The organism is Eubacterium sp. AF19-12LB (assembly GCF_003479125.1).
GTDB classification, from domain to species: Bacteria; Bacillota; Clostridia; order Lachnospirales; family Lachnospiraceae; genus Eubacterium_U; species Eubacterium_U album.
In genome coordinates, this window is sequence record NZ_QUGP01000006.1 from 1 (window position 1) to 57671 (window position 57671).

The following is a 57671-nucleotide window of genomic DNA, read 5'->3' on the forward strand; positions in this document are numbered from 1 at the left end:
GATGGTTAATTAATAGACGTGCAATAGTTATAGGTTGTTGGGAGTCCGAAAGTATAACCCTAATAAATATCAAATTTTTTGCAAACTATTAACAGTTCAATAGGATACATATTTATTTTAAATTCCATATATTTTTTTTGACATAATTCTATCTCTTTTAATTCTACATCCTGCAAAAAATACGGAATCTGAGAGAGAGTAAGTTCTTTAGAGGCTCCGTCCTTAGGACATTCAACTGCATGCTCAATTTTCACTTTATAACACTCTGCAAAATGGTATGTGATATTCTTTTCATCATCCTCAAATACTACTTTTACTTCATCTCCAAAGTAATTACAATCTAACGCTTTAACTCTTGCATCCCAATAATAGCTATCTTCGATTTTCTTTAATAATTCTTGTATCATCGTGCTCTCCTAATTTTTATACGGTATATGTCCATCAGGACTTTTTCTATCTACAATATTTCCCAAACTATCTAACAAATTTCCATCATTATCATACACATGAACGTGTGGATATTGTGTCACTTTATCTGGTGGGTCAATTCTAATACGTATTTTCCCTGCTTCATCCTTTATATGAACAAAACCATTATGCTCTGCATATTTCCAATTATCTGGAATAGCGTCAATAATTTCTTGTTTCGTCATATTTGGTATATTGTTTGTATCAAGATTCTTTGCAATATTACCAGCTGTACTACCACTCTCACTTAAACCACCCTCAACAACCTTCTTTACCTCATCAAAGCTTTTTCCTTCCTTAAACATTTCCAGTGCATCATCACCATAACTGTTTATAAGGCTTACTGCTTTTTTAGCTTCTGTCGGTTCCAGATTGTCAATTATTCTTGCAAGGTCATCTCCATACTTTTCTGCAAGCTTTAGTCCGTCTTCTCCAAATTCCTGCAGTATGCTTGCTACCTTTTCACCATATTTTTTGCTGATCAACTCCCATGCATCAATGAAATTCCAGTAATCCGGGCTTCCTCCTCCGGGAATATATCCTGTTCCGTGACTTCCTGAACCGCTTCCGGTTCCTCCACTTCCGTGGTTTCCTGAGCCGCCTCCCGGTATTTCACCTGTTCCATGACTTCCTGAGCCACTTCCGGTTCCTCCACTTCCGTGGTTTCCTGAGCCGCCTGTTCCCGGGCTGTCATCCCATGATACTCCTCCATATTCTTCCGTAAAGAAGTTTTTAACATATTTACTGTCTACGCCCATTTCCACAAGCGTGTCCCCTATCTTCCTTACGACTTTCTTTCCTAAAGTTCCCGCCACCTTCGTTATTACACCAAACGTCACGTTGAAGTACAGATTCGTCATCATTTCTTCTCCATACCGTTCTTCTCCGGTGCTGCAATACATAAACAGCGTAAACATACTGTCAATGTATGCATAAACGGCAACTCCCAGAAACACAAGTGCAACTGTCAGCAACACTGGATTTGCAAGGCCTAAAATAATCATATCTATTGCAGCAATAAGATCATATGCAGCGATTATTACATTTATTGTACCCACAATTATGTTTATTGCCGTACTGCCACCGCACATACTTCCACTTATCATGTAGGCTCCTTCGCCTGTACTTGTGTCAAGTGCAATATATGCCGTGCCTTTCCATCCATAGTAACACATTTCTTCCCTTGGTACTATGATTGTACGCCCTGCTTTGACTGCATTTTTCATCTCACTTAATGTCTTGTCATCTGCTTTTATTTTTTCAAACTCATCTGAATCTTGCGAATCTATCTTCACAAGCTCCATGCCTCTTGAAAGCGCCACCTTAAATACTTCCATTGTGGATACGGCAAATACTCCAACCGTTTCCTCAAGGACAAAGCTTTCAAGATATGAACCTACAAATCCACTATAGAGCATGAAATCCTTTACCGGATTATAGTCCACCTTGTTTTCTTTATCACCGTCGCTGTCTTTTCCATTTTTCTGATCATTGTTTACTTCAGAAGTTCTGATTTTATCTCCATTATCTGCAACTCCATATGTATCCGTGTCTATATCAACAAACACTGTACCTTCAGATATTCCGATTGGTGCACCAAATATGCTTGTGACCTTTGGTTTGTATCCAAAGATTCCCTCACTTATCTGTCTCCATGTTGTAACATTTAATATTCCCTCAAGCATACTGTCTGCCATATCAAGCTGTGCAAAGTATGTTGTGCCAATTCCTGAAAGTGTTTCCCCCATTGCCCTGTCATTGCTTTCTTTTCCTGATTCAAGTTTTTCCTTTAAACTGAGCAGTTCGGTCTTTGCATCGCTTAAATCAGCTTCGCTTATTTTTCCATAATCAAATGAAACCGCATAACTTCCACCTGCAACAAGAGGATTGTCAACTGATACTGTTTCACATCCTGTTTCATATATATCTATTCCAAATATTGTATATGTTCCGGGACGTACTGCATTCCCCTTTGCAACACATTCTCCGTCTGCCATTATGCATGGAATAACCTTAATGAGATATGCAGGTGTGCTATATATATCGCCATACTTTTCTATTATCTTTTCGTCTTCATCTGTTTCCGGAATATATTCAATCCAGACATTTGTTCCGTATAATGATGCTGCTTCAAATGTTACTTCTTTATCCGAATCTCCAATTGCGTATGTACCGTAAAACGGTGTTGTAAGTTTAAATGTTATCTTTGCCTTCGCCTTTTCAGGTGCCCTGTCAAATACGGCATTTTCCTTTATTACTTCATATGGAAGTACGGACGGAAGTAAGCTAAGAGTGTCTTCCTTTATTTTTCTTTTGCTAAGAATTGTGTCAGTTTCAATACTTTCTTCATTTGCGTATTCAGTTATCCTATCCTGAATGCTTTCAAGATTTTCACTAAACCCTGTCGCGTTTTCATTTTTTAATTCTTCACTAAGTTTTTTTATTTCCTCATTAAAATCACTGTCATAGTTTAACTTTTCCTGCTTTTCGTATTTTTTATATGAGGCATCCATTGGAATCCATTCTTTTGCACCGGCTACTTTTCCACTTCCCCTGTAACTGTCATATGGAATGTACGCTTCTACCCATACATGTTCAATTCTTACGGCTGTTATCTTTCCATCAGTCTTTACTACCGTTGTCGGAATCCCAAGCATAGATAAAATATCAACTGCGCCCTGTTCATTGTCTGCACCCGTAAGATTAATTGCCTCTTTTATTTCAATCTGTACTGTTCCTACTACATATCTCGCTTCAAATCCTCTGTATTTCAACATTGCTATTAGAAGCGATGCCGTATCATAATCATTTCCCACCTTACATGTAAATGTACCTGTAGCACCATATCTTAAACCGTAATAAGGCTTAAAATCTACTGTATCTTTTACATATTTATATATTTCATAAGGAGTATTTAGCGTATCGGCTATCTTTTTAGCCTCATCACTTAAAATTAATGCTTCATCCTGTGTGCTCTCTCCATCACACTCTCCGTTTTCTATTTTCTTTAACAAAGATGTCGTGTACAAACTGCTATCCGGTGTCTGTTTTCCTACACTTTCACTTACATCATAACTTTTAGAGGTCTGATGTGGTTTATCGGGCACTTTTGTTTCTATGTCTTCATTTTCCGTTATCTTTCTGACTTCATCCGTAAGATTAGCGTATTCATTATCTAGTTCTTTGTTGCTTACATCTTTTTTGTCACAAAGTTTTATCACTCTGTTTATGTCATTTTCTGTATCTGCAAAGTCTTTGCTAACTTCTTTTCTGCTTTCTTCTACTCTCTTTAATACTGTTTTAAGATTTTCTTCTTTAGCATATTTTTGTGCCTTGTTCATTTCATCTGTAACAGATTTTTTAAGTTCCGACACATATTCAAGAATATTTTTAAGACTTTCTGCGGTTTCTTTTTTTGATTTTACTTTATTTACACTTTCAGACATATATGTTTTTAACTTCTCAGCATTTTTTGCAGATTGTGTTTTAACTTCTGCTTCACTTAACTGATACGCTTCATTTATGTCTGAACTTTTAGTGGTATTCTGCTTTATTCCCGGCACATACATTGACACTGTCACCATTGCCACTATCAGAATAAAACTTAAAACCCTGTTAAATTTTTTCTCTTTATACATTTTTTAACCCCTATTGTTCTTCTTTTTCCTTTTTTCCTGCCATAAATATAATGACTATAATTGAAATGAACTGAATAATCATCAATGCTGCAATTGTTTTTCTTGTTTCAAAATCACCGGTTTTTACGGGTGAGCCTGATTTTATTTCTTTGTTGTTTTGATTATTTTCATCCACGTTGTATGTTTTTATGCCATCACTATTTTTCTTAATGCTGTCATTCTTACCATACTCTTTTTTATGTTTACCACTTATATTGGCATTCTTCTCATGCTTTTCCTTTGTTGTGGCAGAATTCTTTTCTGACTTTTCCGACCTGCCTTTAACATTTGAATTTCCATCTTTTTTCACGACTTTTTGTGTTGTAATTTCATTGCCCGGTTTTTCACCGCTATTATCTTTTGTTACGGATTCACTAATACTGTTGTCGTGATTTTCCATATTTTTCTTTTTCGCAAATACTGCTTTTACCGTTACATCATTACCCGGCATTGTAAACATTGTAGATTTATCATACCTGTCGGAGAATGCTCCATAGTCACACTCCCATCCTGCAAATATATATCCATCGTCTGCTTTTGCCTTAAGGCTTATGGTTTGTCCTTCCTTATAAGTTTCCATAAACTTTGAAACAACACTTCCACCGTCGCTACACTGAATTTTAAAATTATAAGCATGGTCTGTAAGTTTAAATCCTGCCTCATCCATCAGAATTACTTCATCATCTGTCACAAACTGATATATGATTAAGAAATTTCCTTCTCCAAGTAATGAAGTGTCTGTATCTATGGTTTCAGTAATTTTCTCTCCCTGTCCGATTTTCGTTTCCTTATTTTCCAATTCAGTTACATTTTTGTTCTTTATGTTTATTGCACTTATTTTTAAAATGCCGTTTTCCTTTTCCTGTCCTTTATTTTCGATTACATAAGAAATTTTTGCAGTATCTCCTGTTTCCATATCCGTGTTGTCCACACTTACATTTCCCTTAATGGCTTTGCCCTGCTTCTCACTTTCCTTTGGAAGAATGTTTTTGGCATATGTTGCCTTTTTATCCACTGTTTCTTCTGTACTCTGTTTTGTCTCGGGCTCCGTTTCAACGATTTCAGTTGTAATTTTTCGTTTTATGGTTAAAGGATCAAGTTTAAGCTCAACCTTTTCATCATTTTCATTTGTATATGAAAGTGTTATCTCATCCATGAGATTAATTATTTCGTCATCCGCAATTCCTGTTACGGGTACTTTCATCTCCATGTTGTTATCCTGACCCACGCTTATGTAGCCCGTCTTAAATAAGAGTGTATTTGTACCATCATCATTTTTTATTATTTCATCAGGGGCATTGCTGAATTCAATATCATCAGGATTTATGTCTTTATTTAATTTCATCTTAAGTTCTATGTTTTTACCCGCAACCATGAATATGTCGTTTGCAAGTTTTGCCACGCATTCAGTTATTTCATCATTTGTCGGTGCGGTTAGTGCCACACCGTCTGAGATGTCGGCTATGTACTGCATTGTCTTTTTTGCCTCCGCTCTGCTGCTTTCTGATGCATTAGATTCAAGAAAGACTGAATATATTGTTATGTTCTGTTCCGTGATTTGTTTAACATTAAGTGTTCCTGAATCTGCTGAACGTTCTCCATCTGAAAACAGATATATTACCTTGTCTCTGTTTTCGGAATTTTTAAAATCATTTATCGAATTATTTATTGAACTGTATATAGGTGTTCCGCCCCAATAATTTATGTTTTTGTTAACATTATCCAGAACCTGATTCAAACTTTTCTTATCACTTATAAACTTGCATGCCGGATTATTTAAGTTAATGTACCTTATTAACACTCTGTCTTCCGGTTGAATATAGTTAGTTATTATTCTTGCCCCTTCTACCGCATTTTTCCAATCTTTATCACCCATACTCGCGGAATTATCCAATATGATAACAATGTCCATCGGTCTTCTTTTTATTGTTTCCGAAAGACCAATTCCCTGCATGTTAAACTTCACGTTTACATGTGTGTCGTCATCATTTATTTCATCTTTGTCAGCCTCGTATTTTATGTCAATTCTGTTTTCATTTTCTTCATCAAAAACTTTTATCAGCGCTCTGTCGGTTTTAATAACCGTATTTTTATTCTTATACCTTACTGTTACTGTATATAAATCATCCGTGTCTGCCTGTGACATGAATGAAAAATCATTGCATTCAATGTATTTTGTATTTGCGTCTGCATCAATGTTACGATTGTCTTCATAAACATTTTCGCCATTCTGATTTTCAACATTTATGTTTATGTCTATGTCCGTATCTGTATTTGTTCCCATTTCTGCCTTTAACTTAAACTTAATTTCTTTTTTCGTATTTACGGAAACAGCCTTTGGTGAATAATTAAGAACTGATTTAAATATTTTAATTCCTTCACTGATTTCTACCTGTTTTCTTTTTATTGCCAAAACCTGTCCGCTTTCTTTATCCGTAACCATTGTAACAATGTAATATTCACCCGGTTCCATGTTTTTCGTATTAATTACATATCCATCGTCAGTTTCTGTTCCTTTTACATAAGCTGTGCTTTCGTTTCCCATACACACAGACACTTCATGTTTTTCATCATTTATCCCAATTATTTCCGGAACAACTTTTATATCTGTGTATGCGGTTATGTTTTCATCTGAATTTATTACTATACCTGTTATTTGGGGACCCGATATAACTGATTCATCCCTGACAAATGTAAGATATTCATCTATTGCGTAAACAAACATTGCTGTTAAACATTCATCTTGATTAAGACTTCCATCCTGTTTTATTTCTTTTCCTACTTTTTCAATCCTCTGTAATGTTCTATTTGCATCAATCTCTGTCAGCGCAATTGTAATCATTAATAAATTCATTAATGATTCTTCATCATTTCCGATTATTTCATTTTCCTTTGAAACAAGATACTCATTTGCTCTGTTAAGGGCAAGCTTTTCACTTTCTTTTCCACCATTTTCGCTGATGTATTTTTTTAATATAAAAGCTGCATATGCAGTTATGTATACTCCACCATCTTTTTTGCCGGTGTATGAAAAACTACCATCTTCTTTCTGGTTTGACAAAACAAATAAAACAGCCTTTTCCATTGACTTTTTATTCATCAATTCGCTGCTTAGCATTGCTTCAAGTGCAAGAAGTGTATCAAATATGTCACCTTTGTATTCATCGCTTACACTGAAACTTCCGTCATTGTTTTGCATTTTAATTATTTCTTTTATTTTATCTTCTGTTGTTATTTCATTAATGGAATTTTTTCTATATAGATCGTCATTGTTATTTTCATACGCCGTATCAAGATATTTTACGGCTTTCTCTCTGACATCCCCTGAAAGATTTTGTTTTCCTGTATATTTTAATACTTCTGCTGTATTATATATACCTAAACTCTTCCCCCATGAGCCATCCTCATTCTGACTGTCTTCAATCCATTTCACTGCCTCTTTCTTTAGTGCAATTACATTTTCGTTGGAATAAACATCTTTTGTAAAGTACAGTAATGTAGCCTCCAACAACATTACACAAGCAAGCAGACAGGAAATCCCCTTTAGTAACCTGCTTTTCATTGTAAAACCTCCCATATTTAATTTATCTTACGTTTTGAAACGTTTTTAACAGCTCTCACTTTATCAGTTTAGTGAGTGAAAGTCAATAGTTTCGTCGCATTTTGTTGAGTTTTTTATAAGTTTTATACTTTATTTTTTCAAATAAAAAGCCATTACCAAGAACATTTTGTGCTAATCATCCTTAATAATGGCTTTACTTAATTATTTGTTTTTATACTTTTTAACAGCAGAATATTTTCCATAAATTTTATTTCCGGCAACTATTTTGTACGCTCTTACCTTAACATAAATAATTTTATTTCTATATTTGCGTCTAATATATTTATTTTTATTTTTTCTTATTGTCTTTACAACTTTAAATTTGCCTTTCTTTCTAACTTTTACAGAAACCTGATATCCGTTTGCACCACTTACTTTTTTCCAACTTAGGCGAATCTTCTTAAGGCTTTTCTTCTTTACTTTAAGTTTTTTAACTTTACCAGGTGCCTGATATTTTTCATCATTACCCAATCCACCTATACTAAAACCTTCTTTATTCGCAGTTGTTGTCACATCTGAATGCTTATTTTCTTTTGTAGACTGATTTTCTTTAATTTCGTCTTTTGTTGTAACTTGTACCTGCTCTGTGGTAGATTCATTCAACTTGTCAGTTGTTGTTTGTTCTTTACTTACTGTCTCTTCCTGTTTTTTAGTTGTTGTCTCTTCTTTTGTTGTAGTTTCACTCTGTTTTTCTGTAGTTGTTTCTACTTTACTTGTTGTCTCTTCCTTTGTTGTAGTTTCACTCTGTTTTTCTGTAGTTGTTTCTATTATTGATGACTCATTATAAGTTCCTGTTTTATTCGGATTCATTATAATTACTGTGGCTGTTCCATCATCTGCTGTTATTTCAACTACATTGTATTTGTATGTAATGTAATCCACTGCAGGATTTATAAACAATCCTGTTCCTTCTGTTCTTGTAACTTTTTGCCCGTTAATTGTCGCTATAAAGTTTGCTGCTGATATTCCGCCTACTGCCATATAAAGCTCGCCAAATCCTGTATTCTGGAACTGGCATACATTTATTGTTCCGTTTACTACTGCATATTTACATCCTGATAAGCTCTGGTCAAATTCATTATTTTTGTTATTTCCTATGTCAATGTAATTTAATGATGCATATTTTGAATCATCAGTCGCAGGCTTTGTTGTTGTTTCTTGTTTTGTTGTAACCTCATGTTTCTGTGTTGTTGTCTCTGGCTTAACTGTAGTTGCTTCAGGCTTTGTTGTCTCCTGTGGCTTCTGTGTTGTTGCCTCCGGTTTTGCTGTAGTTGCTTCAGGCTTTGTTATTTCCTGTGAATCATCTTTATTTGGATTTTCTCCATCTCCGCTCTTTCCACCTGCATAAACTGAATTTGCCGGTACATCAACATATGTCTTATCTGAGAAATATGTTCTTTGTGTCTTATCTGTGTGATTTTCTACAACGTAAGTCTTAACTCCATTTTTCTCTAATACAACTGAAAATGGAGTACTTCCTGTTATATCAAAATTCTGGTTTCCATATTCTTTCAAACTTGTAATGTAAGCTAATGTATGTGCTCTTGATTCACCATTTTCAACTTTTCCGCTATCACTTAAATCAACTTTTGCAAGTGCTGCATCCGGGTCATAGTATGCATAGTATTCAGCAACCACGTCCTGATTTGTCTTAGGATCAGTAAGCATATCTTTTTTTCCGTAATTTGTACAAATCTGTTCCTTATTGTTCACAAAATTACTCCACTGCTTACTGTTTTCTCCTATGCTGTCAACTACATTCTTTACCTTGTCTTTGTATTTTCCCATATAAAGTGTTGCCCCTGATATTGGAAGCATTGTAATTGTAGTAACTTCTATTGGATTTTCTGTCCACCATGCTGTATGATCATATCTTCCGCCAAACAATCTTGTTACTGTCTGGATATTATAATTATTACTATCTTTATATTCTTTAGTAAAAATCTCATTATGTACATCATAGTAATAGTCTTCAATTGCTGCTATTTCTGTTGTGTACATGTAGATTCCAAGGTCTCTGATTCTTTCATCGCCAACAGCTTCTCCCCAAAGAATAAGTGAAGACCATGCATTTACTGACTCTGATGATGATTCCTGGTTGTTACCACCTGAAAGTCCACCTTTTTTGTCCACCATTTGACCATTTTCATCAAATTCATAGTTTGCAACTCCTGATGCCCATGAATGACCTTCGTATATATCAAAATTTCTTAAAAACGGATATCTTGTCTCGCTGTTTTTGTTATAGCTGCTACCATCTCTATTTGCATTTGCTATATCGCCTATCATTTCATAAACCATTCCGCCCCACTCTTTTGCCCACTGTGGGTCTTTCATTGCAACTGCCGCAGCTGCCTTTATCCAGTATCCGTAATGGAAATGATGGTCATTTACCTGCTTATCTGAATCATATGATGTAGGATAGCCAATAAGTGTTCCATACTCTTTATCATAATAAAAATAATCATCTACATGCTGACCGTCTATATATGCCCGATGTGGGTCAAACCAAAATTCCAGATAATCTTCAACACCTTCAACCATGTCATTTGTCATAGTCTTCATGTCGTTATCTTTAAACTGGTCTGCAAGCCATATTGCATCTGATAATGTGTTAAGATTTTTTCCTACCCAGTATGTATCATATCCGCCATACTGACCTTCTAAGAAACAAATCCACTTTGGATCATCTTTTGATTTTCTATAAGAGTATAAATACCCTAACTGATCCTTTATTTTTCCTACTGTATCTTCATCTTTTGTTACAGGAAGTGATGATAAAATTCCATTATACTGCATTGTTGTAGAATAGCTTGTTCCAACAACTGTTTTCATTGTCCCTCTTATTGTGTCGTATGTATATCCTGTAAATTTACTGTTTGCATATCTCCACTGATGAGGATATAAAGCAATAATTGTGTCTCCACCGTTTGCTCCTGTTTCCATGTTCTTTGTAACCACGTTATATTTTGTAACTACCTTTGAAGAATTACTAAGATATTTCCACTCAACCTTTGTATCTGTAATAAAGTTAAATGCATATTTTTTGTATAATTCAAATGCATTGTCACTTCCGTCAGGTAATATTGCAACTGACATGTAGTTTTTTCCTGCCGGCATTTTTGCAGTGAGTTTTCCACCCGCATTAACCCATGTTGTACCACTTGGTGCACTGATTAAGTAGTAATGTGTCTTTCCGTCTTTCTTGTTCTTAAGACTTACCCCTAAAATATTTGAAGATGTTGAATTTTTATATATCGCAAGATCTGTTCCACCTGCTCCAAGTGAAATGGTAGGTTCTACATTTTTAAAATTGTAATAAGCATATGGTGTTCCTTTTCCGATTGTCGCCATTATGCTTGATGTTGAAGCATTGTTCTCCATCAATATATCGTATGTCCAGTCTGTAGTTTTATCAACTTTTGCATCCTTTGCACTAAAGTTATTACCTCCGATAACAAGTTCCACTGTATTATCTTCTAAAAGACTTTCTACTGTAGGCTCTCCATCTACATATGATGTACCACTAGTAACCGCCGGTGATGCCATCTGCATTCCATTACTTGCTGCGCGGTATGCAAGTGGATGTGCGTACAATGATTCTGAATATTTGTCAAATACAACTGAGCTCGCCCAATCATTTGTAGGTACTGTTCCAACTGTTTCTTTGTAATTATCTGTTAAATATGTTGTTCTTGTAGGTAAATTGTTTTTTCTATCTGTCCATGTTACTCCCCAGTCGTCTGTACCAACACCATAGACTTCTTTCTTATATCCGCCTTTGTCTACCATTACTGAACTGTTTTCAGCACTAAAGTCCATAGTTGCACCTTTAGTCGAATCAGACAAATAAGGCATACTTGTTACTGTAATTGTAGCAACGCATATTAATGCCATTACCTTACTTAATTTTTTTCTCATAACACTCTCCTGTCCTTCTACTGTTCCCTCATATCATAAATAGTTATACAAAATACTACTTTCCCGCTACCTTATTTTGACTTCCATACTATTTATAGTATAAATTTATATCCGGAAACAAGTACAAATATTTTATCCTAGTATCCTTTTTCTATTTTTACACATAAACATAAGTAAGTTTTCTTTATTTTTCTTTCTATTTCTTGACCTGTCAAATAGACCGTGCTACTATTTAAAGTGGTTAAACGCAGGATATACTCCTGAAAAAATTTATAAATATTGAAGAGGTAAACAAAATGACAAAAAGTTTTGACGATTTACTTGCAAAGGTTGCAGAATGCCCTATGAAAAAGGTTGCTGTTGCCTGTGCACAGGATGATGCAGTTTTAGAAGCAGTTAAGGCAGCAAAAGACAGAAATATTGCTGAAGCCATTTTAGTTGGTGATGAAGAAAAAATTCGTACAATTGCCAGTGTTTTAAAGATGAATGCAGATGAATTTGAAATCATCAATGTTGTTGATCCAATCGAAGCAGCAAGAACAGCTGTTAAATTAGTTCATGACGGAAAAGCTGATATGTACATGAAAGGTCTTATAGATACAAAATCATTCCTTAAGAGTGTATTAGATAAAGAAGTTGGTCTTAGAACTGACAAAACATTATCACATGTTTGCGTATTTGATGTTAAGGGTATCGATCATTTGTTATTCTTATCAGATGTTGCATTTGTTCCTTATCCTGACCTTGATACAAAGGCTCAGATTATTAAGAACACAGTTGAAATTGCACATGCATGCGGAATCGAGTGCCCTAAGGTAGCTCCTCTTGCAGCTGTTGAAGTTGTAAATCCTAAAATGCCATGTACAGTAGATGCTGAAGCACTTACTAAAATGAATGAAAGCGGAGAAATCACAGGATGCATCGTTGACGGACCACTTTCTCTTGATCTTGCCATCGAACCTGAAGCTGCATTCCACAAAGGAACAACTAACAGAAAAATTGTTGGTGATGCTGATGTATTATTATTCCCTGATATTCAGGCAGGTAACATCACATATAAATGTTTAGTTCATACAGCAGATGTTAAAAATGGCAACATATTAACAGGTACAAAGGCCCCTGTTATTTTAACATCACGTTCTGATGAATTTGAAGTTAAAGTAAATTCAATCGCATTAGCAGCTGTAGTTGCTGAAGCAATGTAATAATTTGGAGGTATTAAAATGTCATACAAAATATTAATTATCAACCCGGGTTCTACTTCTACAAAAATTGGTGTTTACGAAGATGAAACACAGCTTATGGAAGAGACTTTAAGACATTCAACTGAAGAAATCGCACAGTACGCAACAATTTATGACCAGAAAGACTTCCGTAAAGAAGTTATTTTAAAAGTCTTAGAAGAAAAAAATGTTGACCTTTCAACTATTGATGTTGTTGTAGGTCGTGGTGGTTTATTAAAACCAATTCCAGGTGGTACATATGCTACTACTCCTGAATTACTTGAAGATTTAAAGATTGGTAAGCAGGGACAGCATGCATCAAACCTTGGTGGTATTCTTGCTCATGAAATTGCAGCACAGATTAACGTTCCATCATATATCGTTGATCCTGTTGTAGTTGATGAATTAGCTGATGTTGCAAGATTATCAGGACATCCATTATTCCCTAGAATTTCAATCTTCCATGCATTAAACCAGAAAGCTGTTGCTAAGAGATATGCAAAAGAAGTTGGTAAGAAATACGAAGATTTAAATTTAATCGTTGTTCATATGGGTGGCGGAGTATCAGTTGGTGCTCATAAGAATGGTAAAGTTGTTGATGTTGCAAATGCATTAGATGGTGACGGCCCATTCTCACCTGAACGTTCAGGCGGACTTCCTTCAGGTTCATTGATGAAGGCTTGCTTTAGTGGAAAATACACTCAGGCAGAAGTTGGAAAGATGATTAATGGTAATGGTGGTTTCAACGCTTATGTCGGTTCAAATGACATGAGAGATTTAATGAAAATGATTGCAGAAGGTAACGAAACAGCAAAGGCTGTAGTTGATGCATTCCATTATCAGTTATGCAAAGAAATCGGTGCTATGTCTGTAGTTCTTGGTGGAAAAGTTGATCAGATTATCTTAACAGGCGGTATTGCTTACAACGCTAAAACTCAGGAAGATATGAAGGCTGCTGTTGAATGGATTGCTCCAGTTACAATTTATCCTGGTGAAGATGAGTTACTAGCTCTTGCTCAGGGTGCATTAAGAGTTGTTACAGGTGAAGAAGAAGCTATGGTTTACTAATTATTTACTTTAAAATTGCTTTATACGGAGGTAGTTATGAAGCGTAAATTATACAAATCATCAAAAAATAAAAAGCTTGCCGGAGTATGTGGAGGACTTGCTGAATATCTTAATATTGACGTTACAGTTGTACGTCTTATATGGGCTATTCTCTCACTCTTCTATGGCTCAGGTATAATAATTTATATTATATGTGCTTTAGTAATTCCAGATGATAATATCATCGATATGTAGAATGAAAAAGCAATAAATTCAAAACTCTCCTACATTATGAGTTCATTTTGTAGGAGAGTTTTTTGGTTGTTTGTCAAATATGTGGGTAGCCCAAAATTATAACCAGTTTTTAAACATTATTCTTCGCTTGTATTTTCTTCTGAAACATCTAAATACATATCAACGTATTTTCTGGCATTTTCAGGTAATGAATTATAATATGTTATTGAATTCTTTATAGCTGTTGCAACATAATTTATTGTTCTTCCAACTACATCAATCTCATTTCCATTCTTATCAGTTGTAGTTGAATATACTGTTATGCTACTGTTACCATTATCTGAATTATAATAAGTATAATTTATAGTAGCATAAGCTTTTGCAATAAATTCTCTCTTATAATTTGATTTAGCAATCTTTATAATTGAACCACAGTAATTTCCGACATCATCAGTATAATCCTTATTCTTATTAGCATCATACCAGCCTGTATTTACAATGTTAATCTTAGTATATTTACTATCTAGTTCAATTTTCTCACCGTTATCATTATACAAGTCTCTTGTACTTATAAGAGTTCCTGTTGTAACAAGTTTTCCTATACCATCTGCGTTCTGTTCAAGAAGTCCATCATTATCTGTTGTAACTTTTGCCTGGAATCTTAAACCTGACGGTTCCGAAAATCTCATGCTTGCTCCATTTAACAAATTAACTGTCATATTAATTGTTTCAAATTTAGCATCTTTTGTTACAAGATATGTAGCTCCGGGTGCTGCTGTCTCATCATTTTCAACATCATAATATCCAAGTTTATTTGTACCCTCAGAATTTACACCAGGTAAGGTAATTGTTTCTCCATTCTTTACTTTTTTAACATTTCCATCAATTGTTACTTTGTAGAATCCTTTATCAAATACAGCTACTTCAGATATCTGATATCCCCAACCTGTAGCTCCTTCAAGTAAATTAAATCTAACATATCTTACCTTACTATGACTATATAATGACATATCCAACTTATTTTCAAAATAATTTTTAAATTCACTATTTTCAATAGTTGCCACCTGTTCAAAGTTTTTGCCATCTTCTGAAAATTCTACAGTGTATTTTTTACCATAAGTATCTCCATTTTTGAATGCTAAAAGTACTCCGTCTATCTGGTCTTTTTTGTAATCTTTTCCTAAATCAAGATTTATAACAGCTGTTTTTTCGCCCCATACCGATTCAACTACCTTATCCAATGCCTGTGATATTTCTCCATCTGTTAAGACACTTGTATCCTGACTTCCCTCTCCTGAATAAACTGAATCTAATGAAATACTACAACCTTTTGCAATATTTCTTTTTGTATTTAAACGTTTATACAAAGTTCCATCATCAATTGATATTGTTCTTGAAATTCCTTCTTTTGAAGCAATGTAGTCATTATCCTTAAATTTACAATATGAGTGCACTTCAACTACATGTTCTCCATCTGTTATTCCATCTAATGTATACGTTCCTGCTTTTACAGGTTCTCCCATACGTACTCCATCAATCCAAATTGCGTATGTGTAATCTTCCTGTCCTTCTGCCGGTGTAATAGTATATGTAATCTGAGAAAAATCTTGTGTTGTTACTGCGAAATCTGTCGGAGGAGTACATGTACCAAATTCAACTTCTTTAGCATTCTGTTCTGTACTAAAGACCGCAACTTCTTTCATCTGGAATCCCCAGTCTTTATGTCCCTTCATATAGAACTTAACATATCTTACACTAGACATTTCACTTGTATTTACATTTGTGTCAAATGTAAATAATCCTTCTTTTGAATCACTATACTTAAGCGCAGTATTTTCATATGCTGTTACATAATCAACGCCATTATTTGAGAACTGAACTGACATATTCTCAGCTGCAGTATTTTCAGCACTAAATTTAATTGCGACCTTATTTAATGCTTCTATTGTATAATTCTTTCCTAAATCAACAAGAACATATTCATATGTTCTTGTTTTATCCCAGTCTGTTTCATATGATATATTATCTGTAAGGACTCCATTTGTAAGGATATCTGTTGTCTGACTTCCCTCTTTAGTATATAGAGAAGATACTTCAACATTCTTATGTAAAGCGAGGTTAAAGTTTTCATCTACAAGCATTTCTTCTGTTGTAACATCTCTTACAGTTATTGTACATTCTGCAAATACTTTTCCTGCTTTGGCTGTTATTTTTGTAGTTCCTACTGCATTTGCAGTTACTTTTCCTTTATCATCTACAGAAGCAATGTTATCATTCTCTGAAGTCCATGTAAGAGCTTTACTATCAGTAGTATTTTCAGGCTCTATCTCTGCTTCTAATGAAACCTGCTCTTTTTTCTTAAGTGTTACTTCTGTTTCAGATAAAGTTATCTTTGTAATTGGAATTGGTTCAACTACAGTAACCTTACATGTTTTTGTTTTACCATTTTCAATTGATGCAATTATTTCTACATCACCTACAGAAACACCTTTTACAAGTCCATCTTTATCTACAGTTGCAATTTTACTATCAGATGATTCCCATGTTATCTTTTCATCGCTTAATCCATTCAACTGTAATTGTCCATCTCTTGGAATTGACGCTTCTTTCTTATTAATTCCTAAAGTTCCCTTTATAATTACTTCTGCTTCTGCTGCATCAGATAAAGTCATTCCTTTTCTGTAAGTTACAGCTTTAATGTAAGAAGATTCACTTATTGTAATAGGTTCAATGTATGTCTGTGAATCTTCCGTAGGTTCGCTTCCATCTAATGTATATTTGATTTCTGCACCCTTTACATCTGTTTCCATAGTAACCTGCTGTGCATCATCATATGTTCCACTCTCAATTGATAATGTAGGTTTATTAGTCTGACGTGCACCATAAACTTCAAATTCGAAAATAGAACATCCATAATCTGTTGCTCTTGACGTTGTCTGTATTTTTACATATCTGGCATTTGTTGCTGCAAATGTAGTTGTTATATAACCTGTTCCACCATTTTCAGTAGCGACTATGTTCCATGTTTTTCCATCAACTGATGTCTGAACCTCATATGTTGCTGCATAAGCTGCTTCCCATTTTGCCTTTACAGTGTTAACTACTCTGACTCTGCCTAAATCAACCTGAATCCATTCATTTGAATCATCTGCTTTTGCCTGCCATCTTGTATCTTCTTTACCATCAACTGAATTTACCGCTTTATTACCACCATCTTCTGTACTTGCAGTAACAGTTTTGTTCAATGCAACATTTGTATCATCCTGAATTGTTTCTCCTTTGATTTTAAATGTTGCTGTCGAATATGATGAATCAATGCAGCCATCCTTTACTGCAACAGCCTTAAGAGTTGTATCACTTGATACAAGTATTTTATCACCTTTTGTATACTTAGTAGATTCATTACTTGGTGCTTTACCATCTGTTGTATAGTAAATAGTTGCTCCTTCATCTGCACACTCTAACTCTACTAACTGTGTATCATCAAATTCTTTTGTTCCTGAAATATTTTCAGTAACATTCTTAGATGCTAATGATGTAGCTTTAATAGTAGGTGCTGACATCTGCTTATAGCTAAATCCTTTACCTTTAATTTCAAAACTTATAAGTGAATTAGCTCCCACTTCAACAGTTCCTACTTCTTTTCCTTTATTATCCCTTACAGATGCTGTTTTTCTTTCTCCTGTAGGATTATAAACTTCAGCAGTGTATTTCTTTTCACTGTCTTTATAATATACTGTTCCGGCTATTCCTATTCCTGTAATCTTGTAATCTGAACTTCTTACACCTATTTCCTTAAGCGCATTAATATACCAATATGTTAATGCAGTATCTGTTTTCTGTACTTTAGTATCATTCTTTAAGAATTTATCAATTGCTAAAGTTGGATTTGTAAGAGCCAGATATGGCCATGTAATATGCTGCCAACCTGTATCAGCTCTTGTATAATCATTTTTAATTTTTTCAATTTCTTCTTCAGATTTACCTTCTGCTTTAGCATCTATTACTGCATATTCAATTGCCTTATCAGTGTCATCTAACAATCCCTGATATATTTGTGCACATCTTGTATGGTTTGTTCCATAGTATGTTAAATATTCAGAAATTGGTAACCAATGAATACCATAACAATACAATGGTTGTCCACCAAAGAACGTTCCATAAAAATTAATTGCACCATAAACCTGAGCAACTACCTGATACGGATAATCCGAAACCCAGTTACTATTTATAACATTTCCATTATTATCTGTTGTTCTGTCATAATCAAACCAGTATTGCTTTACTGTTTCCATTTCATTTGTAAATCCAAATATACCTGCATCTCTGTAAGAATTCTGTTCTGTAAGAACTCCCCATAGATACATTCCAATCCAGCTGAATAATGATTCTGATGCTGACTCCTGATTATTACCTGAATCATTATCTGCATATCCACCTGCCCATGAATGTCCTTCATACAAATCGTAATCTCTGAATCTGCAATATTCACTGTCTGCTGTAGGATTTGCATAATCTCTTATAAGAATCTCAATCATATCCTTATAATCATTGTAGAATTCTTTATCGTATGTAGCCAATACCGTTGCGCTAAATACAAAATATCCATATGTGAAATGATGGTCACAGATAGCTGCATTAGCACCAAATTCACTTTCTTTATAATAAATAGTTCCCCATGCTTCATTATAGACAAAATAACTTATGTCATTTTTTCCATCGTATGTAAACCAGTCTACTAATCTTGCTTTCAGTCTTTGTAAGAAAACTTCTTTTAATTCAATATTTCCAATCTGGTCTGCCATTATTACACCCATTGCAAGAGGATGTAAATTCTTACCTTCCCAATAAGCATCTGCAGCAGGTGTAATATTCTTTGTTGAATTTTCCAAATCCTTAAGATATCTCGCTACCGCGTCTGTATCAAATGTAGCTGTTCCATCTGCATCTTTTTCTCCATTTGGCTTAGCAAATATAGCTATCAAGCCTGAGAAATCAGATACTGTAGTAAATTCATTACTCTGAATGGCTTTCATATCTCCTCTTACTGATGGATATATTGCAAATTCACTTCCGTTCTTTGATGAATATTTCCACTGATGTGGCATCATACACATAAATGTTGTATCATCAAATCCTTCTCTTTTTACGGTTGTTGAAACCTTATAAACTGATGTCATTTTTGCCAAATCATCATCATAGTTATATGTTACAGAAGTTTTATCAACAAATGCATAACCATGCTTGTAGAATTTTTCGATCTGATTCTTTGATGTCATTGTTCCAATTGACATGTATCCATTTTTACCTGTAAATTCTACCTTAATATTATTTCCAACTTTTTTGAATACTGTTCCTTCAGGAACTGATAAACAATAATAACTCTTTGATGTATTTGTTTTAGCCTTGTTATCATTATCTGTTATTTCCAGTCCGATATGGTCTGTAGTAACTGAACCTTTATCAAGTATTTCTTCACCATTTCCATTAAATATAGATGTTATAGAAGACGATGTAATTGTAAATGCTAAAGTATCACCAAATTCATTATATATATAAGGCGAACCTTTTACAAATGTACTTGTCATTGCTACATGATCATCATCAGCTAACTGTGCCGTAACTGAAAAATCACTATAACCGGCTACTTTATCACAAGCTGTATCTGTGTCTAAATTTTCCGGCAAAATATAAAAGTCAGGTGTTGTTTCTGAAATAACAGATAAATTTACAGCTGTAGCTGCATGATCCTGAAGCCATCCGTCTGTAGCTGTAAGAACACTTAATCCTTTTGTTGAAAATCTAACTTTAAAAGGCATTGTACAAATTGTATTGCCAAACTTCTTTATAAGCATTGACTGCCACCAGTCATTACTTTCTATAGGTGCCTTTACATTATCTGTCTTATAATACGGAACTTTTGCCTGTTCCAAATACATATCATTAGAAATATACGTTGCTTTACCTGCTGTCTTTGTCTTTGTCTTTGGTAATTCAGGTAAATTAATTGCAGGTTTTTCATCACCTTCTTTATATTTATATACTTCTAATTCTGAAATCCCTATTCCACTTCCCTTTTCAACTTTACTATACGCTAAGACACGAACATATCTTACATTCTGTGCATATACCTGTCTATTATCCGTAGAATTAGGTGTTCCTTTAACATTTCTATATATGCTTGTCCAATTTTTATCGTCATTTGATACCTGATAATCATATACTTTTCCTGCATCACCCGTCCATGTAACAGATATACGACCTATATCATAACTGTCACCTAAATCTACACTCAACCACTGATTAATATCATTTTTAGATGAGAATGATGTATTCATATCACCATCTACTGCATTCTTTCCAACTACTTTATCAAGTTCCTTTTGTAATAAATTTCCTTCTTTATCATACATCCACCATTCATCTTTTAGGCCTGATGTTTTTGTTTCTTTATTAAGTGCGATGTTTTCTCCGTAATTTACTGGTCTTTTTACAACACCATCTGTTCCATATACCTGAAATTCAAACATTGAAACTCCATAGTTAGTTGCTCTCTCTGTACAAAGCATCTTTACATATCTTGCAGATGTTGCACTCATATCTTCTTTATTAATAGTCTGTTTAAGATTTGCTGAAGAATCAACCTCTACTCCATTGTTTCCTTTATTTCCAATAGACACATCAATTTCGCATGTTCCTGATCCAAGTTCTTTTCCATCATCTTTAGATAATGCCGTAACCTTTATTGTATGCTTTCCCTCATCAAGTTTTATTTGTCCTCCTGCAACTCCATGTCCTGTGAATTTGTAATTATCAGGAGCTGAGGCAATTTCATCATTCTCTGTTACTCTGTATACTGCATTATCCACACTAGTCCAATTAGTTGCTGCATAAAAGCACTTATTATTATCATCATACTTAATTTCATATGACACTGCCATATTTACAAATGCACCCGGCTTAGTACCTTTTTCATATACAGTTGTCCAGTTTTCTTCATCATCTGATAACTGTATTTCATACCTTTTAGCATACGCAGCTTCCCACTGAATATAAATATGGTCAATATCCGTTTTCTTTCCTAAATCAACATAAAACCATTCATCTTTATCACTCTGTGCTGCCTGCCATCTTGTAGTTATGTCATCATCAACTGCTTTTTCAGGTCCACTTCCATCACCATTCTGTGAGCTTGCATAAACTGGTCTCCCCTTTGAAATTACATAAGGAGTATCATCGCTTTCTGCAGCTTTAATACTAAATAGTTGTGTCTGTGGACACAATGTAAAAACCATTGCTGCTGAAAGTATTAATGATACTCCCCTCTTAAGTAACCTATTCATCATTTCCCTTACCTCTTCCTAATTTTATTAATTTCCTTCTAATTAATATTATAATTCATATTTAAAATCAAAAAAACTAAAAAAACTTTTTTATATTTTTTTTGTCATTATTGTATGTTTTATACTATATTTTTTCTTGTTTTCATTAACATTTCATATTGTTTTTATACATTTTTAATAAAACCCCATTATTACTTTTGAAACATTTCAATAGCAATAATGGGGTTTTATCTGATATATATATTATTTTTTTAGTTCTATAAGTTTTATGTAACTTCTGACACAAATACTTAACTATCATAAGCCTAATTGGTCAAAATTTTTTTCTTTTCTTTAAGAAATTCATCACTAAATTTCTGTTCTACTAAACAATAACAGTCAATAACATTTTAACAATAAACGCTACAATCCATGCAACTACACACTGTAACACCACTATCATTGCTGCCCAGTTTCCACCTAATTCTCTTTTTACAGATGCAATTGCAGCTACGCAAGGTGTATATAATAATGTAAATACAAGAAAAACTATAGCGGTAGTTGTATCAAATGCTGTATAAAGTGCTATATTTGTTCCACCGAAAAGAACTGTCAATGTACTTACAACGCTTTCTTTTGCTGTAAATCCTGTAATAAGTGCTGTTGATATTTTCCAATTTCCAAAACCTAATGGTTTAAATATCGGAGAAATAATACTTCCAACTAAAGCCAAAATGCTGTCTTTAGAATCCTCAACAACATTTAATTTCAAATCAAAAGTCTGAAGGAACCATATTATAATAGAAGCTAAGAATATAATTGTAAATGCTCTTGTAATAAAGTCTTTTGCCTTATCCCATATCAATCTTCCTACATTTTTTATTCCCGGAAGTCTGTAATTTGGAAGTTCCATAACAAAAGGAACAGGCTCTCCCTTAAATTTCGTATGATTTAATATTAGCGCGTAAATTATTGCAACTATAATTCCCGTAAAATATAAAGCAGTCATAACCAATGCTCCATATCTAGGGAAAAATGCTGCGGTAAACATTGCATAAATAGGCAATTTTGCCGAGCAACTCATAAAAGGAGTAAGCATTATTGTCATTTTTCTGTCTCTTTCAGATGGCAATGTTCTTGTAGCCATTATAGCTGGAACTGAACACCCAAAACCGATTATCATTGGAACAAAGCTTCTCCCTGACAGACCTATTTTTCTTAATAATTTGTCCATTACAAATGCTACTCTTGCCATATATCCACTATCTTCAAGCAATGATAGAAAGAAGAATAAAATAACTATAATTGGTAAGAAATTCAATACACTTCCAACACCTGTCAATATTCCATCAACCACAAGCGATCTCAGCACTTCATTAACCTGTATGCTAATAAGTGCTTTATCACAAGCATTTGTAACAAAATCAATAGCTATTTCCATAAGATTAGAAAGCCATGCTCCTACCACTCCAAAAGTCATCCAAAATATAAATGCCATTATAGCAACAAACGAAGGTATCGCTGTGTATTTTCCTGTAAGCACTTTATCTATTTTCTGACTTCGTATATGTTCAACGCTTTGCTTTGGTTCAACAACTGTAGCCTTGCAAATTTTGTCAATAAATGTAAATCTCATTTTTGCAAGAGCAGCCACTCTGTCTAATCCGCTTTCATTTTCCATCTGCAAAATGATGTGTTCAAGCGTTTCTTTTTCATTTTGATCAAGTTCAAGTTTTTTAAGCACTTCGTCATCGCCCTCTACTAATTTACTTGCTGCAAATCTTGTAGGAATCTCTTTTTTATGTGCATGATCCTCAATCAAATGCATTATAGAATGAAGACACCTGTGCATTGCTCCGCCATCTTCACCATTCGCATCACAAAAATCCATTCTTCCCGGACGTTCTCTATACTTTGCAACGTGTATCGCATGGTCGATAAGTTCATCTATACCTTCATTTTTAGCGGCAGATATAGGAACTACCGGTATTCCCAATGCTTCTTCTAATTCATTTATCTTAATAGTTCCGCCGTTTTTATGAACCTCATCCATCATATTTAACGCCAATACCATCGGAATATTAAGTTCAATTAACTGCATTGTCAAATACATATTTCGTTCAAAATTCGTTGCATCTACAATATTGATAATTCCTCTTGGTCTGTCATTTAAGAAAAAGTCTCTTGTTACAATCTCCTCACTTGTATAAGGCGACATTGAGTATATTCCAGGTAAATCAGTAACCAAAGTATTCTCATGTTTTCTAATCTGTCCATCTTTTCTATCGACTGTAACTCCTGGGAAATTACCAACATGCTGATTTGAGCCTGTCAGCTGATTAAATAATGTTGTCTTTCCACAGTTCTGATTACCCGCAAGACCAAATGTTATTAATTCATCATCTTTTAATTCTTCGCCACGTTGCTTAACATGGTATATTCCCATTTCTCCAAGGCCCGGATGATGTGATAATTTTTCTTTCCCTGATTCAGTGTAATTTTTATGTAGATTTTCCTCTTTGTCATCCAAAAACCTGTTATCATTTTCATTGCACATATTTATTTCTATTTTTTGTGCATCCTCTAATCTAAGAGTCAATTCATATCCCCAGATACGGTACTCAATGGGATCTCCCATTGGAGCAGCTTTAACATAAGTGATTTTTGTTCCCGGAATTATTCCCATATCCAGAAAATGACCTCTTAAATTTCCTTCTCCACCGACCACAGAAATAATTCCCGATTGGCTTTGCTTTAATTCTGAAAGTTTCATATGTACCTCTCTTTTGCAATTAAGGATACTTTAACTATATACTCTAATAATTAATTCATATTGATATATTACTTATCCCAAATTGCATTTGCCATTATGTATTATCCTGTACATTATAGCATCGTTTTTTACTATGTACTATATTTTTTAATTTTAACTCTGCTTTAAATCATATCAATTTTAAATTGTTAGTAATTAGTATGTGCATTAATTAGTGTTATCACTAATATTGGGATTTTAGTTGTCAACTTTTTTGCGATATAGGTTGACAATTCATCTTTTACCATTTATATTGTCATATGTATGATAAAAATTGATTCAATACAACAATTGAAATCAACAATAAATACATATTCGGATATCTGTCAAATTTCAGAATATCTATACGTGATTATTTTTATGAAAAAAGGAGAAAACAATGTCAACAACAGAAAATTTAACAGCAACAAAATCATCAGGCAAAGCAATCGATATCACTTTAATCGCTTTATTTGCAGCATTAATGGCAATTTGTTCTTGGATTTCCATTCCATTGACAGTTCCATTTACACTTCAAACATTTGCTGTATTTGTAACTTTAGAAATTATAGGCGGAAAACGTGGAACACTTTCAATTTTAGTTTTCCTATTATTAGGAGCTATCGGAGTTCCTGTATTTGCAGGATTTAAAAGTGGTGTTGCCGTACTTTTAGGAACAACAGGCGGATACCTTATAGGCTTCTTATGTACAGCTTTAATTTATTGGTTATTCACATCTTTATTAGGAAATAAATTCATTGTTAGACTTATAGCTCTTTTATTAGGACTTGTTGTATGCTATGCATTTGGTACAGCATGGTACATGGTTGTATACATGAAATCAACAGGTACAATTGGTCTTGCAACTGTTCTTGGATGGTGCGTAACACCTTTCGTTATTCCTGATTTAGTTAAACTCGCAGTTGCATTCATTATATCTGACCGTGTAAAAAAAGTAATTAAGTTATAATTCGTATATCAGTCCATAAACAGACAAGCTTTATGTTTGTCACAAAAAATACGGCTTACTCATTTTTATGTTTAAGCCGTATTTTTTATATTATTTATTTTCAAATTATCCTAGTGCCACATCTAATATCATCATTATCATAAATCCTAATGCAAATCCAATTGTTGTAATATTAGAATGTTCACCTTCCACGGATTCAGGCAATAATTCTTCTACAACAACATATATCATAGCCCCTGCCGCAAATGACAATAAATATGGAAGCAACGGTAAAATTATTCCTGTAAGCATTATTGTTATTGCTGCCGCAATCGGTTCAACTATTCCTGATAACATACCGTAAACAAAGGATTTCTTTTTTGTATTTCCTGCTGACACTAACGGCAAGGAGATTATTGCTCCTTCAGGGAAATTTTGAATTGCTATTCCAATTGAAAGCGCCATGGCTCCAGCTAATGTTATCCCCGTGTTATTTGCCATCATTCCGGCAAACACAACTCCTACTGCCATTCCTTCTGGTATATTATGAATTGTCACTGCCAAAATTAACATCGTTGTTTTCTTTAATGATTTCTTTGGTCCTTCGGGTTTATCACTTCCGGCATGCAAATGAGGAACTAGCATATCCATTCCAAGTAAAAATAGGATTCCAAGCATAAATCCTACACACGCCGGTATAAATGATAACTTTCCCATTTCTGATGACATTTCAAGTGACGGAATTAATAATGACCACACAGAAGCTGCCACCATAACTCCTGATGCAAAGCCTAATAAACTTTTTTGCACTTTGTCATTTAATTTGTTTTTAACTAAAAACACGCACATTGCTCCTAATGTTGTTCCTATAAATGGTATGATTAAACCTATAAATACGTTCATATTATTTCCTTTCTCATATTAATATATTGCATTAAATAATAACTGTTAATATTAATTTTATGTTATGCACAATTATACTTTGTAATCTATTAAGTATTCTATCATAAAAATGAGACTGTATCACTTAGTTAGTGTTACAGTCTCATTTTTAACTAACTTATATTTATTTATTTTTTCTAATAATAACCTTACGCTTAGACCATTTACAATATACAGTTGTACCTTTATATATGCTATATGCTCTTGCTCTTACGTAATACTTTTTATTAGGTTTTAAGCCTTTAACCTTAAAGTTTGTTTTATCCGAAGAATAACTATTTGTCTTTTTTGATGTAAATTTCTTATTTAATTTTTACCCGTTCAATTTTACTATTTAAGAGTATATTAAATTCTTTATAAAATTAAAACGTTTTTTAGATGTTTTGTACAAAGTTTACTGTTTTCATGTAATCATTTTGTTACATGAAAACAATTATTTAATTTCTGTAACTTTATACTCAAGTTTTTCAACTGTTTCCTTTAAAACATTGTTATCCACATGCTTAGTTAATTTAACAACAGCTTCATTTTTTTCATGATCTGCAACAGCACTTTCTACTCCATCTATTGCTTCTAAGGCTGTTTTAACTGCCTTTTCACAATGTCCACACATCATTCCCTCAATTGTCATTATTTTTTCCATTTTACTTGTCTCCTTTACATTTGAATTTATATTATTATCTTTAATATTACAACCTGACTGACATTTTTTATTTGAATTTATCATTACATTATTATCACTTATTTTTTCAAAACTATCTTTATTCTTTACGTTCATTTCATCTTTTTTATGAACTTTAAATAAATTCAATCGTAATGCATTTGTAACTACGCACGCACTTGAAAGGCTCATTGCCGCTGCGCCAAACATTGGATTTAATTTTAATCCAAATAATGGGAACCATACGCCTGCCGCAAGAGGTATTCCTATTACATTATAGAAAAATGCCCAGAATAGATTTTCGTGAATATTTCTCAATACACCTTTACTTAATCTTATTGCTCCCGGTACATCTCTTAAATCACTTTTCATTAAGACAACACTTGCCGCATCAATTGCAACGTCTGTTCCTGCTCCGATTGCTATACCAATATCTGCTCTTGTTAATGCCGGTGCATCATTTATACCATCACCAACCATAGCCGTCTTTCCACTTTCTGAAAGTTTGCGGATTATTTCTTCTTTTCCCTGTGGTAAAACTCCTGCATAGATTTCATCCACTCCTGCTTTCTTTCCTATTGCCTGTGCTGTCTGCTCATTATCACCTGTAATCATGACAACCTTAATTCCCATATTCTTAAGATTCTTAACGGCTACAATACTTTCTTCTTTTATAACATCCGCTACTGCAATAATGCCAAGCACATCTTTGGCTTTGCAAAAATACAATGGCGTTTTTCCTTCTTTTGCTAATTCTTCTGCATTCTTTATTAATTCATCACTTACATTTGCAAATTTGCTTATATATGCTAAATTACCACCTGCTACAGCATTTCCTTCAATTTTACCTTTGAGACCGTATCCCGCATCAATTGAGAACTCATTAATATCATGCATTTTAATGTTGTTCGCTTTTCCATATTCAACTATCGCCGATGCTAAAGGATGTTCGCTTTTACTTTCTAAAGCATAAGCAATCCTTAAAAGTTCATGCTTATCATTTCCAACAATGTCTGTTACAACCGGTTTTCCACTTGTAATTGTTCCTGTCTTATCCAAAGCAACTATCTGTGTTTTTCCTGTATTTTCAAGTGCAACTGCGTTTTTAAATAAAATATTATTTCTTGCTGCTTTTCCATTACCAACCATAATTGCTACAGGTGTTGCAAGTCCTAACGCGCAAGGACAACTTATTACCAATACTGATATTCCTCTGGCAAGTGCAAAACCTACGTCTTTTCCTGCAATAAGCCATACAACTATGGTTATTAGTGCTATCACAATTACAACCGGAACAAATACTCCGGATACTTTATCTGCCGCTTTTGCTATTGGTGCTTTTGTTGCCGCAGCATCACTTACCATATGAATTATTTGTGATAAAGTAGTATCTTCACCTACTCTTGTTGCCTTACATTTAATGAACCCTGATTTATTAATTGTTGAACCAAATATTTCATCATTTACCGTTACATCTTTTGGAACACTTTCACCTGTAAGCGCTGATTCATCAATTGCACTGCTTCCTTCTATTATGACACCATCTGTTGGAATGCTTTCACCAGGTCTTACAACAAAAATGTCTCCTATGGTCACCTTTGAAATATCCACAACTTTTTCTGTTCCATTTGCATCAATTATAGTAGCTGTTTTTGGAGCAAGCTTCATAAGTCCCTTTAGTGCATCTGTTGTTTTTCCTTTTGAAAATGATTCAAGCATTTTTCCTAATGTAATTAGTGTAAGAATCATTGCAGCTGATTCAAAATAAAATTCATGCATATAATGATGTAAAAGTTCCATATTTCCATCAACTTGTGCAAATGTCATTGCGTACAGCACATACAAACTGTATCCAAATGAAGCTCCCGAACCAAGTGCTACAAGAGTATCCATATTAGGGGCTTTATTTATCAGTCCTTTCAAGCCACTGACAAAAAACTTTTTATTTATAATCATAATTATGATTGTAAACAACATCTCTGTAAGTCCCATGGCAATATGATTCTTTTCAAATGCTTCCGGTGCAGGAAATCCCCACATTGTAACTCCCATTGAAATATACATAAGTGGAACAAGAAAAATAATTGACCAAATAAATCTGTTTCGTATTTTCTTAGTTTCACCTGAATTGTCTAATTCATCTGTCTGCTCTTCTGATTTTGCTTTTTCGCCATTCTGAGGTTTTGCCTTATAACCTGCGTCTTCTACTGCCTTCATTATTATCTCAGGCTCAACCTCTCCCTCAACTATCATTGAATTTGTAAGTAAATTCACCGCTACGGAATTTACTCCCTCTACTTTAGAAACAGCCTTTTCTACTCTGCTACTGCAGGCGGCACAACTCATTCCATATACTGAATATTTTGTCATTGTTTATCACCTCGATTTAGAACTTGTAATTATTAATTAACTGCGACTTAAAAAGCAATATATTCTATTTTTTATAAAATTTATTAAATTACATAGTCACAAGTTAATTTTATTTTTCTACATACTAATATGATTACTTTAATAGTTTTTGTAATGTAGCTACTAATTCATCTACCACTTCATCATTTCCCTGTTTCAAATTATCAACCACACAGGTTTTTATATGATTAGTCAACAACACCTTGCTAAAACTGTTTAATGCTGATCTGATTGCTGATACCTGGACAAGCACATCCGTACAATAAGCATCATTTTCAATCATATTTTTAACTCCTCTAACCTGTCCTTCAATTCGGTTAAGTCTGTTAATTAAATCCTTGTATTCTTTTTCAGTTCTTTCTTTTGTTTTATGACTACAACAATTGTGGTCTTCGACTGTACAACATTTACTGCATTTTCCACTTGCTGTTGCCTGCACTTCTTTTTTATTCTCTTCCAAAGCGACTCCTTTCATACATCTTTAATTATATTAGTCTTTCATTTTTACATTTGCATTTTATACCCCTGTAGGGTATGTGTCAAGTTGTTTTATTTATTTTTATATCAGCAAAAGTTTTTCTCTATTATTTGTCTTTTGATTCGTATTTATTTGCTTTTTAACTTTATTTTTTTAATTTGGTTCTATAAACATAAACTTGTCCTACATAAAAATACTCCCTCTGCCGTTTTATCCGGCAAAGAGAGTATCATTGTTACTAGCATATTTATTATGTCGAAGTTATTTATGCGCAATTATTTGTGCTATAAAAAGATGTTGGAGCAAAAGATCAAAACCTTGATGCCTACGGATTGTTCCGTGCTACGCACTTCCGCAATCCTACCAATCATATAAACATATTACTTAAGAAATCCATTAACAATCTGTTCTTCTGCTTCTTCTTCGCTAAGGCCTAATGTCTGTAACTTGATTAACTGTTCGCCTGCAATTTTACCAATAGCGGCTTCATGAATTAATGATGCATCTAAGTCATTAGCTGTAATTTCAGGTAAAGCTGTAATCTTAGCATTATCCATTATAATAGCGTCACACTCTGAATGTCCTGTGCATTTTGCATTTCCGTTAATTACAGAATAAAATGCCTGTTTTGAATTTCCTTTTGCAACTGAACGTGAAATAACATTTGCACTTGAACCATCTCCATTCATATCTACATTGAAATGAGTTTCTGCAAACTGATTTCCATGCGTCATAATTCTTTCTGTAATAACAATCTTTGCATCTTTGTCTAATTTAGCTTCGGTGATACGGTTTGTTGAATCAATTCCTTTAATCTGAACTGTTTCCATTTCCATATAACCACCTTCTTCAATGTTCACAATTGTAGTAGGATTCATTACATTTTCACCGTTGCCATCACCTTTTCCATAATGTTTTTCAACATATTTTACTCTGGCATTTTTTCCAATATAGAACGTGTGTATTCCATCATGACGTGACTTTTTATCACCGCCATTATGTATTCCACATCCTGCAACGATAAGCACATCTGCTCCTTCGCCAATATGGAAGTCATTGTATACACATTCTTCTAATCCTGTCTTACTAATAACAACCGGAATATGAACGCTTTCATTTTTTGTTCCCGGTTTAACATAAATGTCAATGCCGTCTTTATCTTCTTTTGTTACAATATCAATATTTGCAGTTGTATTTCTGCTGTCTTTTTTACTGTTCGCCCTTATGTTGTATGCGCCTGCCGGAATTTCATGTAATCCAGTAAGCTGTTCAAATAATTCCATCTGAATTTTGTCCATGATTTTCCTCCTTATGACTGTAATTTGGCACATGGGCCATTATTTTCTGCTCCAAGAACCATCGGAAGAATTTCTTCTTTACTTCCGTGTGCCTTGATAACTCCGTCTGCTAACAAAACAATTTCATCTGCAATATCAAGAATTCTTTCCTGATGAGAAATAATTAAAATTGAGTTTTTATTATTTTTCTGCATTTTTTCAAATACTTTAATAAGGCTGTTAAAACTCCACAAATCAATTCCTGCCTCTGGTTCATCAAATACTGAAAGTTCTGTTCCTCTTGCAATAATTGTCGCTATTTCTATTCTCTTTAACTCACCACCTGAAAGACTTGCATCCACTTCACGGTTAATATAGTCTCTTGCGCAAAGTCCTACTTCTGAAAGATATTCGCAGGCTTCACTAATTGTAAGCTGCTTTCCTGCCGCTATTCTAAGTAAGTCAATAACTGTGATTCCTTTAAATCTTACAGGTTGCTGGAACGCAAAACTAATTCCCAATTTTGCCCTTTCCGTAATAGACATATTTGTAATATCTGTGCCATTATATAAAATCCTTCCTTCTGTTGGCTGATTAATTCCTACGATTAATTTTGCCAAAGTAGACTTTCCACTTCCATTTGGTCCTGTAATGGCTACAAATTTGCTTTCATCAATATTCATACTGATGCCGTTTATTATATTTTTCACACTGCCATTTTCATCATTTACGCTAAACTTAACGTCTCTTAACTCAAGCATATTGTATAACTCCTTTTCCATTGGCACTGCTGACTTTCGCAATTGCCCCGTTTATCATTGAGAACTGAGGTCCTTTGTGTCCGATATCTGCATCAAAAATAATCGGAACATCTAAATCACCTAATATAGACATAACTGCCTCGTTATATGGCTGTTCTATCCACGTATTATACATCAATGGTCTTCCAAATACAAATCCATTTACATGTTTGAAATATCCCATCTGCTTCATTTGCCATAAATGTGTTATTAACGTAGTATCACTAAAATCAAAGCTTTCTAAGAACCATATAATACCATCATCTTTATATTTATGAATAAATTCTTCTGTTCCGTCATACTTTGTTCCGATTAAAAAGCAGATAACATCAAGGCATCCACCTATTAATCTTCCTGACATTTCAATCTTCTCTTCACCACGTCCGTTTATCCAGCATACTTCTTTATCTTTATAGTATCCCTCAAAACCTGTTTGATATTCATGGCGGTCGGATTCATAATAGTCAAATGATTTCTGAATTCTTACATTTCCCTCTAACACACCTAATGCATTGCTTACAGCCGTTTGCCATGGGTTCATGCCAAAATCTCCAAAATTACATCCATAAACAGATGCCACATCACATTTTGTCATAATGGGAAATACTAATCCTGTATTATCTGAATATCCCTGAACCCATTTTGGATTTGCCTTAATTTTTTCAAAATCCACATATTCAAGCATCTCCATTAAATAATCCCCACCTGCGGCACAAAATATTCCTGAGACTTCATTTTTATCAAATAATCTGTTAAATTCTTCTGCTCTAATTTTTGCAGTATTGCTTACGCCTCTTTTATCAGCCTTAAAAACACTGTCAGTAAATTCAACATTATATCCTCTGTTTTTAAGTTGCTCTACCCCTTTGTTAAATCTTTTTATTTTAATTTCATCTGTTATTCCATTTGACGGGGCCGTAACAGCTATAATGTCATTTTTCTTTATATACTTTGGAAAAATCATTATTGTCTCCTTTGTCTATGCTCAGTAAAACTTATTTCATCGCCAAGCGTTACAGAGTATATTATTTCATCTTCAACTTTTTTACCTGTAATCTGCTCAATTGCTTCTTTATAGTAATCTAACTGAACACTGTATTTATCATACAATTGTTCCATTTTTCTTACTTTGTCAGTTTTATAGTCTACTACATAATACCTTCCATTTTCAATAAAACATACGTCAATAATTCCCTGAATTACAACAAGTTCCTCTGAATCGGTATTTGGATTCACTTCACAAGCCTTCTTTCCAAGAAGAAATTTCTGTTCTCTAAACAGCTCTCCTCTCGACTGTGCCTGTCGCATTCTTTCAAATAAGTCCGTTTTACTAAAAGCAATCACATCATTTGCGTTTACACAATCTGCTCCTGCCTTATCTATCAGACCATTTTCTACATAACCATCAATCATTTCATTAACAGACTCTTCAGTATATTCCGACAAATTTAAATCCATAAGTTCAAATATTCTATGATATGCAGTTCCTCTGTTCGCACCTGTCAACTTTTCATGAAGTTGTTCATCTGTTTTTGCAAAATCAGGAATTATATCAGTCAATTCTTCTTTAAATATTTCCGTACCATCCTGCTGCTCATCATATTCATGTAATACCTGTCTCTTGATTTCAGTAACACTTGCCTTTGCACTTATATTTACATCCTCATAATACGGATACTCCCAATTTAAGTTTTTATTAAGAATCTCCTCTGTTATCTTATCATATGTTTTTTTACCATCAATTTGAAGCAATTCCTGTTTCTTAGTATTATCATCATTTAACTCAATATACTCTTTTAGTTTATCATCTTCTGTTTCACCACAAATTGCTGTTATGTTTACACTTGCATCAATATTGTACAATTCTTCATTTTGTGCCTCTGTAAAACTATCATTGTGCTTCAATAATTCATCTGCGCCTTTATTTCTTGACGTAGCAAGCAAAATCCAGTCCATAAAATTGTTAATGTCTGTTATTTCACTTCCTGTTGCCTGTAAATATGGATTTCTCCTGTATCCGTTAATTTTTTCAACTTCTTTTTCAATTTCTTTTACTGAACCGGTTATAATAAGTTTTTCCTGTGCTCTAGTCATTGCAACATATAAAAGTCGAAGTAATTCAGCTTTATTTTCTTTTGTGATTGCGTTTCTTATAACAGTTTTTACAAGTGAACTATCTTTTATTTTCAACTCATGATTAACATAATCCATTCCGATTCCATACTCTTCATGGATTGCAATTGCATCTTTTTCAGGTCTGAATTTTGATGTAGCATTTGCTAAAAATACTATAGGAAACTGTAATCCTTTGCTTTTATGAATTGACATTATTCTTACAATATTATCACTTTCATCTACTGACAAAGCTTCTCCTTCTTCTCTTACAACCTTAACTTTCTCAATGTATCTGATAAAATTAAAAAGTCCTGTATAACTGGAATTTTCATAAGCAACTGCCTTTTCTTTCAATTGCTCAATATTTTTTATTCTTCTTAATCCTGAAGGAAGTGCCATAATATAATTATCATATCCGTTTATTTTAAGTACTTTATCAATAAGATCATATACTGTTATATACGGAATTTCTTTTCTCAAGTTATTAATAATATTCATAAAATTTGTAATCTTATCAACAAGTTTCTCGTCATCTCCATCATATAAGTATGACTTTAATTCATCATATAAACCGCTTTCTTCATCATTAATGCGGATTTGTGCCAATTCACTTTCAGAAAAATTAAACATTTGTGATAGCATTATGCCTGCAAGTGGAATATCCTGTCTTGGATTATCTAAGACATTTAAGAAATTTAGTACTGTTAATACTTCTTTTGCATCATAAAATCCCGTTTTTGTTTCAGTGTATGCCGGTATTCCATATTTTTCTAAAACATCAACATACTGACTTGAAATTCCTTTTATACCTCTTAAAAGAATAACTATATCACTATACTTTGCATTTCTTAAATTTCCATCTTTATCCTGAACCTTCATTCCAAAATCAGGGTCTACAATCTTTTTAATCTTCTTTGCGATTTGTTCTATTTCATATTCTTTGTCCCCTTCGATTAAAACAATATCTGTTGCATTATCCTGTATATCAGGCAGTTCTTTAAAAGATGCACCGCATACTAATCTGTTGTTGTCTATATATTCAATTCCACCTGTATGTCTGCACATGATTGTATCAAATATATAGTTTACACTATCAATGACCTCTTTTCGGCTTCTAAAGTTTTTATCAAGAATTATTTTACGCTTTGATACATCCGTTTCTTCACTGTAAGTATCATATTTTTCTAAAAATAAATTTGGATTAGCCAGTCTGAATCTGTAAATACTCTGCTTAACATCTCCTACCATAAAAACATTATTTATTCCAAATCCATTTGAAATGCTTGTAAGTATTGCTTCCTGAACTGTATTACTATCCTGATATTCATCAATCATTATTTCTTTATATTGTTTTGACATGCTTATAGCCACATCTGACGGAATGATTTCTCCATTTTCATTTTCACATGTTAAAATATTTAATGCATAATGTTCTAAATCTGAAAAATCCATTATGGAATTTTCTTGCTTTACCTCTTTTAGCCTATTCATAAATTCTAACGTAAGATCAATTATAACCCGGACCTGATCCTTCATTACATTTATTTCTTCTAAAATTTCATCAATATCGTATGACAAATAATCATCGACTATGTTTTTTATTTTATTTCCTACTTCGTTTTTTATTGCCTTAACTCTTTCAGCCTTTTCAGAATTTTCACCACCTGATTTATTTGGAAGTCTAGGTATCTTATACTCTCCTAATGAATTTTTTAACGCTCTATAAGATTGCTTATCCATTGCAAGCTGACACGTTCCATACATATCAGTTAGAACTTTTGTATAATTTTCAGGGCCGCCCGGTTGTTCGCATATATTTATGGCATTTTCAAGTTTTTTACATATGTCAGGCATAATATTTTTAATGTCATTAATATTTTTTACCATCCACGACTTGCTATTTAAATCTTCTTCATCTGAAACAATATAATTATCAATACATGACTTAACCCATTTTTCAGGATTTACATGACTTTCAGATGCAGTGTAAAGTTCCATTATCAGGTTTGTAACACTGTCATCTGCCTTAGACGCTTTATACTGCTCGATAAATTTCATAAATTCAGGTTCAGCCTCTTCATATCTGTTTGTAATGATTTCATCTAAAACATCTGCTTTTAAAAGTTCAATTTCACCTTCATCTCCGATTTTATAATCAGGATCTAAATCTATTTTTTCAAAATTTTCTCTCACAACAAACGAGCAAAAACTATCAATCGTTGTAATCTGTGCCGTATTTATCAAATTAATCTGTTTTTGTATGTGTTCATTTTCAGGATGATTAGTAATAATATCATCCAATGCATTTCTTACTCTTTCCTTCATCTCAGAAGCTGCTGCCTTTGTAAATGTAACGACTAAAAGATTATCGATATCTACCGGATTATTTTCATCTGTCAATAAATTTATAATTCGCTCTACCAAAACTGCGGTTTTTCCCGAACCGGCTGCCGCAGATACTAATATGTTTTGGTCTCTTGCATCTATTACTTCTTTTTGTTTTGGAGTCCAATTTGGCATATTTATTTTTCTCCTTCCGAATCTTCATACATCTCATCTAACTTAGAAATTACTTCAGGCAATTTATATCCGGGAACCTCCGTATACTTATCTCCTGCATTTACATCAAAACTACACATACCTGCATATGGGCAATATGTACATGCCTTTTCTATAGGATTAACATCAATATTTCCCTCGCAAATTTCTTCTTTAAACTTATCTGCCATATCTGAAACATAATTAATAAGTTCACCAAAATGCTTATTATCAATCGCCATTACATCTGCGTAATAACTTTCATCTCTTTTAATTCTCACAGGAATAATATCCGAAGATTTTTCCATATTTTCATCTATATTTTTTAACACGTTGATATCGTCTGTAAAAATACCTGACATCTTATACTCTTTAAATCTTTTCTTATTGATTTCACAGGCAAGTCTTTCTTTTAGTTCTTCCTTTGTCAATGAACCATCGTTCATAATTTTATTTTTTTCTGTTTTTGTCAGTCCATTAGTATAAGGGTCTTTAATTTCATAATAAAATGCTCCTGCCGGCAAAACCTGTTTGTCCTTATATTTTTCCTGTTCTCTTTTTATTACATCTCCTAAATAAATAAGAAGCTGCATCTGTGTGCCGAAAAATGTAGAACTGATTTCAAATTTCTTTGACCCTGATTTATAATCAATAATTTTCACATACACTTTCCCATCGTCAGGATCCTCGTATAAGTCCACTCTGTCTACTTTTCCATGTTCAACTACTGACTCATAATAAACCGGTTCAAACTTTCCTGCATTGATATGACTTTTTAATATTTCTGTAGTATTTATAGTTGTTTTTAAAATTTTATTTGCAATATATTTATTTCTTGCATCACTTGAAATAGCATTATTTTCGTATTCCTCAAATACGATATTTACGCATTCTTCAACTAATTTTTGTATATCTTCGTCTGTTAAATTTCTCCAATTCAAATTTTTATTTCTTAATTTTCTGCAAAACAACTCTAATGAATAATGATATAAATTACCAATATCATATGCAGCTATTTCAAATTTTCGTCTTTCTGAAAGTTTAAGACCATTAGCCAAAAACTGTGAATATGCACATGCAGCATATCTTTCAAGTCTTGTAATACCAATGTTGTGTCTGTTGCCATACAGTCCTCTTGCAATTTCCGGCAGTAATTTTGGATGTCTTGATGTATAATATATTCCTTCTATTATCATCTTTACAGCATTTTCTACTTCCCTGTTCTTAACAAGATTTGCAATCATCTGCTTTGTCTCATTATCTCCATCAAGGCTCTTATTTTCCTGCATTCTGTTTGTTATAAATTCTAATGCCTCTGTTATATTTGTAATATCACCCGGAACATTTTCCTTACTACTTTCCTTTATTTCTTTTATTGATGGAAACATTCTTTTTATTAGAGACAGAATATATGATTTTCTTAAAACTTCACCATCCGTGCCTGATGTGCTATATGAAAAGTAGATTTTACCTGTAGGCTTTGCAAATAATGCATACAAATAAAGTCTTTCAATATATATATTTTCTTTAGCTGTTGGCGCTAATACATAATTAGCTGAGCGCAAAAATTCTCTTTCCATATCCGTAATTATTCCGCTACCACTATTTGCAGAAGGCACAAGTCCATCATTTACTCCTGCAAAAAAGATAATTTTCTTAATATCTTTTAATCTTGTTCTTTCCAAATCACCAACCATTACCGTATCAAGACCGGGAGGAATTATTCCAACTTTCTGACTTGCAAATCCGGATTCAACAATCTGTCTGAACTCTTTTACCGACACAATTTCATCACCTAAAAATTCCACAAGCTTATTAAGCATTTTTATAATGGTTTCATAAATCTGTTCGTATTCTTTTGCTTCATCCAGTCTGCCTGCTTCATCACATTCCACTTTATGTTTTTGTATCTTAAGCTGCCAGTCATTATCTAAAATAAATTTGTAAATGCACTTTGTAAAATCAGTTATATCTACGTTTTTTAGCTTTAAGCCGTTTCTCAAATCAGAAAACATTTCTATGATTTTTTCTCTTATCAAATTAATATTTTCAAATTCTTCTTCGCTGATATTTTTATACTGCTTTTCCCATTTTCTGTTGTAACTGTTAAATCCTCTTCTTCCTGACTGAATTACATAATTTTCAATTATATCAATATCTTCTCTGTCAATATCCGTAATTCCTAATTTTAAAAACCTAAATAAACTTTCATATGAAAAATCTTTCTCAACCACTTCAATTGCAGCTACTATACCGTCAATAAAAGGATTTTTAGATATATCTCTCTTATAATCTATAAAATTCGGAATGCCTGATTTTCTAAATTCATCCTGAATAAATCTATAATATCCTTCCATATCAGAAACTACTACAGCGATATCTTTATATTTATAATTTCCTGTAATCATCAACTTAGAAATTTCATTTGCAATCCATCTTGCCTCTTCTTTTGGATTAGATGTTACATGCATTTCTAAATTTTTGCATTCTTTATCATAAGGTTTTAAAACTCTATTTCTAAATATATTTTCTTCTAAATAACAAAGTTCATCATTATCAGCAATTCGTATCGGTCTTTTTCCTTTATTTACAATAACCGTATTTTCGATTTCGACACTATTTCTTATTGCCAATTCTCTTAACTTTACAATTGTTTCTTTGCTGAGTGCAAATAATTCTCTGTCATTATATCCGTTAAAATCAGCTTCATTTTCAGGAAGAGTTATTGCGACAGTAACTTCTCTTGCATATTTTATTAATTTTTCTAAAACCATATACTGAATAGGTGTAAACCCTGTAAAACCGTCAATATAAATATGTGTTTTTCTTATTTTTTCTGACTTTTCCATTACATTACAAAAAATGCTCAACACTTCTTCCATCGTAATCATTTTTTCATTTATGTAATTGTCAAATTCTTCCGCAATCGTTTTAGTATCAATTAATTTATTTCTTAAAATGTTATGACCTTTTACATCATCAATCATCTTTTCCAAATCTTGTGTTCTATAATTATATTGCTTTAATTCGGTTATTAAAGTTTTTGCTCTATCCACAAATCCCGGCATATTTGCTTTGTTATGATAATACTTAAGGTCTTTTTTGCAATTTTCTAATACTTTACGGACAACGAGAGTTTTTCCCAAATCGTCCATAACCTTAATATCTGTCATTCCAAGTTCTTCAAATATACCAACTGCAAGTCTCTGAAAACTTACTACCTCAGTGTTAAAACTTCCGTGTCTATCTGAAGCAAGCAAAATTTCTCTCTGTGCTTCCATTGAATACTGTTCAGGAACCAAAGCTATATAATCTTCATTTCTATTTTCATATTTTGAAGCGTTATTTGTAAGTCTTTCATATAATAAATGTGACTTACCTGAACCTGCACTTCCTACAATAAATGTTAATGACATATCCGTCTCCATTCTTTATATTTCCTTAAATGATGCCTGGGCAAAAGTTCCCACCTTTTGACCCTGGCATTCTTAAATTATTATATATAATTTTTGCTGTTTTTTCATCATACTTTTATGTTTTTGCTCATAGATTTAATTATAAAAACCTATACAGTTTTCGGAGGTCACACATCATGAGTAAAAGTCCTAAATTTATGGTTTTTCATCTTAAAGAACTTATATATACATTTATATTAATTGTCCTTGGAATAGCCTTAATAATAACCTTAGTTTTAATGTTTAGAAAAGACACCACTACTTCGGCTCCTGCAAGTGATTGCACTTATAAGGCCGGTGTTTATTCCTCTTATATCACGTTAAACGGAAATCCTATGGAAATTCAGGTAGTTTTAGATGATAACCACATAAATTCCATTACAATTGAAAATATTGACGATTCCGTAGCTACAATGTATCCTTTAGTGAAACCTGCTTTTGAGGATATTGCTAACCAGATTGTATCAACTCAGTCATTAGAAAACGTATCTTACAATCCCGAAAGCCAATATACATATTCTGTATTATATAATGCAATATGCGATACAATTAATTCGGCCAAATAATTTCAATAAAATATTTTTGTGTCAGGTTTTAATTTGCAAATCTTTAAAGTTAATTTGCAACAACACTTTTGCAAAGCTGATATCACTCTTATTTATAAAAATATCAGCATAATAAATTATAAAAAATAGGATGAGACAATTATGTTCCATCCTATTTCTATTATTAATATACAAAATTTTATTTTATGGAAATTATTCATGTACAAATAATTTCGCATACATATTATTTGCTATAATTACTCTAATTCTTCTAACCACTCACGTACTACTGCATCACTTGGCATTCTCAAATCTCCTCTAGGTGAAACCGCAACGCTTCCTACCTTTGGTCCGTCAGGAAGGCATGAACGTTTAAACTGCTGCGAAAAGAATCTTCTGTAAAATGTCTTTAACCATTTCAAAATAGTTTCTTTATCATATTTTCCATCAAATGCGTGTTCAGCTAAATATAATACCTTCTTAGGTTCAAATCCAAATCTTAAAATATAATATAAGAAAAAGTCATGCAATTCATATGGTCCAACTACATCCTCTGTTTTCTGTGCTATTTTTCCATTCTTAGTAGGTGGCAGTAATTCAGGACTTACAGGTGTATCTAGCACATCAAATAAAATGTCTGCTAATTTCTTTACTCCACATGTGTCTGCAAAATAATGAACTAAATGTCTTACCAACGTTTTCGGGACTCCCGCATTTACACCATACATAGACATATGGTCTCCATTATAAGTAGCCCATCCTAATGCAAGTTCCGACATATCTCCTGTTCCAATAACCATTCCATTATATTCATTTGCAAAATCCATAAGCAAATAAGTTCTTTGTCTTGCCTGTGCATTTTCATAAGTAATGTCGTGATTATCTATACTATGTCCTAACTGTTTTAAATGAAGTGTTACTGCATCAGCAATATTTACTTCTTTTAGTTCACATCCAAGTTCTTTTACAAGTGTAACTGCATTATTATATGTTCTGTCAGTTGTACCAAATCCCGGCATTGTAACTGCAATTATGTTGCTTCTGTCAATATTAAGTGCATCAAATGCCCTTACGGTAACAAGCAGTGCCAATGTGGAATCAAGTCCACCTGATATTCCTATAACTGCATTTTTACAATTAGTATGTTCTAAACGTTTCTTAAGTCCCATTGTCTGAATTGTAAGAATTTCTTCACATCTCTTATTTCTCTTTTCTTCATCCTTTGGTACAAATGGTGTATTATCAATTTCTCTTGAAAGTTCAAATTCTTCTAATTCTAAATCAATTTCACATATTTCATAATCGTCGTCACTAACTGCTGTAAATGTATTCATTCTTTGTCTTTCTGCAGCCAATTTTTCCAAATCTATCTCAGCATATACTGTTTCATTTGTAAATCTTTTTGCCTCTGCTAAGATTGTTCCATTTTCAGCTATCATATTATGTGCCGCAAATACTAAATCAGTAGAAGATTCCCCCTCTCCTGCATCAGCATACAAATAAGCTGATATTGTTCTTGCTGACTGTCCTGCCACAAGATTTTTACGATAATTATCTTTTCCTGTTACTTCATCACTTGCTGAAAGATTAGCTATAACTGTTGCTCCTGCCATAGCATAATTTGTGCTAGGTGGATTTGGCACCCATAAATCTTCACATATCTCTATTGCAAATTTAAAGTTTTCTATATTTACACAGTCAAAAAGTATGTTTGTTCCAAATGGGATTTCATCATCATAATCATCATCCCAATCTTCATCATCTTCTTCATCATCTTCTTCATCATCTTCCCAGTCGTCTTCATCAAAGTCATCCTGATTATGTTTAAAATCAACTTTGCCATTCTCTGTCATATATATTTTATAATCAAAACCTTCTTTGCAGTTTTCTTCTAAACTCCATTCATCCTTAGTAACTTCAAATGAAACATATCCTTCAACACCTTTTCCTGATACAAAATGTCTTGCTTCATAAAACTCGGAATAATTAGGTATATATGACTTAGGTACAATTCCAAGTATCTCTCCATCATAAACAACTGCCGCAACATTGTATAACTTGCCATTATATACCAATGGGAGTCCGACTATAGCTACAATTTCTTTATCTTCACAATGTTTTGCTATTGCCACCAACTTTTTCTTTGCATTTTTTAGCATGTGCTGCTGCCAGAACAAATCGCTGCATGTATATCCCGTAATACATAATTCAGGGAATACAACAAACTGTGCTCCATTATCATAAACTTCATCAATTAATTTACATATCTCTTTAGCGTTATATTCACAATCTCCTACTTTAATTTTAGGAGTTGCGCACGCAACCTTTATAAATCCGTTATTCATGTCAATCCATATCTCCTGTGTTATATATTCGTGAATTAATATTTTAATACACGCTTACCTCTAATGATACCCCATTGTCAAATTTATTGTCAACATTTCACGTAAATTGTCTCTTTTTATATTGCTTTTTATGATATACATTTAATGAATGTCCAATTTTAATTAATTATATACCTATTTTTTATAATCTTAATGTATACCTATTTTTTAATATACATTCAACGTAATGCTTTTTATGTTATATTCATGATTTTGTCATAAATAACAGAACAAGAAACGCCTAATATCAAATTTATTTTTTGATATCAGAGCGTTTCCATAAGTTATTATTTAAATGAAAAATTAAATATAGAAGTCTTAAAACTATTCATAATAACTCTATATATTAACCGAGCATCGCATCCGTCAGGAAAAAAGTCGAAAACTTTTGACCCCAACATCTCTATATTAATATCTTCTTGGAATAAATGTGTTATATCCTACATTTCTTAAATTCATTTCCATCATCGCAGCATTATCAATATCATCAAACACTCCAACCTGTACCTTATACAATCCGTTCTCAAATATGACATCTGCCGGATACCCCTGTTGTCTTAATTTATACGCCATATTATTTGCTAACTGTCTGTTTCTAAATGCACCAACCTGTACTGTATATGTGTTTCCATCAGCATCCTTCGTATCATAATTTTCAAGAGTTTCCATTATTGCACATGCTATTGCATTTGCTATTTCATAGAATTTTTCATCAAATAATTTATTATCACTATCTGAATTAATGAAGCCTGCTTCTATTAATACTGCCGGCATCTTTGTTCTTTTTAAAACTACTAAATTAGGTCTTTCAACGACTCCTTTATCTTCAAATCCTATCTTTGTAAGATTTGCATTAATATTTCTGGCAAGTTGTGATTTTAAGCCACTGTCATCATATACTAAACTCTGCACTCCACTATACTGATTTGCTGTAGGCGCAGAATTTCTATGAAATGATACAAATAAATCTGCTCCTGTATTATTTGCCTTAGTTGCTTTTTCAAATGGGGTATCATAGACATCTGATGTTCTTGTAAATTCTACATCATATCCATTATTTCTTAAAATCTCCCCTACCGCTGTAGCAAGTCGTAACGCATCATCTTTCTCCTGTCTGCCTTCATAAACGGCCCCGGGGTCTGTTCCACCATGTCCCGGGTCCAACATAATTTTATAAGCCATAAACACCTTAATAACAAATTCGTTATCATATAGTATGCTTATGGCTTACCAAAAATACCTATATTTTATTTTTTGTTTACATTTGTTTCGTTATTGTTCTGATTATCTCTTGCACCGTTTATGATGTCATCTCCTGCATCTTCAACACCATCGATAACATCATCCACTACATCATCTGCAACTCCGTCACCATTTGTATCAGTTGAACTATTTACGTTTCCTGATCTTCTTGTTGTTTCGTTTCTGTCTGTTCTATTTGTTGTAGTCTCTGTTGTCATTTCATTTGTTGTTTCTACAGTTTCATTCATTGATTCATTCATTTCATCGTTTGCTGCATCATTATTTCCACAGCCTACAAATCCAACCATTGAAAGCATCATTACAAATGCTACTAAGTATTTTTTAATATTGTTCATAATAACCTCCATAAAAGTTTTTACATCATTTATTATGAACACTTTTACAAAAATTATAAAAATATATAAAAAAATAGAAATAATTTAATTTGAAATCAATATAAATTGAGTTCGGCAAAAATCATTTCTATTTTTAAAATATTAAAATGGCATGATTTCGAAAGTTCATAGTTCATAGTTCTTAGCATTAGCAAAGTAACTTTAACTTTCATTTTCCATTCTTTTATACATAACTTTATTCGATTTAATTTAATACATCAGCCATGTTATACATTCCTGTTTCTTTAGAAGCAAGATATTTAGCTGCATCAACAGCACCTTTTGCAAATACTGCTCTTGAGTAAGCTGTATGCTTAATTTCAATTACTTCATCAATTCCTGCATATATAACTTCATGTTCACCTACAATTGTTCCACCTCTTACTGCTGAGATTCCAATTTCCTTTTCAGGTCTCTTTTCTCTTCTGCTGCTTCTATCATATGTATAATCATATTCGTTGTTTAAAACCTGATTAATACAATCTGCAAGTGCTAATGCTGTTCCGCTTGGAGCATCTAATTTCTGATTATGATGCTTTTCCACTATTTCAATATCATATCCTCTGTTGGCTAACACTTCTGTTGCAACTTTTAAAATCTTCATTAATGTGTTAATTCCTAAAGACATATTTGCTGATTTTAAAATAGCAACTTTTTCACTTGCCTTCTGAACATTATATAACTGTTCTGATGTAAGACCTGTTGTGCACAAAACAACCGGAATTTTCTTTTCTACTGCATACTTTAATAAATCATCTATTGCACTAGCTGTTGAAAAATCAATAATTACATCTGCATCAACATTACAGTCAAAAATATTTGTGAAAACAGGATAATCATTTGCCACTTTGTCATAAGCATCAATTCCTGCGACAATCTGTACGTCTGTATCTTTATTAGCTATATCAGTAATCATTCTTCCCATTCTACCGTTACAGCCATTCATAATTATGTTTGTCATCCTTACCTCCGTATGAAAGCTTTATAAAATTCCGTAATTCTCCATTGCTTTTCTTAATCTTTCTTTGTTAGCATCTGTCATTTCTGTTAAAGGAGCTCTAAGTGAACCGGCCTTATATCCTAACATATTCATTGCTGCTTTTACAGGGATTGGATTAACTTCACAGAATAATGCATCAATTAATTCAATTGCTTCTAACTGAATCTTCTGTGCCTTTTCAATATCTCCATCCATATATGATGCTACCATATCATGAACTTTAGCAGGTGCTACATTTGACCAAACTGAAATAACACCCTTTCCGCCTAATGATAACAATGGAAGAACCTGGTCGTCATTTCCTGAATAGATATCAAGACATCCATCTGCAAGTGATGCTAACTTAGCTACCTGTGAAATATTTCCTGATGCTTCTTTAATTGCAACTACATTCTTTACTTCTTTTGCAATCTTAACTGCTGTTTCAGGAAGAATGTTTGTTCCTGTTCTTGATGGTACATTATACATAATAATAGGAATATTTACTGCGTCTGAAATATCCTTATAATACTGATATAATCCACCCTGAGTAGCTTTATTATAATATGGCGTAACACATAATAATCCGTCTGCACCAACTTCCTGTGCCTGTTTAGCAAGGTTGACTGCTTCTCTTGTACAGTTAGAACCTGTTCCTGCAATTACAGGAATACGCTTAGCTGTCTTATCTACTGCATATTTAATGCATTTAATATGTTCTTCATCATTCATTGTTGAAGATTCACCTGTTGTTCCACAAATAATAATTGCATCTGTGCCTCCGGCAATCTGATTTTCAATTATTCGTCCTAATTCATCATAATTAATTGAACCATCTTCATTCATAGGTGTGATAATTGCTACACCTGCACCTGTAAAAATTGACATTTTAATGTCCTCCTTCATAATCTTAATCCCATTATTTACACCACTTATTTATATACAATCTCTCCGTAACTATCTTTTGTAAAATAAATTTAATAGTTACATGCGTAATAAAAGGGACCACGTGGTGTGCTCCCTAAAAGTATCGCTTCGATGCTTATAAGTAGCTCTCCATCAGGGTACTTCCTAATGACAGTTATATGGCTCTTAACCATATACCCAAGAATTCATCTCCGGAATGAATCCTTTCGGCGCCACATCCTTTCCTCTGTAATCATCTGCCTCCGGGACATCATACAGTTTACTAATAAGTAGCGCAACCTCTACTATCATTTAAAACAATAATAGCACTCCACATTATATAAGTCAACCTAATTCACCTCTTTACAAATAGCGGTAAATTATATTTCCCCTCCTTATATAATATGGTCATATTGCTATATTGTCTATCATTTTATCAAAATATCTTTAATATCATTTTCTTTTATTACATCTACGGAATCATCCTGATATCCGGCAGGTATACCTACACTTGAATACAATTTACCAAGTTCAGTAAATTCCCCTGTTGAAATGTCATACAATGCTGATGCTCCATTTTTTGAATCTTTGCTTCCAAATGAAAACCATGCATATCTTTCTACATAATCTCTTTCTTCTAATCCCGGTATTACACCTTTCATATATCCAATAACTGCATCTAACTGCTCCTGATTTTTTCCCGGGTCTCCTGATATTGCAAACTCCGTAATCCAAATCGGCTTATGATACATTTCATATGTCTGGTCTATCAAATCTAAAAATGCCTGAACACCTTCATCACTATACCAGTTCCAATAATGATGTAACGCAATAAAATCTATACTAAGATTATCATCTGCATCAATCTGCTCCATAAACGGCTGAAACCAGTCTTTTGACCACGGAGGGCATAATGCTGTTGCCGGTGAACTTATCTGTATGCCTTTATTCATAAAATCAGGCCATGCATCTACAACTTCATCAACTGTTAAATTTGCCTGGTCCGTAAAATCAGGCTCATTATATGCTAACAAATATTTATATCCTGTTTTTTTAAGTCTTTCTATCATTTTCGACTCAGTTGAACTATAAGTCCACATCATTGGTATATACTCCATATTTTCAAATGAATAATAATTAAATGGTGTAATATCCCAATTGTAATACCATGATGCATTCATCTTATCTGCTGCAAGTTCTCTTGACATATCCTTATTTACACATAAACCTTTTTTTGAAATATAAATTGTAAATACATCTGAATATATTTTACTTCCGTTATCGTAATCAGCTTCTATGTATATTTCATAAGAATTTGTTTTTGCGCAGTGAAATTCTACTGTAGCAACAGATGCTATATCTGATATGGATTCTTCTTTTTTTGTCATATCTTCCAGCTTCATTCCTGAAACAAAACCTTCATCTTCTTTTTCCTCTTTTGCAAATTCATCCGGCTTAATGGCAAATTGCTTTTCGCCATCTATATAAATATTATATTCGTTTACTTTGCCATATTTTTCACTGTTTTCATATATATCTTCTAAATTTGCAATAGTAATATCTATGTTTCCTGCACCTATCATCTTCCCCGGGGTTGGATTTACAAGTGCATTTTCTTTCCATTTAATCAGTGTAGCTTCTTTCTTGCTATTATCATTTACAAATATACCCACAACTCCTATTGTCGCTCCAAAGCAGCACATAATAATTACAGCAATTAATTTCTTAATATTTTTCATTGATTTTCCTTAATATACCTTAATCCCTTCAATTTTTAAACCATAAATACAGATTAAAATTAATAATCGTATTTATGGTCTTATTCTTATTTACAATTTGTTTATGTGATTTTAAATTTCACTTTTGCACTATGTTAGTTTTTACTTATTTACTAAAATGCATATTATCTTATGTATCGCCTGTAGTCTATACTTACATCAGTATTATTTAACTTTTACTGATTTTGTCTTGCTCCATGCACCATATACTTTTTTCTTTCCAACTTTTGTATATGCTCTCACTTTAAAATAATATTTTGTCTTTCTATCTAATTTCTTTATTGTTATAGTCGTTTTTGATGTACTCTTTTCTAAATATCCTACAAATTTCTTACTATCTGAGTATTTTATCTGATATCCTTTTGCTTTTGCTACTTTCTTTATTCTTATTTTTGCTGTCTTTTTCTTTAAGCTTTTAGCATATACAATGCTTGTTTTGCCTGGTTTCTTTATGGAATTGCCGGCTACACCATTATTTATACTACTGTTATTATCATTATTCAGCGAGGCATATACAACATTCATTGTAGAATTATCTATTGATTTGCAATTTCCATAACTATAACCTTCAGGATTTCCATTTGCAACATATGCATTTCCTAAATCAGTTAATACACCTGTACTGTTTGTCCATAATGCTGCAGCACCATTTGTTCCATCTGTTGTATCAAATGAGAACCATGAATATCTTTCTACATAGCTTCTCTCATCTAATCCCTTTAATACAGCCTCCAAAAATTCCTTGCACTGCTTTCTTCCATTTGAATCACTATAGCCCCAGCCATTAGGAGCAAATTCTGTAATCCATATTGGTTTGTGATACATTTCATACGTTTTATCAACCACATTTTCAAGGAAGTCATTTGCAGCTTTTACTCCTCCATATGTTTTATAATAGCAATGTAAAGGAATAAAGTCTATTGTACTTTGGTCAATTCGGCTCATAAATGTTCTAAACCATGTTCCATTATTCCATGCAGGGCAAAATGCCGGTGCCGGTGAACCCAAATAATAATTATTTCCTAAAAATTTATTCCAATTATTTATTGCTGTATTAACATTTATATTGCTTCCACCGGCATTTGCCCCCATATCAGGTTCGTTATATGCAAGTAAATATTTATATCCTTTTAAAGCTATTGATGAAATGTATTTTTCCGATCCTGTCCCCCAAATCATTGGAACATAATCAATATCTGTATAGCAACTATATGTAAATGGATTTATTCCCCAATTATAATACCAACCTATATTCATATCATCAGGTATTAACATTTTCCCCATTTTATCATTTACACATAATCCTTTTTTAGTTACATAAAAATAAAAAGTTGAGGATGTTACACTAGAACCATCTGTAAAATTTGCAACAATATAAGTCTTATGACTGCTTACTGTCGTCGTATAAAATTCAAACTGTGTGGTAGTTGCCGATGCAGTATTTACAAGTGAATCATCTACATATAATTTATAATCTTTTATTTCTCCTAAACTATCTGCACTTGTCCATTTTATATCAATATATCCTGCCGGCACTAATTTACCTGCTACCGGATTTGTTATTGCATTTGCCTGCCACTGTGTTATTGCACCTGCATCACTATTTATTGTAACTGCTTTAACATCATTGTTAAAAGCAGGAGTTCCGGTAATAACCACCGCTGACATCAAAGCCATTGCAATTACTCTTCTTAACTTTCTCATATAATAATCTCCTATCACCTTTTCAAAATAAATAGGGGTAAGGTACTCACCCCTATTTTCTTTTGTCTAACAATCACTTATGCAATTATTTTTTCTTACTATTTTCAGCTGATTTTGCTTTTTTTACTTTTTTTACCTTTTTTACTTTTTTAACTTTCTTTATTTTTGCTACTTTCTTGCTGCTCCAACCTGTATACAACTTTGAGCCATCCATAATAAAGTAAGCTCTTGACTGAACATAATACTTCTTTCCTGCTTTCAATTTTTTAAGAACATATGTAAGCTTTGTTGTACTCTTAGTTTTAGCTTTTTTCATATTCTTATATGTTGAATATTTAATTTCGTAACCTGAAGCATTATTTACCTTCTTAAGATTTACTTTGATAGTTTTCTTTTTATTATTAGGTAATGCTGTATAAATAACAGGTTTTACTGCTGCTGCACACGCTATTGCAGATGTGTCTACTCCACTTGGAGTATATACTCCATAAGTTTTTGCCGGATATCCTGCAGGATTTCCAATTTCAGCATATAATTTTCCTAATTCTGTTAAGACACCTGTATTTCTATACCATAATCCTGAAGCACTGTCTGTGAATGTACTATTATCTTCAGGGTCAAATGAGAACCATGCATATCTTTCTACATAGCTTCTTGCATTTAATCCTTCTAATACAATCTTTAAGAAGTTTCTTGTATTCTCTGCGCATGTAGGATCAGCCATGCTTAACTTCATATGCTGTTCACCTACAGCAAACTCTGTAATCCAAATTGGCTTATGATATAATGCATATGTCTGGTCAATTGCCTGTAAGAACTGTAATGCGCCTTTAGTTGAATCTAAATCTGTTCCCCAATAACAATGTACCGCAATAAAATCAACATCTAACGAACTATTTGCTGATATCTTTTCCATAAAAGGTTTAAACCATTTATCAGACCAGCACGGTGCTGTAGCTGTTGCAGGTGAGCCAACTTTAAGTCCTGAATTACAAAAATCCTGCCATCTGTTAATTACTTTTTCAATTGACATATTAGACTGATTTGTTAAATCTGGTTCATTATATCCTAAAATATATTTGTATCCATTCTTTTTTGCGTTTTCAAAAGCTGCTTCTTTAACTGTTCCCTGTCCCCATATCATAGGTACATAGTCCATATTATCAAATGATCTGTTTTTAAAATTTTTTTCATTATATGCTGTAAAGCCCCAATTATAATACCAACCAACATTTAATGAAGAAGCATCTATACCTACTCCCATATCTTCATTTATACAAATTCCTTTCTTTGTAACATAAAAAGTACTTGTATTTGTATTAACTACTGTTCCGTTTGTTAATGTAGCTGAAACGTATGCTGTATGTGCAGATACATCAACTGTGTAAAATTCGCATGATAAAGTTTCTGCTGATGTTGGAGATACTGTTCCTATTAAAGCATTATCAACATAAACTGCATATGATGAAACTCCTTCTAGGTTATTGTTCCACTTTACATCTATATATCCTGCTCCAATTAATGATCCGTTAGCAGGACTAATCAATCCATTATTAGTCCATTCTGTTGTTGAAACTGTAGCGGCTGCTACTTCATTGCTTGTGATTGCAGCATAATTAATTCCTGAAAATACAACAACTAATGATAATGCAAATGCTAATATTCTCTTTGCTTTTCTCATATTCTTATCCTCTCTAACTAAATAAAATGTTTCTACATTTAAAATCAAATTATAGCATCTAAGATTTTTGTTTAAAAAAAGGGCGCAAAGACTTATATGATATTCATATAAAATCTCTACACCCTTTCACCTGCTTAAGATTAATTCTAATATTAAACTTATTTAACTACAACTAACTTCTTAGCTGACCATTTTTTACTAAATACTTTGTTATCTGCTGAATCTGTTGTATAAGCTTTAGCTCTTACGTATACAATTGATCCAGATTTAAGTTTCTTAAGTATAATTTTTGTCTTTTTAGATGTTTTCTGTTTAGCACCCTTAAACTTTGAATTTGTTGAATACTGAACAGCATATCCTTTAACATTCTTTGCTTTCTTAAGTGATACAACTGCTTTCTTAGCACTTTTGCTCTTTACAGAAGCAATTTTAACCTTTGCCGGTGCAGCTGTTTTCTTCCACTGTGCAACAAGTGTCAAGTCACTTGGAACAACAGAATTAAAATTATATGAAGCTCCATTAGCTGTATAACCTACTAATGTGTATCCTTTTCTCTTAGCTGCAAATGTATCAACCTTTTCGCCTTCATTTACATATTTTGTAGACATTGTCTTGTTCTGGCTAACAAAATTTACAGTATACTGCTTATTAGCTGTAACTGTGAAATTATTTACATGAATATATCCTGACATACCAATTTCATCAGCATATGTCTTTAATAATGCACCTAAAGCGAATTTTAATCCGATGTTTCCTTTTTTATAATCCTTTGGTACATTGATTACCGCTGAAACCTTCATACTTTCTTTCTTTGAAGAATCTAATGTAATATATCCATCTGATGTAATATTAGATGTTGAAGTTAACTCTAAAGCTTCATCACCATTACCAGGCTTATATGCCTTGAATAAAATATGCTTTGTAGTAATATCTCCTATCTTATTTCCTAATGCATCTTTTTTGCTTGCTTTTAATGTACTTGAAATATTAAAAGATATTGTGTAATTACGTCCTGCTTCAACAGGTACATTTTCAAGTGTAGCTGTCATACCCCATGGATTATCATTTACTAATTCATTTGTTAACTTATTGTATTCTCCATCCCATCCAGAATTAATGACAAAGAAATCAAAATTAGAAACTGTTGAACCTGCTGTTATGTATCCTTCAGTTGCATAATCAACACCTTTTGTCTGAGGGATGGCTTTTAAAGCTTCTTCCCATTCTCCACCATCTTCCCTAGTACATACTGAAAATGATGTCCACTGTGTTAATCCTGCCAAAACATTTGTTCCTGCCGGAACTTGAGCTGCTGATGCAACGCCTGCCATTCCTATAGTCATAACAGATGCTAATGCAACCGCCATAGTTTTCTTAAATAATCTCACTTATTTGTCCTCCTAATTACAGTCCTTATGTTTAATATGCGGCAATATTTTGATAATTGCCGCATACTTACTTTTGAAAATTATATTTGCTATTCTGTTTTATTATTTTTTAATTGTTACTTTTACAGCTTTGCTCCACTTACCAAATCCTGCAGCATTTTTAGCACGAACCTGAACTTTGTATGTCTTACCTACTGCAAGTTTTTTGATTTTTGCATTTGTCTTTTTAGCGTTGTATTTCTTGTTTCCAACCTTAACCTGATATGACTTAGCACCTTTTACTTTCTTCCAAGTAACCTTAACTGACTTCTTAGCATTGTTAACAACCTTAACACCCTTAACCTTTGCAGGTTTGCTTGCTACTACTGCAGGAGCTGCTGTTGTAGGAGCTACTGTATTTGTATTACCTGTTGGAACCTTTGTTGTTGTTGTTGCTTTTTTTGTTGTTTCAGGAGCCTTTGTTGTCTGTCTTTCAGGAATAACGCTCTGTGTATACTTTTCACCCATTAAAGAAATGTCTGTGAATGATAATGTTCCATGTGCATTTACATTTTCTGATGTTCCATATGCGTATGCATACTTGCAAGCCTTAGCTGCTTCTTCTGTAACTTTTCCAGCCTTAACTGCCTGTGTTAATTCATATGAATAATAATATGAACCATATGCTAACTGAACCTTAATATCATTACTTAAATAATCAGGACTTACAGGAACGTCAAATTCGTATGTTTTTGTTTCTCCTGCTGGAACTCTTATTGTCTTAAATAACATTATGTTATCATTATCACCTTCAATACCACTATTTACAGTAATTGTAATATTCTTTTCTGTCTTTGTAGTTGTATCTGCTTGCATCATTCCGTTATTAACTGTAAATTTTAATTTATATGTATTTCCTGGAACAACTTTAGCATTAATTTCTGATTTAATCTGATATGGTTTTTCACCCCAGATTTTATCATTTAATACAATTGCATCTTCCGGAGCAGCGCTTTCTGCTGTCCAATTAGCCTGCCATCCTGTAATAGAAATATTAGCAGAAACATTATCTACTGCTGTTGACTTAAATGTTGTCTGTGTAATAACAGCATCATTTGGTTCATAACTTTCTGCTGAACTTGTCCAGCTACCTGTAAGTGCGTTAGCTGTATCAGCCTTAACGTCTGTTGTGTTTGTTTTAAATCCTACTGCAAGTGTAGCAACTAATGCTGTTGTCATAGCACCTGCCATAACTTTGTTGAAAACCTTTCTCATCTTCAATTTCCTCCTCAAATAAAATTGTTTTTTTTCTTTTTGAAAACGTTTATTTTCAATCTATGAACATCTTATCATAAACGTTTTTATTTTACAATCCAAAATATCATATTTTCACAAATAAAACGATTTTCAATTTGAAATACTGTCTAATTTTCACATATAAACAATCAATCAATTTAATTTCTGATGTAAAAATTGTAACATTTTTATTGTTCTTTATTTAGATGTTTTAAATGTTTTTGTTTTAGACCATGGTCCTTTATCACTACCATTAATACCTCTGACTCTTACAAAGTATTTTTTACCACCTGCCAATTTGCTTAATACAATAGTTAATTTACCGGTTTTCTTTATCTTTGATTTTTTAAATTTCTTATTCAAAGAATACTGAACCTGATATTGCTTAACACCTGAAACTTTCTTCCATGTTACTTTAGCAGATTTTTTCTTTGTTGCTTTTGCACTCTTAATCTTAACTTTACCAATTGTAGTTGCCTTTGTTGTTTCTACAGGCACTACAGTTGTTGGTGTAACCTGAGTTGTTGTTTCTTCTACCTTAGGTGTAGCAGTTGTTGTTGGCTGCTGTGTTGTTGGTTCCTCATATACATACTTATCAGCATCAGTTAACTTATATGTTTCATAACCTTTAGGATTACCTAATGATGCATATAAGAATCCATTATCTGTTAATTTACCTGAGTCATAATCAAATAATGCAGTTGATCCACTTGCATCATTTGAATCAATATCATTTGCTGAATTAATATTGTATGGGAACCATGCATATCTTTCTACAAAATCCATCTCATCTAACTGTGCACATACTTCTTTAATAAATGCACCTGTTTTTTCATTTTCACCAGGTTTCTGATAACTATAATCGAATTTGTCTCCATATGCCTTGCTTCCAAAAATTCCCATTTCGGTAATCCAAACAGGCTTTCCATATAATTCATGTACTTTCTTTACAGCATCAATCACCATGCTAACACTTCTCTGACTAATATATGTATGAATTGCTACACAATCGCAACTAACTCCTTCAATCTCTATCTGAACTCCATTATCATCAACTGTTCCGCCTTTCAAGAATGGTGTAAGCCATCCGCTGTATGTTCCGTTAGGATTACTAATAGCCGGAGATACAGTTCTCTTTCCAAGTTTCTGTATTTCTTTCCAGCCCTTCTGAGCCTGTACAACTGATATATTTGCCTGAGCTGATAATTCAGGTTCATTATATCCAAGGATGTAATTAGCATCCTTTGGAACTAAAGCGCACTGCTCTGCAATGTATTTAAATAAATTTTCATCTTTTGTTCCATCCGGATCATCCTGATTTCTTCCCCAAATCATTGGTACAAAATCAACTCCATCATCAATTGAATTATTATAAGGTGTTGCCTGCCAATTGTAATACCAAGATAGGTTCATCTTTTTAAGTTCGACTGTTTTACTCATATCTTCACCTAATGCAATTCCTTTTTTAGATACAAAAAAGTTTCTTTCATTAGACTCTACTGTTTCACCCGAAGCTAAAACAGCCTCAACCTTTAATGTATGCTTTGCTATAGATGTTGTATAAACTTCTGCCATCTGTTCATTCTCACCATTAGCTTCTAATTCGACTGCTTTTTTTCCATCAAATACAATATTATAGCTTTCTGCATCTGTTACAGATGTATTAACTTTAACATTAATGTATCCTGCTCCTACGAGTTTGCCTTCAGTTGGTGTAATAACTGCCTCTTCTTTCCAGCTTGATATAGTGCTACTTTCTTCGTTTGCATCCGCACTTATCACTCCAGTCATTGACACTGTCATAACTGCAGCCATGGCAAATGCAACTCCCCTCTTAAAATTTCTCATGTTTTCCTCCTTTATATGCATACCATCTCTGATGGTATTTCTTCCACTCTATTGTCCGATTATTTTCTTATAAAGTCAACAACTTTTATGCATTTTTTACAATTTTGCTTATAATCAATCTTTTTTTTTAGATGTTATTTTATTTTTTAGAATAATATGATTTATAATTTGTTGTATAAATAAATAATATCACTAATTTGTTTATTTGTTTGTGGCACCTTTGCAAGAAAAAACATCCCAAAACAAACTTTTCAGTCTGTTTTGGGATGTTTTTCTGCTTTTTTTAACGATTTTACTCGTCTACATATTCTAATTTGCTGACAGACACTTCATATGCTGTGTGCTTTTCGCTTTCATCTTCATTAATCTTCTTAATGTACTCTCTGCTTTGCACTCTTCCCCATATCTGAATGTGTCCACCCACTTCAAAAGCTGATGCATATCTTGCATTTCTGCCCCAGGCAATGCAAGGTATGTAATCTGATTTACCATACGGTCTGTTAACTGCAATAAGTAAATCTGCGATTTCTCTTCCAAGCGGTGTTTTTCTGTAAATTGGTGGTTTGCAAATAAATCCATCAAGGAAAATCTGATTTGTTCTGCCTGCATCAAGATTCTCTTCTACTTCTTCCCATTCTCTTACGAAAATAGAAAGCACCAATTTGTTTCTTGTCCCCTCATGTCTGTTGTAGGATCGAAACTGTCCTGATACTTCTACAAGTCTTCCTGTGTAATCCTGTGTTACATCAACAAGTCTCTCAGATACCATCAACGGAATAATATCCGTTAATTCACTAAGTCTGTCTACAGATACATCTACCATGTAGAATCCTTCTCCAAAAACTTCATGGCTGTATCTGAATTCAGATACAATCTCACCTACAATGCTAACGCGGTTGTTCTCAATAATCTTGTCGATCATGTGTGCTTCCCCCTTCTGTACCAACCTTTGGTTTCTTATTTCTTTTATCTCTATAATTATATTTCCTTTTTCCACTTTTATGTAAAAATGTGTTCGACCTTTTTCGACTTATATAATTTTTGTCTCAAATTTTTGCTCATTTATCGTCGAATACTAGGGTTTCACTTCGAAATAATTACTATTATTTACTATAAAATCGATATTTTCTTTATTCATTTACACACAATTTTCTATTATATCTATTTTTTTACCCCTAAATTTTTACCCCAAAGTCTCAACTTTGCCGTGAACTTTATCTTTTGTAATAATGACATTTCCTCTACTACAAAAAAATACCGACATTTGCAAACATCATTCACAAATGTCGGCACAATATTAATAACCAAGGTTCTTTAATGTCATTTTTGTTTCTGTCTTTAAAGCGCTGTTGATTGCACTTGAAGCTATGTTGCTTCTTAATTTCTTTACTGTAGCCTGCGGTTTATTCTTTGCTAACTTAACATCAGCAACCACTTCCTGATTCTGAATTGCTTTTATCTGAATCTTGTTTCCTGATGTATGAATAGTACATACAAAATCTCCAACCTGTTTAAAGATTTTTCCATTTTTCTTTAAGTAATTGTAAAGAGCTATACCATTCTTCTTTTTGTCCTTTGTCACTTTAAGTTTCGCTTTAGACTTAACACATTTGAAGTTTGTAACCTTTACTGATGTAC

The 57671-nt window shown here is 33.1% G+C and carries 32 protein-coding genes and 1 riboswitch (1 of these 33 running past the window's edge); of the genes, 5 read left to right on the plus strand and 27 right to left on the minus strand.

Translation table 11 applies throughout. From position 1 onward, the window contains the following. Positions 1-59: 59 nt before the first annotated feature. The 4 genes from DWX29_RS07270 to DWX29_RS07285 form a co-directional block, all read right to left on the minus strand. Positions 60-407, minus strand: a complete 348-nt coding sequence (locus tag DWX29_RS07270; protein WP_118565509.1) for a hypothetical protein — start codon at positions 405-407, stop codon at positions 60-62. Positions 408-416: 9 nt separating this feature from the next. Next, positions 417-4106: a transglutaminase-like domain-containing protein gene (locus DWX29_RS07275; protein WP_118565510.1), complete on the minus strand. Its 3690-nt coding sequence runs from the start codon at positions 4104-4106 to the stop codon at positions 417-419. A 10-nt stretch (positions 4107-4116) separates the two neighbouring features. Further along, positions 4117-7707, minus strand: a complete 3591-nt coding sequence (locus DWX29_RS07280) for a VWA domain-containing protein (protein ID WP_158574516.1) — start codon at positions 7705-7707, stop codon at positions 4117-4119. A 201-nt stretch (positions 7708-7908) separates the two neighbouring features. Then, positions 7909-11667, minus strand: coding sequence for a glycosyl hydrolase (locus DWX29_RS07285; protein WP_118565512.1), 3759 nt, complete (start codon positions 11665-11667; stop codon positions 7909-7911). Between the two features lie 296 nt (positions 11668-11963). Here DWX29_RS07285 and ptb point away from each other — a divergent pair, with 296 nt between their 5' ends. The 3 genes from ptb to DWX29_RS07300 are packed head-to-tail and all read left to right on the plus strand — an operon-like array spanning position 11964 to position 14192. After that, positions 11964-12872 carry a phosphate butyryltransferase gene (gene ptb, locus DWX29_RS07290; protein WP_118565513.1) on the plus strand — a complete coding sequence of 303 codons (909 nt, stop codon included), beginning with the start codon at positions 11964-11966 and terminating at the stop codon, positions 12870-12872. A gap of 18 nt (positions 12873-12890) precedes the next feature. Then, positions 12891-13958: a butyrate kinase gene (gene buk / locus DWX29_RS07295; protein WP_022088164.1), complete on the plus strand. Its 1068-nt coding sequence runs from the start codon at positions 12891-12893 to the stop codon at positions 13956-13958. 36 nt (positions 13959-13994) lie between these two features. Beyond that, positions 13995-14192, plus strand: a complete 198-nt coding sequence (locus DWX29_RS07300) for a PspC domain-containing protein (protein WP_022088165.1) — start codon at positions 13995-13997, stop codon at positions 14190-14192. Between the two features lie 116 nt (positions 14193-14308). Here the strand turns inward: DWX29_RS07300 and DWX29_RS07305 are convergent, their stop codons facing one another. Together DWX29_RS07305 and feoB are read right to left on the minus strand one after the other, a co-directional pair. Next, positions 14309-21517, minus strand: coding sequence for a discoidin domain-containing protein (locus tag DWX29_RS07305; RefSeq protein ID WP_118565514.1), 7209 nt, complete (start codon positions 21515-21517; stop codon positions 14309-14311). Between the two features lie 361 nt (positions 21518-21878). Next, entirely contained in the window at positions 21879-24266 is a 2388-nt protein-coding gene (gene feoB, locus DWX29_RS07310) for a ferrous iron transport protein B (protein WP_118565515.1), read from the minus strand. A 418-nt stretch (positions 24267-24684) separates the two neighbouring features. Here feoB and DWX29_RS07315 point away from each other — a divergent pair, with 418 nt between their 5' ends. Continuing rightward, complete coding sequence (locus DWX29_RS07315) at positions 24685-25254, plus strand: biotin transporter BioY (protein WP_117910676.1); 570 nt, start codon at positions 24685-24687, stop codon at positions 25252-25254. Positions 25255-25359: 105 nt separating this feature from the next. Here DWX29_RS07315 and DWX29_RS07320 read toward each other — a convergent pair whose 3' ends face one another. The 8 genes from DWX29_RS07320 to DWX29_RS07355 form a co-directional block, all read right to left on the minus strand. After that, a complete protein-coding gene (locus DWX29_RS07320) occupies positions 25360-26136 on the minus strand; it encodes a ZIP family metal transporter (protein WP_117910675.1) in 777 nt (258 codons plus the stop codon). Between the two features lie 472 nt (positions 26137-26608). Further along, a complete protein-coding gene (locus DWX29_RS07325) occupies positions 26609-29206 on the minus strand; it encodes a heavy metal translocating P-type ATPase (RefSeq protein ID WP_118565516.1) in 2598 nt (865 codons plus the stop codon). 133 nt (positions 29207-29339) lie between these two features. Next, positions 29340-29684: a metal-sensing transcriptional repressor gene (locus DWX29_RS07330; protein WP_243003081.1), complete on the minus strand. Its 345-nt coding sequence runs from the start codon at positions 29682-29684 to the stop codon at positions 29340-29342. Between the two features lie 419 nt (positions 29685-30103). Then, entirely contained in the window at positions 30104-31021 is a 918-nt protein-coding gene (locus tag DWX29_RS07335; RefSeq protein WP_117910672.1) for a SufD family Fe-S cluster assembly protein, read from the minus strand. Positions 31022-31032: 11 nt separating this feature from the next. After that, positions 31033-31761, minus strand: coding sequence for an ATP-binding cassette domain-containing protein (locus DWX29_RS07340; protein ID WP_022088174.1), 729 nt, complete (start codon positions 31759-31761; stop codon positions 31033-31035). Further along, the gene (locus DWX29_RS07345; protein WP_118565517.1) at positions 31754-32764 is read right to left on the minus strand and encodes a S66 peptidase family protein; all 1011 of its coding nucleotides are present in this window, start codon (positions 32762-32764) and stop codon (positions 31754-31756) included. Before DWX29_RS07345 ends, DWX29_RS07340 begins: the two co-directional genes overlap by 8 nt. Beyond that, the gene (addA, locus tag DWX29_RS07350) at positions 32764-36435 is read right to left on the minus strand and encodes a helicase-exonuclease AddAB subunit AddA (protein ID WP_118565518.1); all 3672 of its coding nucleotides are present in this window, start codon (positions 36433-36435) and stop codon (positions 32764-32766) included. The genes DWX29_RS07345 and addA overlap by 1 nt, the downstream gene beginning before the upstream one ends. Before the next feature lie 2 nt (positions 36436-36437). Beyond that, positions 36438-39869 (minus strand): PD-(D/E)XK nuclease family protein, encoded by a 3432-nt coding sequence (locus DWX29_RS07355; RefSeq protein ID WP_158574517.1) that lies wholly within the window; start codon positions 39867-39869, stop codon positions 36438-36440. Positions 39870-40045: 176 nt separating this feature from the next. On the opposite strand from DWX29_RS07355, the gene DWX29_RS07360 reads away from it, so the two are divergent. Then, positions 40046-40474 carry a hypothetical protein gene (locus DWX29_RS07360; RefSeq protein WP_022088178.1) on the plus strand — a complete coding sequence of 143 codons (429 nt, stop codon included), beginning with the start codon at positions 40046-40048 and terminating at the stop codon, positions 40472-40474. Between the two features lie 236 nt (positions 40475-40710). Here the strand turns inward: DWX29_RS07360 and DWX29_RS07365 are convergent, their stop codons facing one another. The 13 genes from DWX29_RS07365 to DWX29_RS07425 all read right to left on the minus strand — a co-directional run. Beyond that, a complete protein-coding gene (locus DWX29_RS07365; RefSeq protein ID WP_118565520.1) occupies positions 40711-42798 on the minus strand; it encodes an NAD(+) synthase in 2088 nt (695 codons plus the stop codon). A 447-nt stretch (positions 42799-43245) separates the two neighbouring features. Next, the gene (locus DWX29_RS07370) at positions 43246-44019 is read right to left on the minus strand and encodes an N-acetylmuramoyl-L-alanine amidase (protein WP_117910667.1); all 774 of its coding nucleotides are present in this window, start codon (positions 44017-44019) and stop codon (positions 43246-43248) included. 65 nt (positions 44020-44084) lie between these two features. Continuing rightward, positions 44085-44435 (minus strand): hypothetical protein, encoded by a 351-nt coding sequence (locus tag DWX29_RS07375; protein ID WP_117910666.1) that lies wholly within the window; start codon positions 44433-44435, stop codon positions 44085-44087. Positions 44436-44679: 244 nt separating this feature from the next. Then, positions 44680-45435: a 4-hydroxy-tetrahydrodipicolinate reductase gene (dapB, locus tag DWX29_RS07380; protein WP_118565521.1), complete on the minus strand. Its 756-nt coding sequence runs from the start codon at positions 45433-45435 to the stop codon at positions 44680-44682. A 21-nt stretch (positions 45436-45456) separates the two neighbouring features. Next, on the minus strand, positions 45457-46341 hold the full coding sequence (gene dapA / locus DWX29_RS07385; protein ID WP_117910664.1) for a 4-hydroxy-tetrahydrodipicolinate synthase: 885 nt from the start codon (positions 46339-46341) through the stop codon (positions 45457-45459). Positions 46342-46494: 153 nt separating this feature from the next. Further along, a riboswitch (Lysine riboswitch) is annotated at positions 46495-46672 on the minus strand. 115 nt (positions 46673-46787) lie between these two features. Continuing rightward, entirely contained in the window at positions 46788-48098 is a 1311-nt protein-coding gene (locus DWX29_RS07390; protein WP_118565522.1) for a glycosyl hydrolase, read from the minus strand. Positions 48099-48302: 204 nt separating this feature from the next. After that, a complete protein-coding gene (locus DWX29_RS07395; protein ID WP_118565523.1) occupies positions 48303-49841 on the minus strand; it encodes a glycosyl hydrolase in 1539 nt (512 codons plus the stop codon). 85 nt (positions 49842-49926) lie between these two features. After that, positions 49927-51522, minus strand: a complete 1596-nt coding sequence (locus DWX29_RS07400; RefSeq protein WP_118565524.1) for a glycosyl hydrolase — start codon at positions 51520-51522, stop codon at positions 49927-49929. 158 nt (positions 51523-51680) lie between these two features. Further along, positions 51681-52910: an InlB B-repeat-containing protein gene (locus tag DWX29_RS07405; protein WP_118565525.1), complete on the minus strand. Its 1230-nt coding sequence runs from the start codon at positions 52908-52910 to the stop codon at positions 51681-51683. A gap of 102 nt (positions 52911-53012) precedes the next feature. Further along, entirely contained in the window at positions 53013-54164 is a 1152-nt protein-coding gene (locus DWX29_RS07410; RefSeq protein WP_118565526.1) for a fibronectin type III domain-containing protein, read from the minus strand. A 219-nt stretch (positions 54165-54383) separates the two neighbouring features. Further along, positions 54384-56033 carry a glycosyl hydrolase gene (locus DWX29_RS07415; RefSeq protein ID WP_158574518.1) on the minus strand — a complete coding sequence of 550 codons (1650 nt, stop codon included), beginning with the start codon at positions 56031-56033 and terminating at the stop codon, positions 54384-54386. Positions 56034-56325: 292 nt separating this feature from the next. Then, positions 56326-56955, minus strand: a complete 630-nt coding sequence (locus tag DWX29_RS07420) for a single-stranded DNA-binding protein (RefSeq protein WP_022088190.1) — start codon at positions 56953-56955, stop codon at positions 56326-56328. Between the two features lie 375 nt (positions 56956-57330). After that, positions 57331-57671, minus strand: the 3' end of a protein-coding gene (locus DWX29_RS07425; protein WP_118565528.1) for a hypothetical protein. 523 nt of this gene lie beyond the right edge of the window; only the last 341 of its 864 coding nucleotides appear in the window; the start codon falls outside the window, past its right edge — the gene reads right to left on this strand; the stop codon is at positions 57331-57333.

Bases quoted from the DNA above. Each gene is read 5' to 3' on its own strand.
- buk (WP_022088164.1), top strand. From the start codon at position 12,891: ATGTCATACAAAATATTAATTATCAACCCGGGTTCTACTTCTACAAAA.
- feoB (WP_118565515.1), bottom strand. From the start codon at position 24,266: ATGAAACTTTCAGAATTAAAGCAAAGCCAATCGGGAATTATTTCTGTG.
- DWX29_RS07340 (WP_022088174.1), bottom strand. From the start codon at position 31,761: ATGCTTGAGTTAAGAGACGTTAAGTTTAGCGTAAATGATGAAAATGGC.
- DWX29_RS07375 (WP_117910666.1), bottom strand. From the start codon at position 44,435: ATGAACAATATTAAAAAATACTTAGTAGCATTTGTAATGATGCTTTCA.
- DWX29_RS07400 (WP_118565524.1), bottom strand. From the start codon at position 51,522: ATGAGAAAAGCAAAGAGAATATTAGCATTTGCATTATCATTAGTTGTT.
- DWX29_RS07335 (WP_117910672.1), bottom strand. From the start codon at position 31,021: ATGGACAAAATTCAGATGGAATTATTTGAACAGCTTACTGGATTACAT.
- DWX29_RS07300 (WP_022088165.1), top strand. From the start codon at position 13,995: ATGAAGCGTAAATTATACAAATCATCAAAAAATAAAAAGCTTGCCGGA.
- DWX29_RS07315 (WP_117910676.1), top strand. From the start codon at position 24,685: ATGTCAACAACAGAAAATTTAACAGCAACAAAATCATCAGGCAAAGCA.
- DWX29_RS07370 (WP_117910667.1), bottom strand. From the start codon at position 44,019: ATGGCTTATAAAATTATGTTGGACCCGGGACATGGTGGAACAGACCCC.
- dapA (WP_117910664.1), bottom strand. From the start codon at position 46,341: ATGTCAATTTTTACAGGTGCAGGTGTAGCAATTATCACACCTATGAAT.
- DWX29_RS07355 (WP_158574517.1), bottom strand. From the start codon at position 39,869: ATGTCATTAACATTTATTGTAGGAAGTGCAGGTTCAGGTAAGTCACAT.
- addA (WP_118565518.1), bottom strand. From the start codon at position 36,435: ATGCCAAATTGGACTCCAAAACAAAAAGAAGTAATAGATGCAAGAGAC.
- DWX29_RS07325 (WP_118565516.1), bottom strand. From the start codon at position 29,206: ATGACAAAATATTCAGTATATGGAATGAGTTGTGCCGCCTGCAGTAGC.
- DWX29_RS07285 (WP_118565512.1), bottom strand. From the start codon at position 11,667: ATGAGAAAAAAATTAAGTAAGGTAATGGCATTAATATGCGTTGCTACA.
- DWX29_RS07420 (WP_022088190.1), bottom strand. From the start codon at position 56,955: ATGATCGACAAGATTATTGAGAACAACCGCGTTAGCATTGTAGGTGAG.
- DWX29_RS07270 (WP_118565509.1), bottom strand. From the start codon at position 407: ATGATACAAGAATTATTAAAGAAAATCGAAGATAGCTATTATTGGGAT.
- DWX29_RS07365 (WP_118565520.1), bottom strand. From the start codon at position 42,798: ATGAATAACGGATTTATAAAGGTTGCGTGCGCAACTCCTAAAATTAAA.
- DWX29_RS07395 (WP_118565523.1), bottom strand. From the start codon at position 49,841: ATGAGAAAGTTAAGAAGAGTAATTGCAATGGCTTTGATGTCAGCGGTG.
- DWX29_RS07415 (WP_158574518.1), bottom strand. From the start codon at position 56,033: ATGAGAAATTTTAAGAGGGGAGTTGCATTTGCCATGGCTGCAGTTATG.
- DWX29_RS07390 (WP_118565522.1), bottom strand. From the start codon at position 48,098: ATGAAAAATATTAAGAAATTAATTGCTGTAATTATTATGTGCTGCTTT.
- DWX29_RS07360 (WP_022088178.1), top strand. From the start codon at position 40,046: ATGAGTAAAAGTCCTAAATTTATGGTTTTTCATCTTAAAGAACTTATA.
- DWX29_RS07320 (WP_117910675.1), bottom strand. From the start codon at position 26,136: ATGAACGTATTTATAGGTTTAATCATACCATTTATAGGAACAACATTA.
- dapB (WP_118565521.1), bottom strand. From the start codon at position 45,435: ATGACAAACATAATTATGAATGGCTGTAACGGTAGAATGGGAAGAATG.
- DWX29_RS07275 (WP_118565510.1), bottom strand. From the start codon at position 4,106: ATGTATAAAGAGAAAAAATTTAACAGGGTTTTAAGTTTTATTCTGATA.
- DWX29_RS07410 (WP_118565526.1), bottom strand. From the start codon at position 54,164: ATGAGAAAGGTTTTCAACAAAGTTATGGCAGGTGCTATGACAACAGCA.
- DWX29_RS07280 (WP_158574516.1), bottom strand. From the start codon at position 7,707: ATGAAAAGCAGGTTACTAAAGGGGATTTCCTGTCTGCTTGCTTGTGTA.
- DWX29_RS07345 (WP_118565517.1), bottom strand. From the start codon at position 32,764: ATGATTTTTCCAAAGTATATAAAGAAAAATGACATTATAGCTGTTACG.
- DWX29_RS07305 (WP_118565514.1), bottom strand. From the start codon at position 21,517: ATGATGAATAGGTTACTTAAGAGGGGAGTATCATTAATACTTTCAGCA.
- ptb (WP_118565513.1), top strand. From the start codon at position 11,964: ATGACAAAAAGTTTTGACGATTTACTTGCAAAGGTTGCAGAATGCCCT.